The organism is Lysobacter concretionis Ko07 = DSM 16239 (genome assembly GCF_000768345.1).
GTDB lineage: Bacteria > Pseudomonadota > Gammaproteobacteria > Xanthomonadales > Xanthomonadaceae > Novilysobacter > Novilysobacter concretionis.
The window spans coordinates 1-57,671 of record NZ_AVPS01000003.1 but is presented as its reverse complement, the minus strand read 5'-3'; the positions used below and the strand labels follow the sequence as shown (position 1 = coordinate 57,671).

Here is a 57,671-nt window from a genome sequence, read left to right as displayed (position 1 = left end):
GGCGCAGTCAACGAGTTGGGCGTGTTCGCGATGGGCGACAAGGGCCTGCGCGAGGTCTCCAACCCGTCGGCGATCTTCCTGTCCGGCAGCAACAGCCCGCAGCCCGGCAGTTGCGTGATGGTCACCCGCGAGGGTACGCGGCCGTTGCTGGTCGAGGTGCAGGCGCTGGTGGATGCCTCGCCGCTGTCGAACCCGCGCCGGGTTGCAGTGGGCATGGAGGGCAACCGGCTGGCGATGCTGCTGGCGGTTCTGCACCGGCATGCCGGCGTCGGCGTGGGCGACCAGGACGTGTTCGTGAACATCGTCGGCGGCATCCGCGTGCAGGAAACCGCGGCGGACCTGCCGGTGCTGCTGGCGGTGCTGTCGAGTCTGCGTGACCGGCCGCTCGGTGAGCAGACGATCGCGTTTGGCGAGGTCGGCCTGTCCGGCGAGATCCGCCCCGTGCCCAATGGCGAGGACCGCCTGAAGGAGGCGGCGACCCACGGCTTCCAGCGCGCCATAGTGCCCAAGGGCAATGCGCCCAAGAGCGGCAGGATCGGCGGCATGCAGGTGATCGCGGTGGAGCGGTTGTCGGAGGCGGTGGAGGCCGCGGGCTGACGGTCCTGCAAGAATGTATTGCGCCGTAGAAGTTCCGCAGACCGGGGCGATCCCACTTTTCAGACGCGGTTTCAGGGGGCGATTTTCAGCACCAGCTCAAGGACGAACTTGCTGCCGAAGAACCCAAGCACCAGCAGGATCATCGCCGCCAGGGTCCAGCGCACCGCGACGGCGCCGCGCCAGCCGTAACGCCAGCGCCCCAGCAGCAGCGCGCCGAACGTCAACCACGACAGCACGCTGAGCACGGTCTTGTGGACCAGGTGCTGGGCCAGCAGATTGTCCACAAACAGCACGCCGGTCAGCAGGGTCGCCGAGAGCAGGACGAAGCCGACCTTGATGGTGCGGAACAGCAGTGTTTCCAGCTCGACCAGCGGCGGCAGCGCACGCAGCCAGCCGTGGACTTCCCGGCGGCGCAGGGCGCGCTCCTGCAGCCACAGCATCACCGCCAGCAGCGCGGCGATCGCCAGCGTCGCGTAGGCGAGCAGGGCGGTCCAGGCGTGCAGTTGCAGCCGCCAGTCGAGCGGCTCCGGCGGCAGGTGCCCGTGCAGGTGATAGCCGACCAGGGTGATCGCGGCGAGCGGAAACACCACCACCCCCAGCGCCGCCATCCGGCCTTTCGCGCCGACGATCACGGTCAGGCCCGCCATGCCGAGCGCGATCAGCGACAGCGCGGCGAAGAAGTGCATGTCCGCACCGCCCGCGCCGCGCCAGGCCAGCAGGTGCGCGCAGGCGTGCAGCGCGACCGCGGCAATTGCCGGCAGCAACCAGTTTCGCCCCGGCGTCTCGTCGCGGCGGACGTTGGCCACCAGCAGACCGGTGGCAAGCAGGTACAGCGCTACGCTGATGAGAACGATTGTCATCGCGGAAGTGTCGCATATCGCCGCGCCGGCGATGCCGCCATGTCATGGCAGTGGTCGTTGGTAAACGTCCTGCTATTCTTCCGGCGACACCACGGTGAGTGCAGGGCCATGCAAAGTTCGAGTCTCATCCATTCCGCCGGACGCTCTTCGTTGTGGAAGGTCTTCTGGATGTACGGGGTCATTCCCAGCAACCTGCTGTGGGCTGCGATCCTGCTGATGATGCAGCAGGGCGGTATGGTCGGTGCGGTGCGCGGCCTGTTGCTGTTTCTGCTGGCCTATACCGCGTGGATTGTGTTTGCCGTCTGGCGGGCGGCACCCAACGCCAAGGATCCCCGATACGGCGTGCTGGCACGCGCGTTGACCGTGGTGTGGGCGATCAATACCGTGCTGTTGGTGTTTTTTCTGGAACTGCAACTGCTGCGTTGAGCCAGTTCCGTCTCACGCGCGTGGGCTCACTGCGCGAGTGTCCGGCGAATGTCAGCCGAACCGCAGCGGTTCGCCCGCCCGGTCGAATGCGGCGAAATCGCTGACCCGCCCGTTGTTGATCGCATTGACCATGAACTGCAGCGGCTGGGTGGCCTCGTGGGTGCCCGGGGCAACCCCGGCATGTCCGCCCAGACTGGCGACGAACACGATGTCCCAGTCCTGCCCGGTCGCGGCCGACTCTTCGGCCAGCGCCTGGAAGGAAGCGATTTCCGATGGTGCCTTGTCGACGCAGGTGACCGGTGAAATGGTGCCGCCTTCGCTGGCCTCGAAGCGTTCGCGTTGAGCGTCGGTGGCCGCCTCGGGCAACTCGACCCGGGCGAACACCATCAGCAGGCGCTGCGGTTCGGGCTGTCGGTGGGAAGCGTCAAGCAGATCCTGGAAGCTGAGCAGACTCATGGGGCCCCGGGCGCGGCGTGGGAGGGAAGTGAAGCTATCACGGGCGTCCCGCGAGCCGGGCGACAGGACTTGACGACGATCAAGCGGCGGTCAAATCACCAACGTTATGCTGCCTGCGGCAAGCGGGTCGATACGTCCCGCGCAACTCCCAGCCGCGTCGCCTGTGTCCGGTGGATATGGCAGCGCGGCCGTGGTCTTCGTGACCACCGGGCCGGTCTGGAAACGCACCGGTCTCCCGTATTTGGAAAGGAGTCACATGAAAAACCTCGTCGACCGTCATGGGCGGACGTTCCCCTACCTGCGCCTGTCGCTGACGGAGGCCTGCAACTACCGTTGCAGCTACTGCCTGCCCGACGGATACCAGGCGGACGGTCGACCGCAGTTCCTTGTCATGGACGAGATCGTGCGGCTGGTGCGCGCGTTCGCGGCCCTGGGCATGAGCAAGATCCGCCTGACCGGTGGCGAGCCGAGCCTGCGCAAAGACTTGCCGGAGATCATCGCGGCGGTGGCGGCGATTCCGGGTGTCGCCCGGATCGCGCTGACCACCAATGGCTGCCTGTTGCCCCGCCACGTCGGTGTCTGGCGCGCTGCCGGACTGACCGCGCTCAACGTCAGCCTGGACTCGCTTGATCCGGAGCGTTTCCAGCGGATCACCGGGCATGACCGTTTTGCCGAGGTGACCGAAGGTGTGGATCAGGCGCTGGGCCTGGGCTTCGAGTCGGTGAAGTTGAACGCGGTGCTGCTGCGTGGTCTGAACGACGACGAGATGCCTGCGTGGCTGGAGTACCTGCGCGACCGCGACCTGGCGATCCGCTTCATCGAATTGATGCGGACCGGCGAAAACCGCGAGTACTTCGAGCGCCACCACTACCGCGCCGACGAGGTGGAAGACCGGCTGATCGAAGGAGGCTGGCAATTGCGCCCCCGGGCCGCCGATGCCGGGCCGGCGCGCGAGTATGCCCATCCGGACTATCGCGGCCGCATCGGCATCATCGCGCCGTATTCGAAGGACTTCTGCGCCGGCTGCAACCGCCTGCGGGTCACCGCCCGCGGCGACCTGCGGCTGTGCCTGTTCGGCGATTTCGGGATCGCGCTGCGACCCTTGCTGCAGGACGACGGCGACCATGACGCGTTGGTGGCGCGCATCGCGACCCAACTGGGTTTGAAGGCGGCCGGTCACGGCCTGCATGAGGGGCTGACCGGCCTGACGCCCCATCTGGCATCCATAGGAGGTTGACGATGCAGGACACACCCGACCAGGCCGCATTCCATATGGCCGATATCCGCGACAAGCGTTCCACCCGTCGCCGCGCGGTGGCCATCGGCGAGCTGTATGCCGGGCCCGTGGCCTATCCGCTGATCGTCGAGCGCCGGTTGCCCAAGGGCGACGCGCTGGTGATGGCCGAGGTGGCCGGGCTGCAGGGCGCCAAGCACGCCTCGATGCTCATGCCGTTGTGCCATCCATTGCCGCTGGAACTGGTGCGTATCCGCTGCGTTGCGATTCCCGAGCGGCAGGCGATCCGGGTGTACTGCGAATGCGCAACCGAGGCCCGCACCGGGGTCGAGATGGAGGCTTTGGCGGGCGCGAGCGCGGCGTTGCTGACCTTGTACGACCTGAGCAAGCCGGTCGAGCCGGCGCTGGGAATCGGCGGCGTGCGGCTGCTGTTCAAGGAGGGCGGCAAGAGCGGCCTGTGGCTGCATCCCGATGGCATGAGCGAGCAGGAGCGCGCGCTCTATCGTCCGCGCGATCTGGCCCGGCTGGATGGCGTTGCCTGCGCTGTGATCACCCTGAGTGACAGCGCCAGTGTCGATCCCGCCCCCGACCGTTCCGGGCCGCTGGTGCTGGAAGGCTTGAAGCGCCTGGGCGCGAGCGTCGACGCGATGGAAATCCTGCCCGATGGCATCGATCCGCTCGCCACGCGTCTGCGTGCGCTGGCCGATGCCGGTATCCGCCTCTGCGTGTGCACCGGCGGCACCGGTCTGGGGCCGCGTGACCTGACGCCCGAGGCGCTGCATGCGGTGGCCGACCGGACCGTGCCTGGCCTGGCCGAGATGTTCCGCAGCCTGAGCAGTCAGCACACGCCGCTGTCCTGGCTGAGCCGGGCGGAGGTGGTGCAGGTCGGCTCGATGCTGGTCGTGGCGTTGCCGGGCAGCCCCCGAGCCGCGAAGCAGGGGATGGACATCCTCTCGCCGGTTTTCGCCCACGCGCTCGCGATGATCGACGGGCAGGGCCACGCATGACCGGCTATCAGCAGGCGCTAGGTGTGATCCTCGACGCCGCCCGGCCGCTGGCGGCTGAGCCGTGCCGCACCGTGGATGCACTCGGCCGGATAACGGCCGGACCGGTCACCAGCAACGAAGACCTGCCGCCGTTCGACAACTCCGCGATGGATGGATTTGCCCTGCACGCGGGCGGTCAGACGCTGGCTGCAGGCACGTCGTTCGAGGTTGCCGGTTCGCAAAGTGCCGGCGATGCCCATCAGCGCGCGGGCAGTGGCGCCTGGGAAATCATGACCGGCGCACGGATGCCGGACGGGCTGGATACCGTGGTTCCGGTGGAGCAGGTCGAGATCCTGCAGCGCGATGCCGGCGGCCGTCCGTCGCGTATCCAGCTGACGGTCGATGTGGAGCCCGGCCGGCATGTGCGAAAGCGCGGCGAGGACGTGCGGCGCGATGCCACGATCATGGCGGCCGGTACGCTGATGCAAGCCCAGCACCTGATGCTGCTGGCGGGGCTTGGGATATCGGAAGTGGCCGTGGTCCGCCGTCCGCGGGTCGCCCTGATCAATACCGGGCGCGAGCTGGTGGACGACCCGGCACAGCCGCTGGCGTCCGGCCAGATCCGCAACAGCAACGGGCCGTTTCTGGCCACACGCCTTGCCGCCGCTGGTGCGGAGCTGGTGTACCGGCAGACGGTCAACGATGAGCCGCAGGCGTTCCACGCCGCACTGGCTGCCGCGCGGCAGGCCGGCGCCGAGGTGGTGATCAGCACCGGCGCGGTGTCGATGGGGCGGCATGACTTCATCCCCGACGCGCTGCGGGTCATCGGCGCGGAGATCGGTTTCCACAAGGTCAAGATCCGTCCGGGCCGGCCGCTGCTGTTTGCCCGCCTGGTCGATGGAATGCTGTTTTTCGGCCTGCCGGGGAATCCCGTATCGAGCGCCGTGGGCCTGCGTTTCTTCGTCGAGCCGGCCCTGCGCAAGATGCTCGGCCTGCCGCCGGAGCGCCCGTTGCGGTTGCCGCTGGCGCAGGACTTCAGCAAGAAGGCCGGCCTGCGTTTCCACCTGAAGGGGCAAGTGCACTGCGATGCCGGTGGCCGCTTGCAGGCCCGGGTACTGCAGGGGCAGGAGTCGTTCCGCATCCAGCCGATGCTGGCATCCAACGCCTGGGTGGTGGTGGACGAGGACGTTGCGTCCCTGCAGGCGGGCGAACTGGTGGATGTGCATGGGCCGGGACATCTGCAAGCCGTGTCGATATCCGCCGGTCCCGATGAAATCCTGTTGCCTGAAGAGGCTTGAGCATGAAGGTCGAAGCATGAAAGTTGAAGTCAGTCTGTTTGGTGCGTTCCGCGGCCACGAACCCGGCGACCGGGTGGCACTGACGCTGCCCGAGGGCGCGCGCGTGGCCGAGTTGCGCGAGGCATTGACGCAGCACGCCCAGGTGCATTGGCCGGCCGCCGGCTCGGCGCTGCTGAAGTACTCGGCATTCGCCAGCCAGAGCGACGTGCTGCGCGAAGCCGATGCGCTCCCGGCCGATGGCCAGATGGCGGTGCTGCCACCGGTAAGCGGAGGTTGAACGTGTCCTTCCATGACTGCGTGGTGGTCGATATCGCCAACGGCCGGTTGGATCCCACCGCTGCGTTCGACTTCGTGTCCGATCCGGGGTTCGGCGGGTTCGCGATGTTTGTCGGACGGGTGCGCGACCTCAACCACGGCCGGGTCGTGACCGGCGTCAGCTACGACATGTTCGATGCGTTGGCGCTGAATGGATTTCGTCGGATCGTCGATGCGGCGTACGAGGAGTTCGGACCGGGAATCAGGATCCACGTCGGCCACGCCAAGGGTCGGCTGGGGGTGGGAGACCTGGCGATGGTGGTCGCCGTCGGCACCCCGCATCGTGACGAGGCCTTCCGCGTGTGCCGGCAGGTGGTCGAGGCGGTCAAGCACACCAGTCCGATATGGAAGCAGGAGCACTACGCCGATGGCGACAGCCAGTGGAGCGAAGGTTGCTCACTGTGCGAGTCGCATGGATCGGCCGGCTGACCGTGCCCGTTGATCGTGCTGGTTGGACCGGCGTTGTTCTCGCCGGAGGGCGCTCGTCCCGGATGGGGCGCGACAAGGCGCTGCTGGACTGGCATGGCCGTCCGTTGCTGGAGCACATGCAGGCATTGCTGCGCGAGGCCGGCGCGGCCCGGGTGATCGTCAGCGGACCGTATGGCGGACTTGCCGTACCCGACCGGGCACCCGGCAAAGGACCGATGGGCGGCATCGCCAGCATCGCGGCCACGCTTCCGGATGGTGTGCTGGTACTGGTGCCGGTGGACATGCCGCGACTCACGCCGACGATGCTGTCGACATTGGCCGGCACGGAAGAATCCCGTTGCACTCATTACGCCGGGTATGTATTGCCGATGCGGCTTTTGCTGGATCGACGGACCCGCGCCGTACTGGCCGAGTTGGATGTCGCTGCGGATGACCAGAAACCGGGCAGGGGCGGTTCGCTGCACGCCCTGCACGAGCGCCTGCATGGTGTCCAACTGGTGCCGGCTCCCGGGAGCGACGAGGCCTTCGCCAACTGCAACACCCCCGATCAATGGCAGGAGATGCATCAATGAAACTGCAGGTCCAGGCGCAGACACTCCGGTTCCGCATCGACGAGGCGGAGCTGGCCGTGCTGCTGGCGGAAGGGCAGGCAGGCAGTCGTACTGTTTTGCCGCAGGGTGCCGCGTTCGAGCTTGTCATCAAGCTGGACGCATCGGCCGCCCCGACGCTGGACGTGGCCCCGGGAGTGTGGCGACTTGTCCTGCCACGTGATGCGGTGGTGGCCTACGTCGATACGCTGCCCTGCCGGGAGGGGCTGGCATTCGAGTTGCCGCTGGAGGCGGGCGATCAGCGCTTGACGCTGGCTTTCGAGGTGGACGTGCGCGACAGCGTACGCGCCCGTGGCGTGATCCGGCGCTCGGGAAATCCGACGCGTCCGACTTGATCTGGGTCAAGCACGGGGAAGCAAAAACCGGGATTTGATCCTGATCAAATCGTGAGCGCTGCGTTGGGCCAATCTGTAGGCATCGCGATCTCCTCCTGTCGGTGACAACGCTGCGGTCGAGTGAGTGTCGCAACGGATTTCCCGTTCGCCAGATGGCTCCATGCACCCTTCCCAGGATGTCTCAAGCAAGAAAAAAGCCGCAGTGATCCACGAATGGCATCCAGAAGATGCCGCTTTCTGGGCACGTACCGGCAACCGCGTCGCCAATCGCAACCTCGCCATCTCCATTCCCGCGCTGTTGCTGGCATTCGCGGTGTGGATGATGTTCTCGGCGGTGACGGTAAGCCTGCCGCTGGTCGGCTTCACCTTCAGCACCGACCAGCTGTTCTGGTTGACGGCGCTGCCGGGACTGTCCGGCGCGACCTTGCGGATCTTCTATTCGTTCGTGGTGCCGTTGTTTGGCGGGCGCCGCTGGACCGCGATCGCCACCGCCTCGCTGCTGATTCCGGCGGTGTGGCTCGGGTTCGCGGTGCAGGACGTGTCCACGCCGTACTGGCAGTTTGTCGCGATCGCGATCCTGTGCGGCTTTGGCGGCGGCAACTTCGCCTCCTCGATGTCCAACATCTCGTTCTTCTATCCCAAGGCCCGGCAGGGTTTCGCGCTGGGCATGAATGCCGGCCTGGGCAACCTGGGCGTGTCGGCAACCCAGTTCGTGATCCCGCTGGTGATCACCTTCGGCCTGTTCGGCGCGATCGCGGGCGGACCGCAGATCACCGCGCAGGGCGAGGCCCTGTTCCTGCAGAACGCCGGCTTCATCTGGGTGCCGTTCCTGCTGCTGTGCAGCGTGGTGGCGTGGTTCGGAATGAACGATCTGAGCGCGGCCCGCTCGTCGTTCGCCGAGCAGGCGGTGATCTTCAAACGCAAGCACAACTGGCTGATGTGCTGGCTGTATATCGGCACGTTCGGCTCGTTCATCGGCTTCTCCGCCGGCTTCCCGATGCTGATCAAGACCCAGTTCCCCGACGTCAATCCGATGACCTACGCGTTCCTCGGGCCGCTGGTGGGTGCGTTGATGCGCTCGGCGGGCGGCTGGCTGGCGGATCGGCTCGGTGGTGCGGTGCTGACGTTCTGGGTGTTCGCGCTGATGATCGCCGGCGTGTTCGGCGTGCTGCACTTCCTGCCTGTGGACGGCAGCGGGGGGAGCTTCACCGGCTTCCTGGCCTGCTTCATGGCGCTGTTCGTGCTGACCGGGATCGGCAACGCCTCCACCTTCCGGATGATTCCGGTGATCTTCCGCACCATGCGCGAACGCGAGTCCGCCAATGCCGACGCCGCCGGCAAGGCCGCCGCGATGCGCCAGGCCGGCATCGAGTCGGCGGCGGTGATCGGCTTCAGCTCGGCGATCGGCGCGTACGGCGGCTTCTTCATTCCCAAGAGCTACGGCTCCTCCATCGCATTGACCGGCGGCCCCGAAATGGCGCTGTACGGATTCATTGCTTTTTATGCCACCTGTCTGGCGATCACCTGGTGGTGGTACTCCCGACGCGGGGCCGAAGTGCCGTGCTGATGGCCCGGACGACACCGTTTGCACGACACGACGACGTCATTGACTACCCAGAGGTTTTTTCATGAGCTACTTCCTTGATCGACTGCAGTTCTTCAAGCGCAGCACGGAGACTTTTTCCGACGGCCACGGGATGACCCGCAGCGAGGACCGCAGCTGGGAAAACAGCTACCGCTCGCGCTGGCAGTACGACAAGATCGTGCGCTCCACCCACGGCGTGAACTGCACCGGTTCGTGCAGCTGGAAGATCTACGTCAAGAACGGACTGGTCACCTGGGAAACCCAGCAGACCGACTACCCGCGCACCCGGCCGGACCTGCCCAACCACGAGCCGCGCGGATGCCCACGTGGCGCCAGCTACTCCTGGTACCTGTACAGCGCCAACCGGCTGAAGTACCCGCTGGTGCGCGGCGCGTTGCTGCGTATGTGGCGTGAGGCGCGCAAGACCATGAAGCCGGTGGATGCGTGGGCCAGCATCGTCAACGATCCGGTCAAGGCCAAGGCCTACAAGACCAAGCGCGGCATGGGTGGTTTCGCGCGGGTGGACTGGGACGAGGCGAACGAGATCATCGCCGCGTCCAACCTGCATACAGTCAAGGAATTCGGGCCTGACCGGGTGGTCGGTTTCTCGCCTATCCCGGCGATGTCGATGGTCTCCTACGCTGCCGGTTCGCGGTACCTGTCCCTGCTGGGCGGCGCCTGCCTGTCGTTCTACGACTGGTACTGCGACCTGCCGCCGGCATCGCCGCAGGTGTGGGGTGAGCAGACCGACGTGCCCGAGTCGGCCGACTGGTACAACAGTCGCTACATCATCGCCTGGGGGTCGAACGTCCCGCAGACGCGCACGCCGGACGCGCACTTCTTCACCGAGGCCCGCTACAACGGCACCAAGACCGTGGCGATCACACCCGACTACGCCGAGGTCGCCAAGCTCACCGACCACTGGCTGCATCCCAAGCAGGGCACCGATGCGGCGCTGGCGTTCGCGTTCGGCCACGTGATCCTGAAAGAGTTCCACGTCGACAACCCCTCGCAGTACTTCACCGATTACTGCCGCCAGTACTCCGACATGCCGCTGCTGGTGCGACTGGAAAAGCGTGCCGACGGACGGCTGGTGCCGGAGCGCTTCCTGCGCGCCAGCGACCTGGGTGGTCTGGGCGAGGCCAACAATCCCGAGTGGAAAACGCTGGCGTTCGACGAGAACACCGGTGCACTGGCGGTGCCGAGCGGATCGGTCGGATTCCGCTGGGGCGAGAAGGGCAAGTGGAACGTCGAGGAAAAGGACAGCGCCGGCCGTGACACGCGGCTGCGTTTGAGCTTCAAGGACTTCAACGAGGGCATTGAGGCGGTCAGCTTCCCGTACTTCGGCGGTATCGAGCACGACGCATGGACGGCGTCGAAACACGACGAGATCCTGGAGCGCAACATCCCGGTGCGCAGACTGGAGCTTGCGGACGGTAAGCAGTGGGCGGTGGCGACCGTCTACGACCTGCTGCTGGCGCAGTACGGCGTGGACCGCGGCTTCGGTGGCGGCAACGTCGCGTCCAGCTTCGACGAGGACGTACCGGGCACGCCGGCCTGGCAGGAGAAGATCACCGGCGTATCGCGCGCCGAGGTGATCGAGATCGCGCGCGAGTTCGCCCGCACCGCCGACAAGACCCGCGGCCGCAGCATGATCATCGTCGGTGCCGGCCTGAACCACTGGTTCCACAACGACATGAACTACCGCGGCCTGATCAACATGCTGATCATGTGCGGCTGCATCGGCCAGACCGGCGGGGGCTGGGCGCACTACGTCGGTCAGGAAAAGCTGCGACCGCAGACCGGCTGGCTGCCGCTGGCGTTCGGTCTGGACTGGAGCAAGCCGCCGCGCCAGATGAATGGCACCTCGTTCTTCTACTTCATGTCCGATCAGTGGCGTTACGAGAAGCTGCAGGTGAGCGAGCTGCTGTCGCCGCTGGCCGATCCGGAGAAGTACACGGGCAGCCTGGTCGATATGAACCTGCGCGCGGTGCGCATGGGCTGGTTGCCGAGCGCGCCGCAACTGGATCGCAACCCGTTGAAGGTCGCCGCCGCGGCCGAGCAGGCCGGGCAGACGCCAGCCGACTATGTGGTCGACCAGATGCAGTCGGGGGCGATGGACTTCGCCTACGCCGATCCGGATGCGCCGCAGAACTTTCCGCGGGTGATGTTCATCTGGCGCTCGAACCTGCTGGGCTCCTCCGGCAAGGGCCACGAGTACATGCTGCGGCACTTCCTCGGCACCCGTCACGGCCTGCAGGGCAAGGACCTGGGCGAGGTGGGCGCGATCAAGCCCGAGGACGTGGTCTGGCGCGACGAGGCCCCCGAAGGCAAGCTCGACCTGCTGGTCACGCTCGACTTCCGCATGTGCACCACCGCGCTGTATTCCGACGTGGTGCTGCCGACCGCGACCTGGTACGAGAAGAACGACCTCAACACCTCCGACATGCATCCCTTCATCCACCCGCTGTCGAAGGCGGTGGACCCAGCCTGGGAGTCGCGAAGCGACTGGGACATCTTCAAGGGCGTGGCGCGCACGGTCAGCGACATGGCGCCCGGCGTGCTTGGCGTCGAGAAGGACGTGGTGCTGGTGCCGACCCTGCACGACACGCCCAACTCGCTGGCGATGCCGTTTGGCGTGCAGGACTGGAAGAAGGGCGAGTGTGCGCCGGTCCCCGGCAAGACCATGCCCTCGATCACGGTGGTCGAGCGCGATTACCCCAACCTCTACAAGAAGTTCACCTCGCTCGGCCCGCTGCTGGACAGCCAGGGCAACGGCGGCAAGGGGCTGAGCTGGGATACCAGGGACGAGGTCGAGTTCCTCGGCCAGCTCAACCACCAGGTGCTCGATGAGGGCGTCAGCAAGGGCCGTCCGCAGATCGAAAGCGCCATCGATGCCTGCGAGGTTATTTTGCATCTGGCGCCGGAAACCAACGGTCACGTGGCGGTCAAGGCCTGGGAGTCGCTGGGCACGTTCACCGGCCGCGACCACACCCATCTGGCCAGGGGCAAGGAGCACGAGGCGATCCGCTTCCGCGACATCCAGGCGCAGCCGCGCAAGATCATCTCCTCGCCGATCTGGTCCGGGCTGGAAGACGAGCACGTCAGCTACAACGCCTGCTACACCAACGTCCACGAGCTGATTCCGTGGCGCACCCTGACCGGCCGCCAGCAGTTCTACCAGGACCACGAATGGATGGTGGCGTTCGGCGAGGGCTTCATGAGTTACCGCCCGCCGGTGGATACCCGCACCGTCGAACCGCTGTTGAACCAGCGCGGCAATGGCAACAAGGAGATCGTGCTGAACTGGATCACCCCGCACCAGAAGTGGGGCATCCACAGCACCTACAGCGACAACCTGCTGATGCAGACCCTGTCGCGCGGCGGCCCGATCGTGTGGCTGAGCGAGGACGACGCGCGCTCGGCCGGCATCGAGGACAACGACTGGATCGAGCTGTTCAACGTCAACGGTGCGATCGCCGCGCGTGCGGTGGTCAGCCAGCGGGTGATGAACGGGATGGCGATGATGTACCACGCGCAGGAACGCATCATCAACGTGCCCGGCTCGGAGATCACCGGTACCCGCGGCGGCATCCACAACTCGGTGACCCGCACGGTGGTCAAGCCCACCCACATGATCGGCGGCTACGCGCAGCTGAGCTACGGCTTCAACTACTACGGCACCACCGGCACCAACCGGGACGAGTTCGTGATCGTGCGCAAGATGAAAAAGGTCGACTGGCTGGACGGCGAAGCCGTGCCGGCTTCCGCGAAGGAGGTGGTGTGATGAAGGTCCGCGCACAGATTGCGATGGTGCTGAACCTGGACAAGTGCATCGGGTGCCATACCTGCTCGATCACCTGCAAGAACGTCTGGACCTCGCGCGAGGGCGTCGAGTACGCCTGGTTCAACAACGTCGAGACCAAGCCCGGTATCGGCTACCCGAAAGACTGGGAAAACCAGGACAAGTGGAACGGCGGTTGGGTGCGTACCCGCGCTGGAAAGCTGGTGCCGCGCGCCGGTGGCCGCTGGCGGATGCTGTCGAAGATTTTCGCCAACCCCGACCTGCCGCAGATCGACGACTACTACGAGCCGTTCGACTTCGACTACCAGCACCTGCACAACGCGCCGGAAGTGAAGCACCAGCCAACCGCACGGCCGCGCTCGCTGATCACCGGCCAGCGCATGCAGAAGATCGAATGGGGTCCGAACTGGGAGGAGATCCTGGGCACCGAGTTCGCCAAGCGGGCTAAAGATCGCAACTTCGACGGCATCCAGAAGGAGATCTACGGCGCCTTCGAAAAGACTTTCATGATGTACCTGCCCCGCCTGTGCGAGCACTGCCTCAACCCGGCCTGCGTCTCGGCGTGCCCGTCGGGCGCGATCTACAAGCGCGAGGAAGACGGCATCGTGCTGATCGACCAGGACAAGTGCCGCGGCTGGCGCATGTGCGTGTCGGCGTGTCCGTACAAGAAGATCTACTACAACTGGAAGAGCGGTAAATCCGAGAAGTGCACCTTTTGCTACCCGCGTATCGAGATGGGCGAGCCGACGGTGTGCTCGGAAACCTGCGTCGGCCGCATCCGCTATCTGGGCGTGATGCTGTACGACGCCGACCGTATCGAGGAAGCGGCGTCGGTACCGGCGGAAAAGGACCTGTACCAGGCACACCTGGACATCTTCCTGGACCCGTTCGACCCGCAAGTGATCGCCGCCGCGCGCAAGGAAGGCATCACGGACAGCTGGCTGGAGGCGGCCAAGGGCTCGCCGGTCTACAAGATGGCGATCGACTGGAAGCTCGCGCTGCCGCTGCACCCGGAATACCGCACGCTGCCGATGGTCTGGTACGTGCCGCCGTTGTCGCCGATCCAGTCCGCCGCCGAGCGCGGCCGCATCGGCATGAACGGCGAATTGCCCGACATCGCCTCGCTGCGCATTCCGGTGCGCTACCTGGCCAACCTGCTGACTGCCGGCGACGAGGCGCCGGTGGTGCGTGCGCTGGAGCGGCTCATGGCGATGCGTGCCTGGCGCCGGGCCAAGAACGTCGATGGCATCGAGGACCTGGCGGTACTGCAGCAGGCCGGACTGACCGCGGCCCAGGCTGAGGAGATGTACCGCTATCTGGCCATCGCCGACTACGAGGACCGATTCGTGATTCCGTCAGCCCACCGCGAGTACGCCGACGATGCCTTCGGCGAACGTGGCGGTTGCGGGTTCACCTTCGGTGACGGCTGCAACGGCGACAGCCCGGCGGACCTGTTCGGTGCGCGCAAGACGACCCGTTACGTGGTGCATCCCAACCGGCAGGAAGACCAGGAGGTGACGTCATGAGCCTGCTCAAACTGGTGGGCGTGCTGATGGACTACCCGCAGGACGCGTTGTGGCAACACCGCGAGGAGTTGCTGGAAGCGGCCAACGATCCTGCGCTGTCGCCGGCACGTCGGCGCGCATTGGCCGACTTCGTCCGCGGGCTGCTCGATACCGATCCGTTGACCGCACAGGACCGCTGGCTGCGCCTGTTCGACCGTGGCCGCTCGATGAGCCTGTTGCTGTTCGAGCACATCCACGGCGAGTCGCGCGATCGCGGCCAGGCGATGGTCGACCTGATCGAGGCCTATCGCAAGAACGGCTTCGAGCTGGCCGCCAAGGAGCTTCCGGACTACCTGCCGCTGTTGCTGGAGTACCTGGGCCACCGGCCGGAAGCCGAAGCGCGTGATTGGCTGCAGCACGTCAGCAACATCGTCGGCCTGCTCGCGGCCCGCGCCGCCGAGCGCGAAAGCCCGTACGCGCTGCTGTTCGAACTGCTGGTGGAATACGCCGACGGAAAGCTCGATCTGGGCGTGTTCCGCAAGCGTGCCAGCGAAGAGCCGCGCGATGACACGCCGGAGGTCATGGATCGTCTGTGGGAGGAAGAGGCGGTGCGTTTCGGCGCCGAAGCCCCCGGCGAGGATTGCCCGCCCACCAGTCGACCCGCCGGTCGTCCCAAAGCTGCCGCACAGGTGCAACCATGAGTGATCACATCAACCAGTTCGCGTTCCAGATCTATCCCTACATCGCACTGGCGGTGTTCTTCATCGGCAGTTGGGCGCGGTTTGACCGGGCCGCCTACACCTGGCGTACCGGCTCCAGCCAGATGCTGTCGGATCGCGGCATGCGGCTGGGCAGCAACCTGTTCCATGTCGGCATCCTGGCGATTCTCGCTGGCCATCTGGTCGGCCTGCTGACACCGCATGCGGTGTACGAGGTATTTGTCACCGCACCGCAGAAGCAGTTGCTGGCGATGGTGGTGGGCGGCGTGTTCGGCGCCATGTGTTTCGTCGGCATCGTCATCCTGCTGGTGCGCCGGCTGTTCAATCCGCGCGTGCGTGCCACCGGTACCCGTGGCGATGCGGTGATCCTGATGCTGCTGTTCGCGCAACTGGTGCTGGGCCTGGTCAGCATCGCCATCTCGACCCAACACCTGGACGGCAGCGTGATGGTCGCGCTGGGCGAATGGGCGCAGCACATCGTCACCTTCCGCGCCGGCGCCGCCGATTTCGTCGCCAACGTGCACTGGGTCTACAAGGCGCACATCTTCCTCGGCATGACCCTGTTCCTGGTCGCACCGTTCACCCGGCTGGTGCATGTGTGGAGCATTCCGGTGAGCTACCTGTGGCGGCCCTATCAAGTGGTGCGCCGTCGCCAGGCGGCGTGGCGCTACGGCCCGAGGAGCAAGTGATGAGCCGGAACGGACTGCCGTCCCGCATCTTGCCGATCACCGTCATCGATTCGCAGAATCCGGTTTCCGCCGATGCCGACGGCCATCGACACGACGAGGCGGGCGAAGGCCCACGCAGCCTCGGCCAACCCGCGCCATGCTACCTGTTCGTCGGCGATGCGCCGATCAGCGAGGCCGAGATCGCCCAGGAAATGCAGCACCATCGCGCGATCACGCCGGAGCACTCACGTGCCGACGCCGCCCGTGCGCTGGTGGTGCGCGAATTGCTGCGACGTGAGGTCGAGCGACTCGGGCTGGCGGCCGAGGCCGAGCCGGTCGGCCGCGAATCCGCGGAAGAGGCGCAGATCCGCGTGCTGCTGGAACGCGAGATCGAGGACCGGGTTCCGTCCGAAGACGACTGCCTGCGCTACTACGAGCAGAACCGCGAGCGCTTCCACAGCCCGGACCGCATCCGGGTGCGGCACATCCTGCTCGGCGCGCCGGCCGACGACATCACCGGCCGCTTCAATGCGCGCAGCGAGGGCGAGCGGCTGATTGCCGAATTGCAGGCCGATCCGGTGCTGTTTGCCGATTTCGCGATGCGTCACTCCGACTGTCCGTCGAAGGAGCAGGCGGGCGAGCTGGGCTGGCTGGAACGCGGCCAGAGCACGCCGGAGTTTGATCGCCAGGTCTTCCGCCTGCGGGTCGGTCTGGCCGCGTTCCCGGTGGAGTCGCGCTGGGGCTATCACGTGGTCAGCGTGGACGGGATTGAAGCCGGCGAGCCGCTGGCGTTCGACCAGGTCCGCGAGCGGATTTCCGACTACCTCGAACTCCAGGTCCGGCAGCGTGAACTCCAGCATTACCTGGTGGAACTGCAGGAGCGCTACGAGGTGCGTGGCCTGGACGCCATCGAGGCGCTGGCGGCCTGAGGCCGCGCGGTCGTGATCCCAAGCCGGCTGCCATCGGGTCGCCGGCTTTTTCTACCTACCGGAAGCATCAGCATGCAAGACCTCTCCCTGATATCCAGCGGACAACAGCAGCGGGCCCTGTGGCTCAGCACGTTCGCCTTCACCACCTGTTTCGCGGTGTGGATGATCTTTTCGATCATCGGCATCCAGATCAAGGAGCAGCTCGGGCTCAACGACACCCAGTTCGGATTGCTGATCGCCACTCCGGTGCTCACCGGGTCGGTGATTCGGGTGTTCCTGGGGATCTGGGCCGACCAGTTCGGCGGTCGGCGGGTGCTCGCGTTGGTCATGCTATGTGGCGCCGCCGCCACCTGGATGCTGACGTACGCGGAGACCTACCCGCAGTTCCTGGTTGCGGCCCTGTTCGTGGGCATCTCCGGCGGCTCGTTCTCGGTCGGCGTGGCCTACGTGTCCAAGTGGTTCCCGGCCAACCGGCAGGGCACCGCACTGGGCATCTTCGGTGCCGGAAACATCGGCTCGGCGGTGACCAAGCTGCTGGCCCCGCTGGTGATGGTCGCATTCGGCTGGATGATGGTCGCCAAGGTCTGGGCGGTGGGGCTGGCGGTGGTGGCCGTGGTGTTCTACCTGTTGACGGACGACGACCCGTCGCTAGCCGAGCGCCGCAAAAGTGGCGTCAAGCCGATGCCGTTCCGGGAGCAGATGGCGCCGCTGAAGAACCTGCAGGTGTGGCGTTTTTCGCTGTACTACTTCTTCGTGTTCGGTGCGTTCGTGGCGCTGGCATTGTGGCTGCCGCGCTATCTGATGGGAGCCTATGAACTCGATCTGAAAACCGCCGGACTGCTGGCCGCGTGCTACTCGATTCCGGCCAGCCTGTTCCGCATCGTCGGCGGCTGGATGTCGGACAAGCTCGGCGCACGCACAGTGATGTACTGGACCTTCGGCGTGTCGGTGGTGTGCACCTTCCTGCTGGCCTACCCGGACACCCAGTACGTGGTGAAGGGCATCGAGGGCGACATCAGCTTCCGGCTGGCGATCGGCGTGGTGCCGTTCACCGTGCTGGTGTTCGTGCTGGGGTTCTTCATGTCGCTCGGCAAGGCCGCCGTGTACAAGCACATCCCGGCCTATTACCCGCATCACGTCGGCGCGGTCGGTGGCGTGGTGGGCATGATCGGCGGGCTGGGCGGGTTCGTCCTGCCGATCACCTTTGGCGCCCTGAACGACCTGACCGGCATCTGGAGCAGCTGTTTCATGCTGCTGTTCCTGCTGGTGGCCGGAGCGCTGGCATGGATGCACTTCGCGATCCGCCGCATGGAGCGTCGCAGCTTCCCGCAGATCGATGGCCAGACCGACCTGCCGGAAATCATCGACGCCGTGGCGCTGGACCGGGTCCGCGGCTGAGTGCAGCGCGCCGGGATCAGCGTTTGGCGGCGGCGTGCCGTTTGCCGCATCTATTCAGTCATCGCGCGCTGGTAGCGGCGGACGGCGCGAACCGGCCTGGATTTACTTCCAGGCCGGGTTGGTGGCTGACGTGATCACGACCCGCACGGCCTGCCGCATCGCACCGGTAAAGGCGCCCAGCCACGCCAGCAGGGCCACGCCGAGGAACACCGTCGGCAGCGGCTCCAGGAACGGCAGATCCATCACCCGCGCCAGCTCGTGCGTGCATGCCGAATACATGCCCAGCGGGAACACCGCACCCCAGTACAACGGGTCGTACCGCAGCGGGTAGCGCTTGTAGACATGCCGCCAGACGGCCAGCACCACCAGCATCGGGATCCACCAGGTGCCGGTGGCCCAATAGAAAATCGTGAAGCCCTTGATGAAGGGCAGCAGCGACCGCAGGAACGGCGCGTCCGGCGCGTTGTGCACCAGCAGCGCGCCGGCCAGGGTCGAGATCGCCATCGCGCCCATGTTGATCCAGTACGGCGGCGACAGATCGCCCGGCTGGAACCGGAAAAAGGCGTAGCGGTAGAAGATCAGCGCCATCATCCAGATGTAGAGCATCCCGCCCCAGAGCCACATCGACAGCGCGAAGAAGTTCAGCTCCAGTTTCCATGGCTGGTCGATGCGCGCGGCCAGCAGGGCGCTGAGCACGGCCAGCGACTGGGTGGCGACCACCGCCAGCAGCCAGCCGCCGTTGATGCCCTGATCCAGCGGCGGCTTGTCCTCCTTGACGGTGAGGATGGTGAAGATCGTGTAGGTCAGCAGCAGCCACAACGCGACCGCCAGCCCCCACAGCATGACCGCCATCTGCAGCTGGTTTCCCAGCAGCAGGAACTGTGCTCCCAGCACGCTGCTGGCGGCGACCGTGGTGAAGAAACCGGCGCCGCGCAGGTGGTCGCCCAGATCCTGCAGGAATGCGTCACGATGCCGCCACAGGCGGATCAGATACAGCACCCACAGGGTGGCGTACATGGCGACATTGAGTGCGAACAGGACGTTCGCCAACCGCGGCAGGCCCTGCATCGACGCCGCCAGCGAGACGATGCCGGTGGCCATGACCATGCCGAAATACGCCGGCGAGAGGCCGGCCAGTCCAGCGTGTTGCGTCACTCGGTGGGGCATGCAGCCTCCGTAGGCCTGCGGGGTGTCCGCATCCAGTGGATCAGAACCGATACCGTCACACCAGCAGCGCGACCGCCTTGATCTGGGCCCACAGCTGCAGTCCCGGTCGCAGGTCGAGCCGTTCGACCGAGCGGTGCGATACCCGCGCCAACAGCAGTTGGCCGCCGGCATCCAGGCGGATCTGCACCTGCCCGCCCGGTAGCGGCGACAGGGCGGTGATGGTCGCCGGCAGCAGGTTGAGCAGGCTGGTGTCGGTGTGCGCCTGCAGGGCCAGGCTGACATCGCGGGCCTGTATGCGTACCCGCAGTGGCGTGCCGGGGCGGTGTCCCACCCGTGCGGCCGGAGCATGGGCATGCAGCCTGCCAGCGGGAGTGTCCAGTTCGATCAGCCCATGCTCGTCCTGGTGGCATGCCCGGGCTTCCAACACCACGCCGGCGTCCTCGCGCAGCGCCAGGGGCAGGTCGGGTCGGTTGAGCACGTCCAGCGCCGCGCCGCTGGCGGTGACCCGTCCGGCATCCAGCAGCACCAGATGATCGGCCAGCCGGGCCACTTCCTCCACCGAGTGGGTGACGTACAGCATCGGGATGCCGGCATCGCGCTTGATGGCTTCCAGGTACGGCAGGATTTCCGCACGTCGCGCCCCATCCAGTGCGCTGAGCGGCTCGTCCAACAGCAGCCATTGCGGCCGTGATACCAGTGCGCGGGCCAACGCCACGCGCTGCTGCTCGCCGCCCGATAGGGTCGCGGCACGGCGTGCAAGCAGGGGGGCGAGCTCAAGCTTGTCGATCCACTCTTCCAGCAAGGCCGCCGTCCCGCCCGCACGCCGCCAGCCGTAGCGCAGGTTGTCGAGTACTGACAGGTGCGGCAGCAAGGCCGCGTGCTGGAACACCACGCCGCCCCGGCGCTGGTGCGCGGGTAGGCGATGGTGCTCGTCCTGCCAGACCTCATCCCTCAACCGCACGATCCCGCGTGCCTCCGGTTCCAGCCCGGCGATCGCACGTAACAAGGTGCTCTTGCCGCAGCCCGATGGACCGAACACCACGCTGACCCCGTCGGCCGGCAGGTGAAGCGCAACGTCCAGCGAGAAGTTGCCGCGGCGATGCTGCAGCTCGATCTCGATCCCCGTTCCGGTATCCGTCTGACGCTCGTCACTCATGGGCCAGTACCGTGCGTCTGCCCATGCGCTGCATCAGCAACAGGGCCAAGAACGAGAACAGCAGCAAGCCGCCCGCCAGCAGATGTGCATCGCCATAAGCCATCGCCTCGACCTGGTCGTACAGCAGCACCGACAGCACCCGCGTCTCGCCTTCGATATTGCCGCCGACCATCAGCACCACGCCGAACTCGCCCACCGTGTGCGCAAACCCGAGCAGGGTGGCGGTGACCAGTGCCGGGCGCGACAACGGCAGCACCACGCTGACGAAGCGGTCCAGCGGCGATGCACGCAAGGTCGCGGCCGCGTCGAGCACCGCCGCATCGATGCCGGCGAATCCGGCCTGCAGCGGGTGCACCACGAACGGCAGCGAATACAGCACCGAGGCCAGCAACAGCCCTTCGAAGGTGAAGGCCAGCGTGCCCAGCCCGAGCGCGCCGGTGAGTTGTCCCAGTGGCCCGTGCGGGCCCATGCCGAGCAGCAGGTAGAAGCCGAGCACGGTCGGCGGCAGCACCATCGGCAACGCCACCACGGCGCCGATCGGTACCCGCCACGCCGAGCGGGTGCGCGCCAGCCACCACGCCAGCGGCATGCCCAGCACCAGCAGGATCAAGGTCGTCAGGCCGGCAAGCCGGGCGGTGACGAGGATTGCGGGCCACAGCGGACTCATGTCCCACAGGCTCCTGTCCCGCGAGCTCTGCTTCCGGGGATTCCGCTAGTCATAGCCATGGGCGCGGATGACGGCACGTGCCGCGTCACCGCGCAGGTACTGCAGGAACCCGACGGCGGCGGCGTTGTCCCTTGCCCGCGACAGCAGCACCGCACTTTGCACGATCGGCCGGTACTGTTCCTGCGGCACCAGCCAGGACGAGCCGCCGACTTTCTTCTCCGCTTCCATCGCCAGCGAGCGCGGCAGCAGCCCGACATCGGCATTGGCGGTGAAGGCGAACTGCATCGCCTGGCCGACGTTCTCGCCCAGCACCAGCTTCGGTTGCAGAGCGTCCCAGCGGCCGAGCCGCGTCAGCAGTTCGCGTGCCGCCGCCCCATACGGGGCCAGCTCCGGGTTGGCGATCGCCAGCTTGTTGAACGTGCCTGCACGCAGCAGCGCCTCGCCGTCGCGCACCAGTTCCGGCCGGCGACTCCACAGCACCAGCCGCCCGGTGGCGTAGTCGTACAGCGACGCCTCGATCGCCAGGCCCTCGCGGACCAGCTTCAGCGGTGTGGTGTCATCGGCGGACAGCAGGATGTCGAACGGCGCGCCATGGCCGATCTGCGCATACAGCTTGCCGGTGGACGCGGTACTGACCTGGATGGCATGACCGGACCGACGGCTGTAGTCATCCGCCAGCAGCCGGGCGACCTCGCCGAAGTTGGAGGCCACCGCGATGCGTGCCTGCCCCGCACGGGCCGGTGACACGGCCAACAGCAGTGTTGCCAACAGCAGGGATATCAGTCCGCGACGCGTCATAGGCTTCGTTATAGGGCGAGGCGGAATTGTAGCGTTTCCGCCAGTGCCTGCCTGCCCACCAGGGCCAGCCGGCTATACTCTGCGACCCCTCTACTGACCGCCCCTGGTGGCACTTCGCATGTTCGAATCCCTGACCCAGCGCCTGTCCGGCACCATCGAGCGCCTGCGCGGCCGCGGCCGCCTGTCCGAGGAGAACATCCGCGAGTCGCTGCGCGAGGTGCGTATCGCGCTGCTGGAAGCCGACGTCGCGTTGCCGGTGGTGCAGGCACTGATCGAGCGCATCAAGGTGCGCGCTGTCGGCCAGGAAGTGCTGAAGTCGCTGACCCCGGGCCAGGCGCTGATCAAGGTCGTGCGCGACGAGCTGACCGCGGTGATGGGTTCGCAGGCGACCGACCTGAACCTCAACGTGCCCGCGCCGGCGGTGATCCTGATGGCCGGCCTGCAGGGCGCGGGCAAGACCACCACCGTGGCCAAGCTCGCCAAACACCTGAAGGACAAGCGCAAGAAGAAGGTCATGGTGGTCAGCGCCGACGTCTACCGCCCGGCCGCGATCGAGCAGCTCAAGACCCTGGCGGAGCAGGTCGGCGTGCTGTTCTTCCCGTCCAGCGCCGACCAGAAACCCGAAGCGATCGTGCGCGCCGCGATCGACGATGCACGCAAGTCGTTCGCCGATGTACTGATCGTCGATACCGCCGGCCGCCTCGCGATCGACGACGCGATGATGGCCGAGATCAAGGCGCTGCATGCCGCCGTGAATCCGGCCGAGACCCTGTTCGTGGTCGACTCGATGACCGGCCAGGACGCCGCGGTCACCGCCAAGGCCTTCGGCGAGGCACTGCCGCTGACCGGCGTGGTGCTGACCAAGACCGACGGTGATGCCCGCGGCGGTGCGGCCCTGAGCGTGCGCTACATCACCGGCAAGCCGATCAAGTTCATCGGCGTCAGCGAGAAGCCCGACGGCCTGGATGTGTTCCACCCCGATCGCGTCGCCAGCCGCATCCTCGACATGGGTGACGTGCTGTCGCTGGTCGAGCAGGTCGAGCAGCAGGTCGACCAGGACAAGGCCCAGAAGCTGGCCGACAAGGTCGCCAAGGGCAAGAAGTTCAACCTGGAAGACATGCGCGACCAGCTCGAACAGATGCAAAGCATGGGCGGCATCAGCAGCCTGATGGAGAAGCTGCCCGGCATGGGGCAGATCCCGGATTCGGTGAAGGCCCAGGTGACCGGCAAGGAAGTCCCGCGGCTGGTGGCGATCATCAACTCGATGACCAAGAAGGAGCGCCGCAACCCCGCGCTGCTGAACGGCTCGCGCCGCGCCCGCATCGCCCGCGGCTCGGGCACCAGCCCGGCGGAAGTCAACAAGCTGATGAAGCAGTATCAGCAGATGGAAAAGATGATGGGCAAGCTCGGCCGCGGCGGCATGAAAGGCATGATGCGCGGCATGAAGGGAATGATGGGCGGCCGCGGGGGTATGCCGTTCTAGCGTGCCCAAGGCTTCCCTCAGGCACAAATCCCTATATAATTGGCGGCTTACCTCGCCATTCCGGCGACTGGGCAACACAGGACACAACAGACCATGGTCAAGATTCGACTGGCCCGCGGCGGCGCCAAGAAGCGCCCCTTCTACCACATCATCGTCACCGACAGCCGCAGCGCCCGTAACGGCCGCAACATCGAGCGGGTCGGTTACTACAACCCGGTCGCCACCGGCGGCGAGAAGCGCATCGAGCTGAACACCGAGCGCGTCCAGCACTGGGTGGGCAACGGCGCGCAGCTGACCGACAAGGTCGCCATGCTCTACAAGGAAGCGTTGAAGTCGGCCGACGCGCCGGCTGCGACTGCTGCCTGAGTGACTGGCCGCGCGCCCTGCCGCGCGGCCTTTTCATGATGAACGACTCCGGGCACCGCATCCTCCTTGGCAGGGTGCTTGGTGCCCTTGGTTTGCGTGGCGAGGTCCGGCTCGAGTCGTGGACCGAGCCGCGCTCCGCGATCTTCCGCTACCAGCCCTGGACGCTGCGCGATGCCCAAGGCAACGAGCGGACGGTCACTGGCGTGCAGGGCCGTGAAAGCGGCAAGCACGTGGTGGCCGTGTTTCCCGACGCCACCGATCGCGATGCCGCCGAGGCCTTGAAGGGCCTGGAGATCTACGCCCCGCGCAGCGCCCTGCCGCCGGCTCGTCCGGGCGAGTTCTATTGGGCCGATCTGGAAGGCCTGCGCGTGGTCACCGTCGAAGGTGCCGACCTGGGCACCGTCTCGCACCTGTTTTCCACCGGCGCCAATGACGTGCTGGTCGCCCGTGATGCCGAGCGCGAGCGCATGATCCCGTTCGTGCAGCCCCAGTACATCACTGCGGTCGATCTGGAGGCCGGCATCGTCACCGTTGATTGGGACCCCGAGTTCTAGTCGCGTGCGCATCGATGTCATCAGCCTGTTCCCCGATTTCATCGCCCAGTGCGCCGCCTTTGGCGTGACCGGGCGGGCGATCGAGCGCGGGCTGTTGTCCGTGCACGGCTGGAACCCGCGAGACCATGCCGAAGGCAGCTACCGCCGGGTCGATGACCGCCCGTTCGGCGGCGGCCCGGGCATGGTGATGCTGATCGATCCGCTGCGCGCCGCCCTTCGCGCCGCCCGCGACGCCGACCCGGCGCCCGTCCGGACGATCTACCTGACTCCGCAGGGCGCCCCGCTGACGCAAGCCAAGGTGCACGAGCTGGCCGAGCGCGGGCGCATCCTGCTGCTGTGCGGCCGGTACGAAGGCATCGACGAGCGTCTGGTCGAAGCCGAGGTCGACGAGGAAATCTCGATCGGCGACTACGTGTTGTCCGGTGGTGAACTGGGCGCGGCGGTGATCATCGATGCGGTGGCGCGGTTGCAGGAAGGCGCGTTGAACGATGCCGATTCGGCGGCCCAGGACAGCTTCGAGAACGGCCTGCTGGACTGCCCCCATTACACCCGCCCGGTCGAGCACGAACTGGGCGCCGTGCCGCCGGTGCTGATGTCCGGCAATCACGCGGAAATCGCCCGCTGGCGGCGACAGCAATCATTGGAGCGGACCTTGCGGCGGCGCCCCGAGCTGCTGGACGGGGTCGATCTTTCACCCGCCGATCGGCAGTTTCTTGCCGGTGTGAAAGGTGCTGGCCGCCACGGGTAAGGCGGGCGCATGCGTGCATCGAAGTGACTTGCATGGCGGCAATGGTGCATTTGCCAATGCACCCTACATTCGACCGCGGTGCGTAGGGTGCATTCCGGGATTGGCTTTGCCGGCGGATTTCCCGCTATAATTCCTCGCTTAGCTGCAATCACGCCAGACGCGGGTCCACGTGCACTCGCGCTACAACTACTCCAACAGGCCGCACCCATGAACAAGCCCTCGATCCACACGCTGCTGCAGAACTTCGAATCCGAGCAGATCGTTCGCGAACTGCCTGCTTTCGGCCCCGGCGACACCATCGTCGTCAACGTCAAGGTCAAGGAAGGTACGCGCGAGCGCGTCCAGGCCTATGAAGGCGTGGTCATCGCGAAGAAGAACAGCGGCCTGAATTCCGCATTCACCGTGCGCAAGATCTCCCACGGCTTCGGCGTCGAGCGCGTGTTCCAGTCGCACAGCGCGGTCATCGACTCGGTCGAAGTCAAGCGCCGCGGCAAGGTCCGTGCGGGCAAGCTGTACTACCTGCGCGGTCTGGAAGGCAAGAAGGCGCGCATCAAGGAAGATCTCGCCGGAGCGGCCAAGTTCAAGGCCGAGGCGAAGGCTGCCGCTGCTGCCGCGACCGAAGCCGCCAAGTAATTCCGGATCGGCTTCCGCTCGGGGCTTTTGCCCGGGCGCTGTTGATCCAGCGACAGGAAAGCCACCTCCGGGTGGCTTTCCTGCATTCCGGCCCCCGTATTTGTCGTGCCGCGTGCCATCTGCGGGGCGATACTTCGTTCTGCTTCCGTCCTGATATGTACTGCCTGCAATGACCCGGTCCGCTTCTTCCGCAACAACAACGACCGCCACGGTGCGCCTCGACCTGTGGTTGTGGGCCGCGAGGTTCTACAAGAACCGGGCGCTGTCGAAGCAGGCGATCGAGACCGGCAAGATCGAGGTGGATGGCCAGCGCGCCAAGGCTTCGCGCGCGGTGAAGGTCGGTGACGCGTTGAAGATCACGCGGGCCGAGGAGACGTTCCTGGTGACGGTGCTGGCGCTGAGTGCCAAACGCGGGGCGGCCGTTGTGGCGCAGGGGCTGTATGAGGAATCCGAGGCATCGCGGCTGGCCCGGGACGAAGCCCGGGCTCTGCGCGCGGCCGCGCGTACCGGTTATGAAGCGCCCAGGACCAAGCCGGACAAGCGTGCCCGGCGGCTGATCCGGGCTCTGGGCGATATCGACGCGCTGTAGGGCAGGCGTATCGGGGGAGGCTGCGTCGATGGCCTCCCGTCGATGTGCGTTCCACCAGAGCTTTCCTGTTTGGACTCCTGCAAGAGCGCCTGCAAGAGCAAGGGGGTCAGCGCTTTCCGCCGAACAGCGAGCCGCCGATCTTCAGCAGGTCTGACAGACCGGTCACGCCGTCGCCGTCCTGATCGAGCACCGCGCCGAGCAGGCCGCCACCGATGCCGCCCTGCTGGCGGATCTGCTGCTGTTCCTGCCCCAGCAGGCCGCCGAGCGCCTGCGGGGTCGCATCTGCACCGCCACCACTCATCTGCTTGGCGAGGAACGCCATCACCAGCGGTGCGAGCATCTTCAACAGCGCACCGGCACGGTCGCCATCCAGTCCGGTGGCGGCGCCCAGCCCCTGCGCAGCGGTCTGCTGTCGCGCGCCGAGCACGTGGCCGAGGATGTCGCCGCCGCTGCCCCCACCGCTCATCACGGCGCCCAGCACACTGCCGAGATCGAGCCCGCTGTGATCGCGCTGCAGTGCGCCCAGGAGCTGTTGCGCGCCTTGCGGCTGGCTGGCGTTGCGGCCCAGGGCACCCATCAGCAGGGGCAGTGCGGCCGATACCGCACCGGAGGTCTGCTCGGGGCTGAGCCCGAGTCGCTGGCTCAACTGGGCCATCGGTTGGCCCTGCAACTGCTGCAGGAGATCGTTGGTGAGCGAGGTCATGTCGGGATCCATCACGGTCGTCGGGAGGATTGATCCTAGCGGCAAACGCGGGCGGTGGCGTCTGTCTTCCCGGTGAAAGACATCGTTGGCGAAAGAGGTCGGCTCTTGCGGTTCCGGCTTACCCCAGTGCCTTGATCCGGTACAGCGCTTCCAGTGCCTGCCTGGGCGTGAGTTCGTCGGGGTCCAGCGCTGCCAGCGCGTCCAGCGCGGCAGAGCGGGGTGCAAACAGGCCGATCTGCTGGGGCTGGTCGAGCGCGTCGGCGGACATCGCGGGCTTTGGCGCGTCGCGGCTTTCCTGCTCCAGTTCCGCCAGCCGGCCACGTGCCTGGCTGATCACCGATTTCGGCAGCCCGGCCAGCGCGGCCACCTGCAGGCCGTAGCTGCGGTTGGCCGGGCCGTCCTTCACTGCGTGCATGAACACCAGTGACTCGCCGTGCTCGACTGCGTCCAGATGCACGTTGGCGATGCCGCTGCCGGGCTCGGCGAGGGTAGTCAGTTCGAAATAATGGGTCGCGAACAGGGTGTGGGAGCGGTTGCTGCCGGCGAGGTGGCGCGCGCAGGCCTCGGCCAGCGCGAGGCCGTCGTAGGTCGAGGTGCCGCGGCCGATCTCGTCCATCAGCACCAGCGACTGCCCGGTGGCGTGATGCAGGATGTAGCTGGTCTCGCTCATCTCGACCATGAAGGTCGACTGGCCGCGCGCGAGGTCGTCGCCGGCGCCGATCCGGGTCAGGATGCGGTCGATCGGGCCGATCACCGCACGCGACACGGGCACGAAGCTGCCGATGTGGGCGAGCAGCACGATCAGCGCGTTTTGCCGCATGTAGGTGCTCTTTCCGCCCATGTTCGGGCCGGTGATGACCAGCATCCGTCGATCCTCGTGCAGGACCAGGTCGTTGGGTTCGAACGGCTCGCTGCGCACCGCTTCCACGACCGGGTGGCGACCGCGCTCGATGTGGATGCCGGCCTCGTCGGACAGCTCCGGGCGCGACCAGTCCAGCGCCTGCGCGCGTTCGGCCAGGCAGGCCAGCACGTCGAGCTCGGCCAGCGCGGCGGCGCAACGTTTCAGCGGCTCAAGCCGTCCGCCGAGCTGGTCGAGCAGTTGCTCGTACAGCAACCGCTCGCGCGCCAGCGAGCGCTCGCGCGCCGACAGCACCTTGTCCTCGAAGGTCTTGAGCTCCTCGGTGATGTAACGCTCGGCGTTGGTGAGGGTCTGGCGGCGGGTGTAATGGGTCGGTGCCTTGGCCGCGTGGGCCTTGCTGACTTCCAGGTAATAGCCGTGCACGCGGTTGTAGCCGACCTTCAGGGTCGGGATGCCGCTGGCCTGGCGCTCGCGGGTTTCCAGATCGACCAGGAACTGGTCGGCCGTGGTCGACAGCGCGCGCAGCTCGTCGAGCTCCGTGTCGTAGCCTTCGCTGAACACACCGCCATCGCGGGCCAGCACCGGTGGCTGGTCGACGATCGCGGACTGCAGCAGGTGCGCGTGTTCGTCGTGTTCGCCCAACTCGGCGGTCAGCGCGTTGAGCAGGGGCGAATCCAGCGGCGCCAGCACGCCACGCAGGCCCGGCAGCAGGCCGAGGCCATCGCGCAGGGTCGACAGGTCGCGCGGGCGGGCGCTGCGCAACGCGATGCGGGTGAGGATGCGTTCCAGGTCGCCGAGCGCGCGGAAACGCTCGCGCAGCGCCTGTTCCGCGTTGGAGGCGGAAGCGTCGCCGGCCGCCGATTCGATCAGCGTCTCGACCGCGTGGTGGCGCTGGCGCAGTACCGTCTGGTCGCGCAACGGGCGATGCAGCCAGCGTCGCAGCAGGCGACCGCCCATCGGGGTCACGGTGGAGTCGAGCACGCCGAGCAGGGTGTGCTTGCTGTCGCCGTCGATGCGCGAATCGAGTTCGAGATGGCGGCGGGTGGCGGCGTTCATCGCGATCGCGCCGTCGCCGGATTCCACGGCGATGGACGTCAGGTGCGGCAGGCGCTGCTTCTGGGTCTCCTCGACATAGCCGAGCAGGGCGGCGGCGGCGGAGATCGCCAGTGGTTTGCCGTCCAGGCCGAAGCCCGACAGGTCGTGCAGGCCGAAGAACCTGAGCAATTGGCGGCGGCCGCTGTCGGCATCGAACAGCCACGGCGCGCGCCGACGCAGGCCGCTGCGTTCGGACACGAACGCCGGCCAGCCTTCCTCGTCGGCGCACAGGGTTTCCGCCGGTTCCAGCCGCGCCAATTCCGCTTCCAAGGCGTCGTCGCCGGTCACCTCGTTGACCAGGAACCGGCCGCCGGCCAGATCGGCCCAGGCGATGCCGTAGCCGTGCCTGTTGCGCGAGAGCGCCACCAACAAGGTGTCCCGGCGCTCGCTCAGCAGGGCCTCGTCGGTGACCGTGCCCGGGGTGACGATGCGCACCACCTTGCGTTCGACCAGGCCCTTGCTGGCGGCGGGGTCGCCGATCTGCTCGCAGATCGCGACCGATTCGCCCAGGGCCACCAGCCGGGCCAGATAACCCTCGGCCGCGTGATGCGGCACGCCGGCCATCGGGATCGGCTGTCCGGCCGAGTTGCCGCGCTGGGTCAGGGTGATGTCCAGCAGCCGTGCCGCCTTGCGGGCGTCGTCGTAGAACAGCTCGTAGAAATCGCCCATGCGGAAGAACAGCAGCACGTCGGGATGTTCTGACTTGGCCGCAAAAAACTGGCGCATGAGCGGGGTGTGAGTCTCCAAGCCCTTGTCGCTGCTGCTCTGAGTCTTTTTATTCAACAAGTTATCGCCATTTCCGGACTCTGGGTGAGGGTGAGTGTGGACATCTTTGCACAACTTTTGACAGGCCAATGTAGCTCCCGTGTTCGGAGCTACGTTATCTTTCGCTCCTGAACCGATTTCACGGAGCTACACATGGCCGGCAAGCTCAATCGCAAGCTCAAGCTCACGGCCACTATCGTGAAGGAACGCCTGTCGTTCCAGAAGATCCCGGTAGCCAACGACAAGGGTGCCATTGTCGATTTTGACGAGAACACCGACGAAAAGCGCTATGTGGTGTTCGACATCGACCGCGACGCTCCCGTGGGCTTTGGAGTAGCCGTGAACCGCACCAACATGTCCTACATCTTGCAGCGGCGGGTGGGGTCGCGGGTCATCAAGGCCACGATTGGCAACACCCGCAACCTGGCCCTGGCCGACGCCCGAGCCCGGGCCAAGGAGGAGCTTGCCAAGATCGTGGAGACGGGCCGCAGCCCCGCCGAGAACAAGGTGCTGGAAGAAGACTCGTTGCAGGTTGCGGACATGACCGTGGCCGAGTGCATCGCGCTCTACCGCACTTACTTGACGGAGAAGTCCCGACCGGCGAAAGACAGCAGCCTGCGAGGCCTGGAGCAGGCGTTGAACCGGATCAAGCGGCCAGAGATCAACCTGGCCGATACCAAGGTGGGCGATCTGGCGGGGGAGAAGCGGATCAAGGAGGCGTTCGAGACCTTGAAGGCTGGCAGGCGGAAGCTGCGGGACGGCACCAAGCGGGCCAAGCACGACAGCCAAGCCTACGACACGCCGACCATCACCACGGCCGAGCTCACCTTCCGGTGGGTTACGCGCGCGGTGGACTACTGCTGCATCAAGGAGAACCGGGTGGCGGCCAACCAAAAGCGCCCCCCGTCGCTGCATCACAATCCCTTCGTCGTCATCAGAGAAGAAGGGATGTATCGCTCGCGCCAGGAACTGGAAGAGCATTACGCATTGACCAATGCCCGCAATCCCTTGCAGATCCGCGACGGGTCGCTGGGGCGGTTCCTCGATGCGTTGTGGGATCGGCGCAAGATCGCCAACTACCGGACTGCCTGCGACTACCTCTTCCTGACCCTGCTATGGGGCACCCGACGCGGCGAGGCGGCGCCGTTGCGGTGGAAGCCAGCCGATGCGACCGTTGCCAAGACGTGCTCGTGGGTGGATCTGAAAGGTGGCTTGGTGCAGTTCTTTGATACCAAGAACCGCTTCAACCACACGCTTCCGCTGGCACCTGCTGCCCGACGCATCCTGCAGTTGCGGTTCGACGAGCGCGACAAGGGGCTGGAGTGGGTGTTCCCGGCGCGGAGCAAGCGGGCGGCGCAGGGGCACTATCTGGACAGCAAGGCGATCTTGCAGGGGTTGAGGAAGACTGGTGGGATCGAGCAGTTGCGCACGCACGACCTGCGGCGGACCTTCGCCACGGTGGCTGAGGAAATGTGCTCGTATCTCATGGTCAAGCGGCTGCTCAACCACCGGAGCCTGCGGGATGTCACGGAGTCCTACCCGCAACTGGCCTATGACCGGATCTTGGAGGAGTTGACCCGGATCGAGCATGCGATGCTCTCCACGGCCCCCCTGGTTGCCCTGGGATTGCTGCCCGTGGAAACATCGACCCAGCCCATGAAGGCGTCGCCCAGGCGCCACTGAGCTATATCCATGGCCATTGACGTCTACGAGATCCCCAAGCGACTGACCAAGCCCGAATACGAGCGGCTGACTTCCGAGCAACTGGAAGTAGTCCGCCGGCGGCTGCACCAGCGGGAGGCGGACGACGACTTCAATAGTGTCGAGGCCGCGATCTATACGGGCGTTAGCGTGCGCACCATCAAGCGCGCCATCGATGCGGGCAAGGGTCCCGAGCGCGGAAAGACCCCGAACACCACGGGAAGCAATGCCGTTAATCAGCACACCCGCTATCGCAAGGTGGATCTGGATGCCTGGCGTGCGAACAATCGGTCGTTCGATACCTTCACCGGGGCGTTCAACGCTTTCGATGATCTGGTGGTCGATGAGCCTTGGATCATGGCGGGCAATCGCGTGGTGGGGCATCTGTTCGATGTCGGCGACATCGACGATTTGATGGCCATCCTGGCCTCAGGCGAGGTCGAGTTCTTGCGCTTGGATGAGGCGTTGCGCGAGCGATGGATCGACATATCCTTGCGCAGTTCCTATCGAGCCAAGCTCGCGTCGATCATGGAAACCACCCTAGCGGATGTGCAATCGGCCGCCGATCGAGACGCGTTAGACGTTGAAAACGCTGGAGTTTCCCGCGATAGCGAGCGCCGCGGCCTCTAGGAATCGGCTTGTTTTCCGTTTGTCGGATGCGGACTACCGCACGTCCGCCGTAGTGTCATTGCTTGTCCACACTCGGTCGAACATGATCGCAGCTGTTCGTAAAAACGCCTTTAGAACCAATGGCATAGCTTTGATCTTGCTACTGGCGGCTCTGTAGGGTTCACCCCGTTCCAGCGCAATCGTGTGCTGGACGAACCTAACGGAGACTACCAATGAGCAAGCACGAAACCATCAACGATCTGGCACAGGCCATCTACGCCATTCGTCGCACCCCGAGCGCACCTTTTGAGCCAGATTGGGCCATGCACCAGTTCGTGAGCTTTGGCGCGAGCACGAACTTTGGCAACTTCGCCACGGCCGCGCGCGTGTTTGATCCTGAGTTGCAGTGCGCGGCAAACCCGGCGTTGTTTGTGTCGATCGGAACGCCTGATCCTTCAAGTCGCGAAGTTCACGCGGCGGTTGATGCTTACAACTTGGCCGCACTCGTTCACGGCCCGTATGGCGACGTTCTTGCGAAGGCCAATCAGCGTTTGGTTGAACAGCACCGTTGCCGTCTGCCTGGACAGTTCCTTACCGGCAAGGAGCGACGTGGCCTGGTAGAGCAGTCCAAGAAGCGTTTCGCCGACAATGGAAGACAGTTGGACGTGTGCTGCTTGGAAACGAAGCCTGGCGCTGGCGCGAGGGTGCTGGCCGTATTGGATGGGGTCAATCGAAGCCCGAAAGACTTGGGTGCGTTGAGTGTCTATGTATCCACTGGCGACCCGTGTGATTTGCTGCTGACGATGATGCAGCTTGGGCTTGTCATGATCGCGTTTCCTGGTGCCATTCAAGAGGTGGTCTTCGCCCTGGATCAATCAGGCCAGGAACTTCCTGTGGCGGGAGTTCGTCGAGTCCCGGCTGTGCAGGAGGCCGCGTGATGAAGACGTTCGAATTTCGGGTCCATCAGACCATCGTGGAAGCAGGCTTGGGGGGCGGTTGAGGCCGACACACTGGACGAGGCCGAAGAGAAGATCCGGGACTTGTTGATGTCCCAAGGTGCCGATGCCGTCCACTGGGAATGTGTTGATGCGGTGGATTACGTTCGGGAAGCCGAAGTGTTTGAGGAGAACGAGCTCGTCAACACGATTGATGTGGAGATGTAGTGGAAGGGCGTGTGCGCACACGCCCCTTCTGGGTCTTCGACGTTCTGTTCGAAGCGTTGGTCGGTCCCAAGAGTCCGCAGTCGTCCCAGATTTGGGTGGTTCGACGCTGCAGCATGCTTAATTGCGTCAGGTAGGCGAAAATCGAGGTCGGTTCGGGCAGGGCCCCGGCCGAATTGAGGGGTCCCAAGGGGCCGTAGGCGCCCCGCGGGGAGTAATTCAACTGATAGGGACGGCATGAGCAAGAAGAAGCAGCAGACAGATGAGGGGAAGAGCGAAGCATCTGGGGTCCCTGGTGAAACGCCGGACGGACAGGCCGACCTGCTCGCGCAACTTCGAGACCTGATCCCTGGAGCCTTCCCTGATGGCGAGCTCGACCAGGGCGCGCTGTTGACCGCTCTTGGGCTGGGTGAGGCCTCCCAGTCGTTCTCCTTTATCTGGCCGGGCATGGACCAAGCCCGCAGCGAAGGTCGGGCGCCGACCACCGCGACACTGGTGCCGGATCCGGACGCGTCGGTCAAGTGGGGCGAGGCGGGGGATGTTCTGATCGAGGGCGACAACCTTCAAGTCTTGAAGCTCTTGAAGAATGGCTACGCCGGTGCGGTGAAGCTGATCTACATCGACCCGCCTTACAACACGGGCGACAGCTTCACCTACAACGACGACTTCTCCGTGCCTGAGCGTGAATACCTGATTGCCACGGGTCAGGCCGACGAACAGGGTCAGGCGACGACCGCCAAGCAAGAGCGTGGGGGGCGCAAGCACGCGCCGTGGCTCACGATGATGTCAGCCCGGCTTGCGGTGGCGCGACACCTGTTGCGCCGGGACGGCGTGTTCCTGGCGTCAATCGACAACAACGAAGTTCATCACCTTCGCTTGCTGTTGGACGCGGTGTTCGGTGCCGAGAACTTCGTGGACATGATCACTTGGCGCGGTGCGCGCAAAGGTGACGCCAAGCTCATGGGCGGTGGCCAAGACTACATCTTGGCTTACGCGCGAGATCGAGCGTATCTGCGCGAGAAAGACATCCGATGGCGCGAACACAAGGAAGGCTTGGAGCCGATCTACTCCAAGGTCGATGAGCTCATGGCCAAGCACGGCGAGGACTACGCCGCGGCCACGACAGAACTCAAAAATTGGTTCAAAGACCTTGCGGATGAGGACCCCTCCAAGGCGCACGCCCATTACTGCGTCATCGACGAACGGGGCGCGTTCTTCCCGGGGGATATCGCGAGCCCTAACCCACGACCCAACTTGATGTTCGAGTGGAAGGGCTATTCCATCCCTGACAACGGTTGGCGCTATGAAGAGAAGGAAATGCAGCGCCTGCATGACGACGATCGCTTGGTCTATCCCGCTACGAAAGACATGCGTATCCAGGTCAAGCGCTATTTGAAGGAGCATGAGGAATGGGCGCCAGCATCCGTGTTGTATCGCGACCGTCGCGCTGCATCGTCGGCTTTGAAGACGCTCATGGGCGGGAAAGTGTTCGACGACCCCAAGAGCACGGACGTGCTTGCCCGGTTGTTCCACGCCATCACCACTGACGGCGACCTGATCCTCGACTTCTTCGCAGGTTCAGGCTCTTCGGGCCAGGCGGTGTGGGAGCAAAACCCGAAGGACGGGAACACCAGGCGGTGGATCCTGGTGCAGCGACCCGAGCGGCCTGATGCGTCGACCGAGACTGGGAAAAACGCGCTAGAAGCCGGCTACGAAACAATTTTTGAGATCACGGCCGAGCGCCTTCGCCGGGCCGCTGCGCAACTTGGCGAGGGACTTGGCTTCCGCTTGTTCCGGACACGCGAAACCAATCTGATCATCGAGAAGCAAGTCGTTGCCAAAGAAGGACAGGACGCCGCCGAGCAGCTGACGATGATGTTGGCTCACGCTTCCGAGCCACCGGTAAAGGAAGGTGCTGACGCGGTCGCGGTTGCTTGGGAGGTGGCCTTGAAGGCCACGAACACCCGGCTCGATGCGCGCGTGTCCAAGCATGAGCATGAGGGCGTGGCGGTCTACGAGTTCAGTCCCTTCGATGCCGAGCCATCTACTGCTGGCAGGCTCTTCATCTGCCAGGATGCTTTCACCCTGGATACGGCAACGCACATCGGCTTGAAGGACGGCGACACCCTAATCTTGCGAGGTGACAAGGTGGACAACGCGGTTACCTTGACGCTTGCGCCCCGCCTTCGCTCCAAGCTGATCTTGCTGGAAAGGGTGGCTCGTGAAGTTTCGCTTTGACGATCAGCCCCACCAAGCGGCGGCCATCGATGCGGTGGTGGACCTGTTTGAGGGCGCATTGCTACCCCCGCCCAATGTGGTTGCTGGCGTGGCAGCAGGAGCGGAAGGCCACGATGGCTTCCAGCTCAATCGCAAGCTGCTGGCTGAGAACCTCAAGGCGGTGACGGCAAGGGAGGATGTCGACACGCAGGATGCTCTCGAGCTGCTGGTCGAGCAGGATCTGTTGGATATGGATCGTGAGTTCCCCAATCTCTCGGTGGAAATGGAGACGGGGACGGGCAAGACCTATGTCTACATCGCCACGGCTTTGCGTCTCGCCGAAGCCTACGGGTTGCGAAAGTTCGTCATCCTGGTCCACTCGGTAGCCATTCGCGCGGGAGCGTTGAAGACCTTAGAACAGACCTTTGATCACTTCCGCAGCAAGTTCCCGAGCCTGCCTTACAGCTGGAGCACGATGGGCGAGAGCCGGGCGGTGGACGACTTCGTTGACCCGTCCAGCACCGTCCAATTTCTGGTGGCCAGCATTCAAGGCTTGGACAAGCCCGATAGCAACACGCTCTACGCGTCGCCTGAGCAGGCGCGCATCTGGGGTGAGTCGATCTCGGGGATCAAGCAGATCGCCAATGCACGCCCCGTCGTTCTGATCGACGAGCCGCAGAACATGGCAACGCCTCTGCGTAAGAGAGCCATCGCAACACTCAACCCGCTGGTGGCGCTGCGATACAGCGCGACGCACAAGGAGCCGTTCAACCTCGTTCATCGCCTGAGTGCCAAGAAGGCGGCGGAGATGGGTTTAGTCAAGCGCGTAGCCGTGAAAGGCGTGGTGGCGGGTTCGGACGGCAAGCCCTATCTGCACCTCAAGAAGGTCGCGAGCAAGAGCAAGAAGCTGTTTGCCACCTTGATGATTGAGAAGGCCGCCAAGGACGGATCGGAACGCACCGAGATTGTGGCTCAGGTGGGAACTGATCTGTTCGATGAGTCCGGTCAGTTGGCGCAATACCGCGGCCTGACGGTCGACAACATCCTGCGAAAGCCCGATCGGGTGGAGTTTGAGAACGGGTTCGCCATGAAGGTGGGGCAGGAGACGGGAGTGGATCAGCTCGCGACCTGGCGCGATCAGGTTCGCCAGACGATCCGCGTGCATCTTGCGCGCCAAGCAACGATTGATGCAGCAGGAGAGAGCGTCAAGGTCTTGTCTCTGTTCTTCGTCGAGCGCGTGGCCGACTACGTGGGCGCCGATGCGCCATTGCCGGACATGTTCGACAGCATTTTCCGGGAGGAGTGGGCGAGGGCGAACCTGCCGCAAGAGCAGCTGCCCGATCCTGCGGAGCTTCGGGTCTCATACTTTCCTTCCACCAAGACAGGCATCTTGAAGGACACGAAGGGTGGCTTGGCATCGGATGCGGAGTTCGAAGCCAGAGCCTACAAGGAGATCATCGAGCACAAGGAACTGCTGCTAGACAGGGCGAACCCGAGGGCCTTCATCTTCTCCCACTCGGCGCTGCGTGAAGGTTGGGACAACCCGAATGTGTTCCAGATCGGCTTCCTGCGTCACACGCGATCCGACACGGAGCGGCGCCAGCAGATTGGTCGCGGGCTGCGGCTCCCGGTGGATAAGGACGGCAACCGTGTTGTCGACCCCTCACTCAATCGTCTGACCTTGGTGGTTGATGAGTCGTTTGCGGAGTTCCGCAAGGGTCTCAACGCGGAATACATCGCGGCGGGTGGAAAGACCGGCACTGAACCCGATGTCGAAGACGCGGACTCGGAGGTTGTGATCAGGCGTCGCCCGGCGATGTTCGCCAGCCCTGAATTCAGCGAGCTTTGGAACCGCATTCGCTATCGAGCCGTCTACCGAGTCTCGGTTGACACGCCAACGCTAGTCGAAGCAGTGGCGGCGTCCGAGCACCTAGACGATCTGAAATTCATCAAGCGGCGAGCCAATGTCGTGCAGTCCGCGGAGCTGGTCTACGACGACAACGGCTTGGTAGTCACCGAGGACAGTTCCGTAAGCGAGGGTGCAGGCGAGCGGATCATCCTGGTTGGGCAGCGGGTGCCCAATGTTGTTCAGTTGATCGAAGACCAGTTGCTCTACGGCAAGTTTCCGTTGCAGCTGACCCGGCCCACTGTGGTTGCAATCCTCCAAGCCATTCCCGATGACAAGAAGGCTGGGGTCATTGATGACCCGGACCGTTGGGCTCGCGTGGTGGCCCAGGCCATCCGTGTCGTCGTTATCGAACAGATGGTGCAGAACATCACCTACGAGCCGATGGACGAGCTGACTTGGTGGGATGCCAACGTGGTGTTCCTGGAAGTGGAGTCCAAGAGCGTGCCGAAGGCAGAGCCTGGCAAGCCGGCCCCACCATCAGGAGTGGCACCAGCTCCGGATGGCGGAGTGAACCTGTTCGATCATGTGGATTACGACAGCCACGTAGAACGGCACTTTGCCGAGCAGTTGGAGAACGACACCGATCGGATCAAGTTCTTCACCAAGTTGCCGCGACGGTTCAAGGTTCGAACTCCGGTGGGCGAATACTCGCCCGACTGGGCGATTGTGTGCGATGAGAATGGAACGGAGCGCTTGTATCTGGTGCGTGAAACGAAAGGGACGTTGAACCTTGCCGATCTGGAATGGGACGAGGCCATGCGTATCCGCTTTGCCGCCAAGCATTTCGAAGTGGCGCCAAACGGCGAGGTGGACTTCAACTACACCACGGACAAAGACGGGTTGCGCATCGCAACAGCTTGATAAGGGGGGAACATGGACGCAAAAACGCACCAGCTCGATGCGCTATTTGACGGCAACAAGTTCTACCAGGTGCCACTGTTCCAGCGGCCCTATGTTTGGGATGAGAAGGAGAACTGGGAGCCGCTTTGGGAAGACATCCAGTCGCTCCTGGATAAGCGACTTCGGACCGGTAAGGCGCACCCGCATTTCATGGGTGCCATCGTGCTGGAACAAGTGCCCAACCCGGCCGGATCCATTGAGACCCGAATGGTCATCGATGGCCAGCAGCGCTTCACTACGCTCCAAGTCTTCCTCATGGCCGCTCGCAACCTGTGCGCCGGGAAGGGGGCCGAGAAGTTTGCTGGGCGCTTCACTGGCCTGATCGAAAACGCGGCCAACCGTGCTGAGACCGAGGAGGAGAAGTTCAAGCTTCTCCCTACCAATTCCGACCGCCCTGCTTTCAGGTTGGTCTGTGAATCCGCATCCGACGCGGAGGTTGAGCAGGCGGTTAAGGGCAAACCTGACCTGCACGCCAGCAACATCGTTGGAGCCTACCGCTATTTCAGCAAGCGCCTGGCTAATTGGGCAGCCGGTAAGCTGGATGACGAGTCTGATGCCGAGGCGCTGTCCGAAACGACCCTTGAAGACCGCCTGGAATGCATCTGGCTCGTAGTGCAAGACGGGCTGCAGCTCGTCGTGATCAATCTCACTGCCGGCGACGAAACTCAGGTCATCTTCGAAACGCTCAATGCCCGTGGAACTGAACTCTTGCCGGCGGACCTCATCAAGAACTACCTGTTTCGCAAGGCGGCGAGTGTGGCGGGGGCAACCGAGAAGGACGTCGAAAAGCTGTATGCCAAGCATTGGGAGCGTTTCGACAGCAAGTTCTGGCGTGAGCCAGTCCAGCAAGGTCGCATCTACCGCCCCCGAATTGATCTCTTCATCAATCACTACCTCTCGATGATGACGCGAGATGAGGTGAAGTCCACGCACCTGTTCAATGCTTACAAGAGCTTTGTAGAGAGCGCTGAGGCTGATCCGAACGCCAGCATTCCTGTCCCGACAACGCCCGCTGCACATATCCAGCAGTTAGCTCAGTTCGGGGATGTGTTCCAGGCGTTTTACGAGCCGAAAGACCATGACTCTCTGGCGCTTTTCCTGCGGCGGCTCGAAGCGGTGGACACGGCAACGGTCTACCCGTTCCTCCTGTATGCCTATGCCAGCTTGATGCCAGACGATAAGGACGAATTCGACAAGATATTAGGCGTGCTGGAAAGCTTCCTGATGCGACGACTGATCACCAACTACACGACCAAGAACTACAACCGCCTGTTCGTGGATCTGATCAAGGCCGTGGAGAAGGCCGGTGGCGTATCAGCGGCCGCGGTGGCCGAGCAGCTTGGCAAGGGCACTGGCGAGAGCACCAAGTTCCCGACCGATGAGGAATTACTCACGGCCGTATTTGAGCAGGAGCTTTATGGCCGCTTGGCGCAGAAGAAGGTGCGTGCCGTGCTAGAAGCCCTGGATGCTTTCTCCATGTCCAGCAAGAGTGAAGCGATCGCGATGCCGACAAAGCTCACCATTGAGCATGTGATGCCGCAGACCTGGCTCACCCATTGGCCGTTGCCAGATGAGGCCAAGGTCGATCTGATGACCGAGCAAAAGGCCATGGTTCGTCGTAGTGTCATGCTGAACACCTTGGGCAACCTGACCCTGATCACTGGCAAGTTTAATTCGTCGTTACAGAATGCAGCCTGGGCCAACAAGCGCCCTGAGCTACTGAAATATTCCAAGATGAACTTGACGCGCTACTTCCATGGCCCCGAGGCAGACGAGTGGCACGAAGAGGCAATCCGGAAGCGCACTGAGCACCTGTTTGGACAACTGCTGAAAATCTGGCCGGCGTCCAAGCCGTCCGCTTTGCATCATGCTGATGATCTGGACGTCGAGTTGGCGAAGGAGACGGCGTGAGGCACAACCCGCTCCCGAAGAAGAAGAGCAAGCTGCCGCCGCTTGGCAAGGCATTGATCGCGGCCAAGGTGTTGCTCGAGGTCCGCGATGAGAAGCTGGACGGCAAGGAAGCCGGCGCGCTGCTCCGCCGTGAAGTGGGATTGCAGTGGACCGTGCTGACCGCGGCGCAATACCTCACTGGCAAGGAAGCGATGGGTGCCCTGGACAGCTTGGCGGCCCACTGGTCCGATGGTGACTGGACCAAGAGGCAGATGGTTGAAGCGGTCTTGTTCGCCAACTTGTTCTGCGCCCAGGCGCACCCCAAGGGATCGGCGATGAGCGCGGGAACGCTTGTGCCCGCGTTCAAGCCTGGTGGCGAATTCGGAAATCTCCTACAGGAATTGCAGGCTCGGGCTGACGGGTTGGTCCCAGACGCGAAGCCACACCGATCCTGTCGCTAGCCACCTACACCCAATAAAGAAGTCAGATCGGAGGATTGCCTGACCGTTGATACGGTTGGCGCCGTGAAGGGGGCCGGGGAGCTAACACACCCCTGCAATTCGCCGACGACAGTAAGGGCCCTTCGGGGCCCTTGCACCTTTGAGGTTCGAGATCCGCCGACTTGGGATAGAGCAAAGACGGGGCTTCCCTGTTCTTAGTTGACCCAGACCTGGGCCGACCTGGTTGCAGCAGCGTCGCAGGCGCCGGCAGCTGTGAACGGGTCAATCGCCATAGGGGCTCCGAAGCGCGAGCCAGCTTTGCGAGCTACCACTACGTCGTGCACTGCAAGCATTTCGGCCATTGGCTCCAAGCGTGGAAGGAGCTTCTTGCATGCATTTCGTTGGCCTACTTGTTATGTCTGATCAACTTGCGCGCCTCCAGGTGATCCAGCCCGCGTCGCTTCATTTGCTCGGCCCGTTCTTCATTGCGTTGGGCCTGGTAAGCAAGCATCACGCCGATGATTTCTGCCGGGTTGTAGTCGCCGACACCCGACGCAATAAGTAGGCCGCCCAGTTCAATCTTCCGGTGCGCATCCTCCCGGCGTGCCTTGTCGCGGGCTTTGGCTGCTTCGCGTTGCTCGGCTAAGAGCTCCCTCGCTTTCAGGCGGGCGAGCTTCTCAGTGGCGGCATGGATCTGATCGTGGAGGGCTTTGCTCATGAAGATCGGTGAGGGGTGAGTTAAAGAGATATATCGTTTCGGTTACGGGCAGCGGCGAGAGTCCGATTGGCTCGGTCAAGCTCCCATTCTTGATCTCGCTGGATGAGTTGATCGGCCAGATCTAAAACACGATCGATGGTTGAGGGATCGGCGAGCTCCTCACGATTTCGTTCTTGGCTGAGCACGCCTGCCAGTAGTTGTGTGGCTATCTGTAGTCGAAGCTTTTCGTCATTCATAGGTGTCGGCGAATTAGCGGGCGGCCCAATCGGCTCCCCTTACGTCTACCTCGAGTTAGAAAAAAAGCAACTCAAGGCGCGCACTTTCATTGACCGGCGCCTATGTAAGGCCAAAGGCCAATCACCGCGAGCGTTAGCGAGTGATTGCTCTTGCTCTTATCGAACTGGCTTTGGCTTGTGACGTTGCCAAGTTCCGACGTTCTGCCACCCTGGTAACTAAGGGGGGCGAGCCATAGGCGAGCCCAGGCCGGGGAAGGCCGAACGCAGCGAGGACGACCCGGTTCTATTGCCCGAGAAAGGACCCGTGAGGGGCCTCGATTGGAAAGCAATAGCGCACTTAGTGCAGAGACTTCGTCTCTGCGTGCGTTGGGGCTGCGCCCCAAACCCCCGAGCACTGTCGTGCTCGCCCCCCGATGCTAGTCCCCCTAGGGGGACGTCGCTGTTATCGCTATATGGAGTCGCGTGGTTGTGTGAAATGTGGACATTGCTGGCGCTGTCGATGGCTCCCCGAGGAGCTCGCGGCGCTTCAGCAGGATGTCTACATCGTTCGCGTGTTGCTTGTGTGGTGGAGAGCGGCTAATGGCCATCTACCACCTAAGCGCAAAAGTGGCTGTCCAGAAGACCGACGGTAAAACGTCCACGGCTGCGGCTGCCTATCGTGCGGGCGTGTCTTTGACCGATGAGAACAACGGCGAGGTTCACAACTATTCGCGCAAGAAGGGTGTTCTGCATTCGCGCCTGATGCTGCCTGGTGGAAATACGGCGGAGCGGGGAGAGTTCTGGTCCAAGGTCGACAAGAAGAACTACCGCCAAGGCGCCGTTTGCGCTCGAGAGTTTGTCGTTGCCCTGCCTTCTGAGCTTTCGGACGACGAGAAGATCAAGCTCGCCCAGGACTATGCGTCTGATCTCATCGAGCGATATGGCGTTGCTGTGGACCTGGCCGTCCATGCGCCCAGTGCGCGAGGCGACGACCGCAACACCCACGCCCACCTGTTGCTGACTTACTGTCGCGTCAACCTCGATGGAACGCTGGGCAGGAAGTGCGAGGCACTGGACCCGCACTCGTGTGCTCGCCAGAAGCCGGCGCTCCCCAACCCGATGGAGGTTGAACGTCCGCTGTGGCAGGAACGCTGCAACTCTGCCTTGGAGGCTGCTGGCTATGAAGATCGGATCGACCACCGCTCCCTGAAAGCCCAGGCCGAGGAAGCCGAGGCCCAAGGCGACTACACCAAGGCCATTGTCCTAACCCGCACACCCACCAGGCACATGGGCAAGGCGGCCACGGCTGTTGCTCGCAAGCAAGACGACTGGATCGACCGCGGGATCTTCCAGCGCGAGACGATCATCGACAATCGGAAGCTCCTGAACGACTACCTGGACAAGGCGGAGAACGAAGGGCGCCTCATGGATGAGTCGCGGTTGCATTCGCGGATTGCCGCTTTGGCGGAGCGCCAGCGAGAGGCCCAGGCGCGCGTGCCGCTGCAACGGTTCCTGGACCAGTTGGCGACGATGGAGACCGAAGCCGACACCACGCCGGTCGACGACGACAACATCTTCCGACGCAGCTCGGGCATTGATCCGTTCGCCGAGCCCAAGCCGGGTGGCATCGAGGAGCAATACGCCAAGGAGTTCGAAGCGCAGACCGAGGCGTTCGATCTCGAGCAGCTGCGCCCGCCGCAAGACCCTTCAACCGCCGGGGACGTGGCCACGGGCGACATCCTGCCTCCACCCCCCAAAGACGCCGATGACATCCTGCCGCCTCCACCCAAGGATGACATCGAAGTGCCGGCCCCCAAGGCCGCCATCGATGTGTTCAAGGAGCACATCAAGAAGGCGCCCAGTGGGTCCAAGCGCAAGGGCGGCAACAGCACTGCACCAGCCGCTCGCCTTAGTAGCAGCAAGCTTCGCTTGACGCGAGCAACAGGGGCGGGGGCTGAGGTGATCAACGCCCAGACCGCAGCCATCGAGGAGTGGTTGGCGAGCATGCTGGAAGCGAGCAAGGCCTACCTGGACAGCATTCAGGACATCGGTGGCGTGCCTGAGATCCAGTTCCTCGATGCGGTGGACGCGATGAACATCCACCGGGTGGGCGGCTACTGGCACAAGCCTATGCTTCGTGAAGACATGGAGCGTCTGGTGGGGGCGACTAACACCTACATCCATGCCGTAACCCGGCTATCCAGGAGGGAGGATGCCGCTCGTCGTGCACTGAACCATCTGTCGGAGGTGCAAACCGAGGTCAACCAACAGCTGATCGCCCACCCTCGTCCTGGGCGCGATGCCACGCGTAAGGAGGTCAAAGCCTGGGAGAAGTGGAAGGGCGAGTTGAAGGCGCGCTGGGAAGCCGCTTCCAAGGCCTACCGCGATGCCAAGCGAATGCTGGTGGACAAGGCCAAGCGCTACTACGAGAAGCAGACCGACCTCGCACGCACGGACATGGTCGATGAGACGCAGCGCTTCGAGCGGCTGTATCCCATTCCCATCCCGATTGCGCCAGAGGATGAGATCTACTTGCAGCCGTTCAAGCCCGCGCCGGACAGTGATCGGACGGGCATGGATCACAAGCCGCAGGGTCCTCGATCCAAGCCGGATACCAGCCGCTATCCGAAGTTGAGGCCGCCGCACTGACGTTTCGCCGTTCATGGCGGTAGGCCGACCGCAGGTCTTGCCGCACTTGCCCATTCAGCCAGTTCAGGCTACTTGGTTATACTTCTACGGTTTACCCGCTCCGTGCCCATGCCCCAAGTCCCCGCTCCAATGCAGTCCGCCATCCTAGCCGTCCTTCGGGAAGCCCGGGAGGCAGGTGTTGGGCGGATCACGCGCACAACGTTGTTCAAGCTGGTCTACCTCCTCGATTGCCTCCATGCCGAAGCACACGAGGGCGAGACCGTTAGTGGGTCGGATTGGTATTTCCACTCCTTTGGCCCGTTTGCCGTCAACCTCGCTGGTGGCATTGACGAGCTTGCTAGCCGCGGCCTCGTTCAATCGTTGTCTGATGAGTATCGAGGCAAGGACTTTTCGCTCTACTGGTTGGGCGAGTATCCCCAGGGTCCCTCGTTGAGCGAAGTGGGCGTGGTTGGCACGGGAGCCGCGCGGTTCGGATCGATGGTCCGAAAGTTCGCCAAGGATCTGAGCAAGTTGCTTGATCATGCGTATTTCAAGACGCTACCGATGCAGGGCGCAACGCCGGGAAAGCGTATCGATTTTGGTGTGCTGAAGGACGCAGGACAGGTGCAAGCGCACAAGCACACCAGCATTTCCGATCACGCAAAGATCTTGAAGCTGGCGCAGTTGGCTGAGCGGGTAGCGCAGACCTATACGCGCGGTAAAGGCAACGCCCGGGCGATGGCGGCGCATCGACCGATTTACGATCTTGCATTTGTTGAGGCTTCGGCGGCAATGGATGCCGAAGATGCCGACCGCGATCCCATCGCGTTCACTGCTCAATTGGCCTGAGGTCACGTCATGGGATTTGGCAACGGAACGGACATCCACGCCATCTTGCAGCCCTACGACGAGAAGCATCGGCCACCCACCGAAGGGACGCCCGAGGTGGGGCAGGTCATCCAGACGGTGGTGCCTGATATTGGGCAGACGTGGCGGGTTTTCGATGCGCAGCGATCCGACCAGACGTCGCATGCGTCAGCGTCAGGCACCATCCGAAATGTCGAGCCCGATAAGGATTACCGACACAAGCCTAACCGCCTGCCGCTGTTCAAGGAGAGGCTTGGAGACTGCCAGGAGTTGCTGGCGCTCACTTCGAAGGTGCGGCCCTGCGTAGTGCTGGCCATCGCCGACGGTATCGCTGACAAGCGCCTGCCAGAAGCACAACGAAACCGTGCCAGGAGCGCGTTCATGCGTCCTGCGGCTCTCGTTGCTCCGATGTATTCAGTGTCAACGCCCAACGAGCCTCGGTCGGTTACGGCGACCATCGCGGCAAGAGCGGAATGCCTGGTCTATCCGCAGCTGGTGTTCTTGCCCAGGAGCGGCGGGATCGTTCGCAACGACAGTGTTCTTCGACTGGATCGGGCGTTTTGGACAACGCTTCCCAAGCCTACGGAGCTTTGTGCGCTGTCATTAAGCCAGCTTCGCCAGGCCATCATGCATGGGCAATTGCTCACGCTACAGGGGAGAGGCGTGGACCAGGCCTACATCGACATGGTGGAGCTACTTCGAGGCGAATTGGCTCCCGAACACGCCGAGAACCTCGCCTAGATGCCGCAAGGCGGCGGTGTTCCGTTCAGTTGACCGAGCTGCGCCGGTTACGCTCGAATGGGCTATGGACGAGCCCATCCCCACCGTTGTCGCTGACCGGTTCGCGGTCCTGACAGGCGAAGTCGTGTGCTTCAAGTGCGCGGCCAAGACGCCCGTAGCGGCACTGGCCGTGGGCGAGCATCGCGAGGGCATGGAGCTGGGAGAGGATGGCATGGATCTGGTATTCGAGCGCTGCTTTGAGCCTGCCTTGCTTGGCAACATCACCTGGATCGACCCGGACACACTGCGCGCGGTCAAGGCAGTTGCGCCGTGGATGGACTTGATGGCGTCGGCAACGGCCGGAGAGGTCTACTTGGGCAACAGCTGCACTCATTGCGGAGTGCTGCAGGGGGACTGGTTCCTGCGCGAGCCCGAGGCCCCGTTCTTCCCAATGACCGACGAAGCCGCTGACCTGCTTGTTGTGGTGTGGCAGGACGTGCAGCTGCAAGCCGTGGCCGATTACGGCATGAGTAGCTGGCTCGATGACCTGTTGGAACGGCGGGGCGAGTATGTGTCGCCGCTGCGCTCTAAGCGACCTCGCGGAGCCAAGGGGGCATGACCGTGAGAGTGTCCAGTGTCGACGTGCTGCGTGAGGCGTTCCCAGGGCGCGTTGCGCTCTCCCCCAGCGAGATCGCCCTGGTCCTGTATGGGTCGGCCACCAGGAAGCGCGTAGAGCGCGTCAGGAACGAATTGGACGCCGGGGTGCTGGTCCCAGGCCTGACCAAGACGGGAGCGCGCTGGCTGGTGCCTGTGGTGGCCCTGGGCGCGGCGCTGGATGCGAGAGCACGCAACCGGGTGGCGACACCAGCCCCAGTGGTGTCCAGTGGCGGGGTGGGGCGCAAGTGTCGAAGTTCGATCGGTCCCCGCCTGTTCTAAGGCCGACCACGCGCTTCGCGCGCGATCGGGAAAAAGCGGTGAACGGGCTTTCGCCCGCATGGCTCCGCTTTCGCGGCGGGGACCTCTGACGCTGCGCCTGGTATTGGAGCGATGTAGGCCGTCAGGCGGCCATTGGCCGCCACGGCGAGAGGATGGGCGTCAGCCCAGAAAACAGCGAGCGTCAGCGAGCGTAGGGGTGCGCAGCACCCCCGCTGTTGCTTCTGGGCGCGTAGCGCCCGCTGTTGCTCTTGACCTGGCTTTTGGGTCGCGTAGCGACTGCTTTTGCCCTTGATTTTCCATGAGCGAAAGCGAAGATCTGCGCACCCCGTGCGCCCTTATCCTTTCTTAAGCCTAAAAGCCTACAGAAGCGAAAACGGCGAAAATCTCTTGCAAAATCAGCACTTACAAGAACACCCCCGCGTGTGATTGCCACGGGTTTCGCGCGTGATTGCCACGGGTTACCGCGCGTGATTGCCACGGGTTACCGCGTGCGATTGCCACGGGTTACCGCGTGCGATTGCCACGGGTTACCGCGCGTGATTGCCACGGGTTACTGCTCAGGGCGAGAAAACGAACAGCGCTGCTGGTCAGCGTGGTCCTTGACGGACAGGCGCTCTCCCTTAGTTTCTAGGCATGAGGCCCTCCACCGCTCAACAGCTTGCACAAACAGATCTCGCGCCACCCATCCCAATGGGGTTGCTCCGATCGGCATTGTTTAGCGCGTCGATCCTGCCCAGAGGCAAGGAGAAAGAAGCGCCGTTATTGAATAACGTCCCTGTGCGCATCGATGGTGGTGCGCTGGGAGGAACTCTCCTCTATTCGGGGCCCCGCCTTACTCAGCGGCATTCACTGGTTTGGCAAGCGGTGATCTGTGCAGCAAGGGCGGCGGGCGTTGGCGACAACGACCGGTTTTTGGTGCCAGCGGACCAGTTGCTGTCCATGATCGGATCTGCCGCGGATGATCAGCATCAGCGGCGGCGGTTATGGCAAACCCTTAGTGACTTGAGCAAGGCTCACATCGCTTATACGAGCAAGCGGGTGGACTACGCGGGCACGCTCGTGTCGTCTGTCGTTCACGACACGAAGCGCAGATCGAAGGACGAAACTCCGACGGGATGGCTTGCAATCAGACTGAATGCTGACCTGACCCCCTATCTTTCCGATGAAGTGCTGTTCAACGATCTGCGAAGGAAGGCTCGCCTGGGTAAAAACTATCTTGCTTGCTGGCTGCACGACTATATCGCTACCCACAAGGTTCCGCCCGCGAAGAGCGTAGCGGCTATCCGGACTGAGTGTGGGTCGACCACCAAGCAGCTGCGCGACTTCCGCAGTCGCCTCAAGGCGGCGATGAACCATTTGATGGGGGGAGATGAAGCGCTGGTGCAGTCGTGGTCGCTTGATGAACAAGACCGGCTGGTTGTCGTAAAAAAGGCTGAGACCAAGGTCAAGCTCTTGCCGATCATTAGGCACGAGACCAGCGCGACGCCGAAGAAGAAGAGCTGGCAAGAGCAAGCAGCGACGGCGGCCCGGGAGCGGAGAGCGGGGCTTAATCTGTGATCGCCGCTAATCGCCGTGAGCTCGAGGTGCCGAGACAGACCTCCGAAGCGATAGCGCATCGCGGTGAAAGTCAGTCGAGTCAATGGCTGCGGGTCGCACACCTCCCGGTCCACGCATCGCGGAGTGCATCGCCCTAAAAGCGTTGCGGCTCCCGGTTCCTTGTTGCCTTTTCACACCACCCGCGCATCACGGGAGGTGCGGTTGGTGTGTAAACGAAAACTCTTCTGTAAGAGATTACGTTCGGCCTGAAAATTGTGAGCGTTGCTGACGTCAAGTGCTCATCAGTCGTGCAGGAAACGGGACCAAGAGTGCGCGAAGGTTGACGAAAATTTACCCTCTGCTTTGATGGCCAGGTCAATCGATCTGGGCCCAACATGTCGGACAATGCACCAACTGATCATAGGAAAATTGTCGCCGAACGCAATCGTCGGTGGCGGGAAAATAATGCGGACGTCACTCAACAGGTGACGGTCTTCATGCCAAAAACCGCGCACCAAGTCTGGAAGGATGCGGGAGAAAAGTCGGGCCTGTTCATGCCGGGCTTGATGATGGGAGTGCTCGATTTTCTTGAAGACACCCCGGGCGAGGTATTGCGGGAACTTGCCAAGAGCCAAGGACGGGAGCACGGACTTCGTGTGCGCTATATCGATCCGGAGACCGATCAACTCAAACGAATTTCCACGGAAAGTTATCGACGAAGCAAGCCGCGCTAACGCTCAGCTTGACGGTGCCGGTGGAGCGGCCGGTCCGTGTTTTTCATCGGGACCTGGGTGTGCCCCTAGCGAAATGTGGCTGCGCTGTCCGAACACGATCAGATGTTCCCCAGCCAGAAAATGTAGGGCAGCTCGTCGTGGCGGCGATCAAAATTGAAGGCTCGTTGGCGGCGAGTGCGAAGCCGACGCTCAACTTTTTTCGGCTTCTCCTCGATTTCATGTTTCGTCGGCGTGGCCAAAAATCAGGGCTGCACCAGGGGCCCCTGCTGAAACCCGCTTAGGTCAAGGGTTTGCGGTCATTACGCGGCAAAAAGCGGGCACGTTGGACGTGCACGTCCTCAAACCGTTGACAGGCAAGGGTTTGCGCGCGATTCATCGCTTAAAGCGGGCCCGTCTTCTACCCCACCAGTGGTGCGTGTTGTGTATGCCTAAGAACCTCGCTGCTCCGGCCGCCGACCAACCCCGAAAGACGACCAACCCCACCCGCCTGCGCTGCTGCTTTTGCTCTCAAGCTCACGACTCCCAGCGCGCCAGCCCCGAGCTTTTCGCCGTCGCCGTTCGCCGAGTCTTCCTCTTGGCCGCTTGCGACTCGCCAGCTTGTCTCGCCAGCACACCACTCTTTTTACCTCGACGCGTTGCTGACCCCGGTGACTACTTCCTGCTCACTTGTGAAAAAACTCTTCGTCGAGGGTGAGTCTCCTGCACGAGGGTGCCGGTGCGTGCAGGGCGGATCGCAGCTGGTTGGCGGTTGCTTGCTGTTTAGCTCGCGGGTGAGAAAGAAGGGCTTGCCCGGGAGGTTCCCTGGCCGCGCGCTAGCACCAGATATCGCCTCGGGGCGCGTGACCTTGCGCCGCTATGGCGATGACCGCGATGTTCTACGGAGCGCGCAGCGTATCCCACCACGCTCGATGTGGGCTCTGTGGGGGTGGGATATAACGTGCCAACAGTTCGACCCGTCGCGCAATCTCGCCAAGGCGTGGTTTGCGCGACGCATCCAGACTAGACCACTCGGCCAGGAGCTGGATTGAAGATACGGCGGGAACGCCTTCGTTGGCGGCATGGACAACCGCCAACCCATCATCTGACACGAGGATCAGCCCGCGATGCTTGGCAATGGCTAAGCATTCCGCCTCGCCATCGTCTACGGCCATGGTGAGGCGCGAAAGCGTGGCAAGTTCATCGTCCCCTGTGGCGACGTGCACAGCTAACGGTGAGCCATCGCAAATGGCGGCCCCATCGATCGGGCGCCTGACGATCGAGCCATCTTGGCACCACTCGCGAACCTCGGTGAACTCGGAAAGTGCTGTCCGAGAGGTCGACCAAGAGTCGCCGAATGCATGGAGCTCCTGGATCCCGCCCCATCCACAAAACAGATTGATGAGGGAGCAAGCATCCAAGCAGTAATGCGTCATGCGCGCGGTTGCTCCTTGTGAACCAATGAATCCCCCAGCCTCAGGTTGATGACGGACTGCATGCCGTCAGTTTGTTGGGAAAGCTTCTGGCCAAAGTCTCTGGCTTCGATGATGGGCTTTCGGATTAGCTTTGCAAACTGGCTGGTCGTGATTGCTTGGGACGACCAAGCCTCAACCGCGAGGATGAGATACCGGTCAGGGAATATCTCCGCGGAGTCCTTGACTTCGACTTCCTCCACTCCAGAGGCGGCGCGAATATCCTGGACGCGAGCTCCTGAGTCCTTGATGGCGTCCCAGCTTCCCCTCTTCACCAGTCCCAAGGACTCCAAACGCAGCACCATCGCCATCAGGGACACACCGTAGTAGTCCGCGATCCGAAGGACGTCGCCGACATTGACGTCGCCCTTCTGCTGATAGGTGTCGTGGAAGCGCCGCTGCACGCCATCCCCGGGCATCAGGAAGTGCATGGCAAAGGCATCTGCGAAGCGCTCGTTCTCCGGCTTGCGCTTCATCGGCTGGACGAAGTCGACGCCGCGGCGGTCGCGGTCGAACAGGAAATGCCCATACTCGTGGGCAATCGTCCATCGGCGCCTGGCTTGGGGGTGCTTGCGATTGACGAGGATGCAGTAACCGAAGTTCTCGATATACGCATAGAGCCCGGCGAGCTTTGAGTCCAAGCCGTCGATGAAGACATGCACGCCCTTCTCATCAAGCGTCTTGCGCAGGGAGCTCACCGGCTCTCGATCGCCAAATCCGAGCTCTTCTCGCTGCTTTGCGGCACAGATCTCGGCGAAACGCTCTACAGGGATGGGCGAGCGGGCCGGCTGGGCGGGCGGGACAGGCATGACATAGCCCTGCACCTTGTCGCGCAGGAACATGTAGTCATCGACGAACTCGCTGAGCTTGGCCACGGCAGCTTCAAGCCCTGCATCCTCGCCTTGGCGCTCGACCACTGCGCGAAGATGTGGCGCGACCTCGGTGGGAGGGGCGCTCTGTCGCATCAGGCGGTTGAGTGACGTGTGATACAGGCCTGCGAGAGCGACTAGTTCTTCTGGCTTGACATCGCGCGAGCCCTTTTCGATGGCGATGAAGGTTGGCCGGCTGATGTTCAAGTGCTCAGCTGCAGAGGCTTGGGATACCCCTGCGGATTTTCTGGCTGCAATGAGCCGTTGGACGAGTGCGTTCATGGGCGTTCCAGTTCAAGGCGGGGCGGAGGCTTATGCAGCCTCGAGGAGCTCGACGCCCCCGTAAGTAAGTAGCGACTCGTTCGCATGCCGCACGAGCATGCTTTCGATCTGATCGATGGGCACGTGCGTGCTGTCGGTCAGGATGCAATGCCGCGCCAGGCGACTTTTCACGCGCGCATGGCCAGTCGACCACCAGCGGGCGTTTTCCAGGTAGGACATGAAATAGGCGAAGTCCTTGGGCACCCCGCCGGAAAACAGGTCAACTTCGTAATCCTTGGCGCCCTCTTCGATGCCGCCACCACGAAAGGCTTGCCGCCTCTCAATACACGCTGGGCAGTGCCCGCAATGACGCTTGCCGCGGACTCGCAAAGAGGTATGGATGCACGAACACGACTGCTGCAGCCACTCGGCTAGGAGCGGACGGGCCACCAAGGGTTGCACCATTTCCGCTTTCGTGGCGCTGAGGAAGGGCAGTGAGAACCGAAGTGGGGTTTCCAGGACTGCGCTGACAAGAGCCCCCATCTTCGCCAGAAAGCCCGGGTGTGCGCCCCGCGTAGAAAGGCCGTCGGTCAGGCCACCTTCGGTAAGCGGGAGATTGATCGCGCCAACGCCATTCTCAAACAGTTCGATGTCTTCGATATCACAGGCATCGGCCAGTAGGGCAGCAGCTGCACAGAAGAGGAAGCCGCGTGCCCGCTGGCTCTTCTCTTGGGACTTCATCTTGCCGGCAACGCCACCGTCAAAGCGCACCATAAAGGAGGCATGGTGCAGCATCGGCGTGCGCAAAATCTGGCGCAACTTCTTCACCTGGTCCAGGCACTTCGAACGGACGGCCACGTGGTGCCCAACGGTTAGAAGCATGTAGGTCTGGTCATTGGCAACTAGCTGGTTGGCCAGTCCAGCCGCGGAGTCGAGGCCACCGCTGTATAGCGCCACTCGCGTAGGCAACGGCTGCTGGAGGTCAAGCGACCGTTGCACGGCCGTCGTTTGATGCGGCTCGCTTCGCTTGGCGAACGAAACGAGCCACGTATCGCCACTGAGCACGCAGAGGATGTCCGTCAGCTGTTCGACGATGTCCGGTTGCTGCCAGAAGGCAAGATCAGACACTTCGAACACCACTCGAAGCGTGCGCACGCCGCACTCGTTGTGGCGAGTCAGCTTCCGCTTGCAAGCGCGATCGATGGCATAAATGCCCGTGGCAATCGCCACCAGGTCTATGGAGCGCTGGCTGGCCGTCTCGAGCAAATGATTGAGCATGCTCTGGGCCGTGATCGTCACGTCTTGTTCGACCGCACCACTGAGCGCGACTCGACCAGGCTCGTAGCGCACGACAATGGAAGAGAGGTCAGTGGGCACGGGGGCGCTCCTGAGGCGGCACCGAGACCAGCGACATCCTGGCTACTTCCGTCGGGCGCATACGGCGTGCCCGCGCAGTGAGAGTCTTGACTTGCTTGATAGGCGTGCCACGAAGCGAGGACTCAATCGTTTCGCATATGGGAGCGATGTAAGGCGCGAACTTGCTGGTCAATGCCCCACGCAGAGCCGTCTGCTCCTCGGGCGAGCAGAAGCGCTTCTCCTTCATGGCTCGCGCTGAGATCTGATCGACCAGCATTTCAACCATCGTCTCGGCCGCGGTCTTGGCAACCGAGTGAGGATGGCCATTTGGGTTGCACTTGGCCGCCGCGATCACCACGTTCGCCAACCGCTTCTCGGTGAACGCGGCAACTACTTCCTGCAATCCCGTGACGGAGGCCCGTAGAGCCCTGAGAAGGATGAGTAGCGGAGGACCCTTGCGGAGGGCGGCGGGCAGTCTCCTGACGGCCTCCCGGCATTCGTCATCGGCGACTTCGACGAACTCCGAGAACGTGCTCGCAGAGTCCCGCAGCACACGCCTGCTGAGCTTCCACCGTTGGTGGTGCCCGAAATCCAGAACTTCGTTCTCGGCCATGTATAGCCTCCTGTGAGGACAGAGGCTACGTCACGGTTGCGAGCTATGTCAAATATTAAAATGGCTAATATGAAAAAATGTAAAGTCTCATTGCCTGGCGAGACTGACGTCGTGCGACGGCCCCGCCGCCAGTGTCATCAGGTCTTCGCTTCCAGATAGTGGAAGAGGGAGCGGGTGATGTTGACCATCAGCATCGCCTCGGGCTCGCCTAGGAGTGCTTCGTTGGGATGTGCCACCGATGCCCGATTGCGCAGGGTGTTCAACGCATCCACGGTGGCCGCCATTGACCCGAGCACCCGCGCCATTTCCTGATCTTGTGGGCCAAGGTTCTTGAAGCTCGGATGCTCAGTGCGGAGTAGCTTGAAGAGCGTGGTCAGCGATGCATCAGGCGCGAAGGTAAGGCCGGCCTTGCCACATAGATCCCGGAGGTAGCCGTGCAAGGCGGTATGCAGGCGATCTACGCAACTGACGGGTCCGCGGGTATGGAGGAGGTGGTCCGCGTCCTTAAGGGCGCGATCGACAACCTCTGAGCTACTCAGGGTTCTCAACGGCCCAACGACGTGCGCCTGGCCCAGGCCAAGTTCCAGGGCGGCGTCGGGGGCGTTCTCTTCGATCCAGGTGCGGATCTTCGGGCGTTGGGCGAGAGCGCCCAAGGCGCTGGGGCGATTGTTCTGGAGATGCCTCACAACCTGAAGCACGCACTCGCCATAGTCGGTGTCGCCGAAACTGAGGGAGCGCAGCAGGCGAGGGTGGTTGCAGATGAGGTTCGCCTCGTCGACTTCGTAGGCGAACTTGGTCCAGTCCGTCGAGTCGAATTGCGCCTCTGCGGCTTCGCCGAGAGCGAGCAGAGTCTTGCCCGAAAGGGGCGGGCCGAAGGAAGAGAAGGGAAGGTTCATCAGGCGACGATAAGGTTCAGCCGACCTCTTAGCCAGCGCTCGCGAAGCGGATGCGAATGGCGCGCAGCTGGCCCGCATCTTTCATGGAAATATTTGTGCAGAGCGCGAGGCGTTTTGCGCGTGCGTCGGCGGCGTCAATTTGCAGGTGCCAACGCGGGCTTTCAGAGGGGGCGTTTTGAGCGGAATCACTGCCAAAAAGACCCTCAAAACGGGGCGAAAAAGTAGCTCGGAGTGTGGACAAATGGGAGTCGAATTCTGCTGCTCCCGTGTAGCTCCATGATATTTCTGTAAGAAGAAGAGGCCAGAAAAGGCCTTAAATAAGTGTTTCCCGTGGAACGCCGAAGTAATGCTTCATCAACGGTGTATGGGCATCGACGTTCAGGGCGGCTGCGGTGTTCGTATTGGGCACGGAATTCAACGGTCTGGGGGTGGGGTCTGACGGGCAGTCAAGGCGGCCCGCCAAGGATCGGCAAGTATGCCAGCCGCCTGTCGACATCCCGGTTCCGGCGGGCACAGTTCCATCGCGTATGGAACATGCTACGTTCCGTCAACGGGTTGCCCTCAACGTCGCCACCGGCCGAAGTCCCCCACGTCGGCCAGTGGCAAGGGAAGCCCGTCCATTGCCGCCATCGACATGGCGAGCGCTTGATCTGATTGCCACTTGGGAGGGGACACCATGGGAATTGCAAAGCCTGCACGTACGTTGCTTGCATCGGCGGTAATGGTTGCGTTGGCCACGTTGAGCGTCGCGCCGGTCATGGCGCAGGACGCTTCGCAGACATCGGCGTCGACGACGCCTGCGGAAAACGAGCGCACCACCACGCTGTCCAGCCTGACGGTCACCGCGCAGAAGCGCGAGGAGGCCCTGCAGGATGTGCCGATCGTGATCAACGTGCTCGACGAGCAGTTGCTGCAGGACACCGGCGTGCATGACATCAAGGACATGCAGGTGCTGGTCCCCGGCCTCACGGTCACCAGCACCCAGAGCGCGGCGCAGACCACCGCGCGCATCCGTGGCATCGGCACCGTCGGCGACAACGCGGGCCTGGAGTCGTCGGTCGGCGTGGTGATCGACGGCGTCTACCGCTCGCGCAACAGCGTCGGCTTCGGCGATCTGGGCGAGGTGGAGCGCATCGAGGTGCTCAAGGGCCCGCAGGGCACCGTGTTCGGCAAGAACACCTCGGCGGGCGTGATCAACGTCATCACCCGCAAGCCCAGCTACACCCAGAGCGCCGAAGCAGAGGTCACGGCCGGCAACTACGGCCTGTTCGGCGTCTCGGGAGCCTACAACGACGCGCTTGGTGAGAACGCCGCGTTCCGGGTCTTCGCCACCAAACGCAAGCGCGACGGGGTCGACAATGTCCGCGTGGGCGGGGGCCCCCGGACGGAAACCGACGATGGCGACCAGAACTACCACTCCTTCCGCGGCCAACTGCTGTTGGAGCCGACCGACACCCTGTCGGTCAATTTCGTCGGTGATTTCAGCAGCCGTGAGGAAAACTGCTGCGTCACCGTCACCACCCATCGCGGCCCGACCGCCGCGATCATCAACGCCTTGACGCCGGGCGGCGAAGGCATCATCCCGGCGGTCGACCTGGACCGTCGCCTGGCCTACAGCAATCGCCCGACAACGCAGGACCTGAAGGACAAGGGCGTGGCGATGAATATCGACTGGGAGACGCCGTGGGCCGGTGGCGCCACGCTCAACTCGGTCACCGCAGTCCGTGACTGGAAGGCGATCAACGGGCTGGACTTCGATTACAGCGCTGCCGACATCCTCTACCGCGCGCCCGATGCCGATGAATCCCTGACCCATTTCGAGACCTTCAGCCAGGAGCTCCGGTTGACCGGTGCGAGCGATCGGGTCGACTGGATGGTCGGCTTGTTCTATTCCGATGAGGATCTGAATCGGAACGATTCCTACCGCTTCGGCCCCGCCTACGAGCCCTACCTGTCGACCTTGGTCGGCAGCCAGGTGCTGGCCGGCATCGCCGCGCAACTGGCGCCACTGGGGCTGACAGTGAACCAGTCCAATCCGGCAACCTTCCTCTCGCAGGTCAGCGGGCTGCCTTTCGGCACCAACTACACCGGCCTGGCCTCGCTGGATCGCCACAAACAGAATGCGCGCAGCACGGCGATCTTCACCAACAACACCTTCCACGCCACCGATGCGTTCGCCATCACCGTCGGCGCGCGTTACACCCACGAGAAGAAAACCCTGCACACGCTGTACGACAACCCCAATGGCGGCGCGGCGTGCGGATCGGCGCTGAGCAACCCCGCCGCACGCGTCGGTGGCGCGCTGGCGGCGCGGATCAACGGCTTTGCCAGCCTGCCGCCCGCGTTGCAGCAGCAACTGCTGGCCGGGCTGGTTCCGGCGGTGGCGCCCAGCGTGGCCGGCTACATGTGCCTGCCGTGGGCCAACATCGCCCACGACGGCCGCGACGTCTCGCAGGTGCGTACCGAAAAGGAATGGTCCGGCACGTTCAAGCTCGCCTACGACTGGTCCGATGAGCTGATGACCTACGCCTCGGCGGCCCGTGGTTACAAGGCCGGGGGCTTCAACCTCGATCGGGTGCAGTCGCTTACCGGCCTGTCCAGTGACGTGCAAGGCATCACCCCGGTGGACGACACCTCGTTCCCGGGCGAGTTCGTCGACAGCTACGAGTTGGGCCTGAAGACCACCTGGATGGGCGGCAACCTGCTGTTCAATACCGCGCTGTTCTACCAGAAGTACGAGGACTTCCAGCTCAACAGCTTCCTGGGCACCAGTTTCGTGGTGCGCTCGATTCCTGAAGTGGTTTCCCAGGGTTTCGAGGCCGACGTCATGTGGCAGCCCGCGGTGGCAGGACTGATGGTGCAGGGCGGCGTGACCTACGCGCAGACCGAGTACGGCGATGACGTGCTGCCCGATGCCGATCTGAAGCTGTTGCCCGGCAACCAGATGAGCTTTGCGCCGAGGTGGTCGGGCAATGCCTCGGTGACCTACGAGTGGGATGTCGGCTCCGAACTGTTGGGGCGGTTCAATATCGGCGGCAAGTACATGTCCAAATACAACACCGGGTCCGACCTCGATCCGGAGAAGATGCAGGACGCCTACACACTGTTGAATGCCCGGGTGGGCTTCGGCAGCAAGGATCGCCGCTGGATGGTCGAGCTCTGGGCCCAGAACCTGACCAACGAGACCTACAAGCAGGTAGGCATCGACGCCCCGATCCAGGCGGGTTCGTGGAACGCGTTCCTCGGCGCACCGAGAACCTACGGCGCCACCCTGCGTCTGCGTTACTGATCGACGCCGGGCCGGTTGAAGTC

Annotated in this window: 50 protein-coding genes and 1 riboswitch (1 of these 51 running past the window's edge); of the genes, 36 read left to right on the top strand and 14 right to left on the bottom strand. The window is 63.8% G+C overall.

Annotation, left to right across the window (positions count from 1 at the left end; genetic code table 11):
- On the top strand, positions 1 to 597 hold the 3' end of the coding sequence (radA, locus tag N792_RS02740) for a DNA repair protein RadA (RefSeq protein WP_036192571.1). 822 nt of this gene lie to the left of the window's left edge; 597 of the gene's 1,419 nt are visible here — the last part of the coding sequence; its start codon lies beyond the left edge, outside the window; its stop codon occupies positions 595 to 597.
- 71 nt (positions 598 to 668) lie between these two features.
- Here the strand turns inward: radA and N792_RS02735 are convergent, their stop codons facing one another.
- Complete coding sequence (locus tag N792_RS02735) at positions 669 to 1,457, bottom strand: cytochrome C assembly family protein (protein ID WP_036192570.1); 789 nt, start codon at positions 1,455 to 1,457, stop codon at positions 669 to 671.
- A 168-nt stretch (positions 1,458 to 1,625) separates the two neighbouring features.
- Here N792_RS02735 and N792_RS02730 point away from each other — a divergent pair, with 168 nt between their 5' ends.
- Positions 1,626 to 1,883, top strand: coding sequence for a hypothetical protein (locus tag N792_RS02730; protein WP_232219990.1), 258 nt, complete (start codon positions 1,626 to 1,628; stop codon positions 1,881 to 1,883).
- Positions 1,884 to 1,934: 51 nt separating this feature from the next.
- Here the strand turns inward: N792_RS02730 and N792_RS02725 are convergent, their stop codons facing one another.
- A complete protein-coding gene (locus N792_RS02725; protein WP_036192568.1) occupies positions 1,935 to 2,339 on the bottom strand; it encodes a hypothetical protein in 405 nt (134 codons plus the stop codon).
- A 133-nt stretch (positions 2,340 to 2,472) separates the two neighbouring features.
- Positions 2,473 to 2,607, top strand: a riboswitch (molybdenum cofactor riboswitch).
- On the opposite strand from N792_RS02725, the gene moaA reads away from it, so the two are divergent.
- From moaA to N792_RS02655, 14 genes are all read left to right on the top strand, one after another.
- Positions 2,596 to 3,576, top strand: a complete 981-nt coding sequence (gene moaA / locus N792_RS02720; protein ID WP_036192567.1) for a GTP 3',8-cyclase MoaA — start codon at positions 2,596 to 2,598, stop codon at positions 3,574 to 3,576. It overlaps the preceding riboswitch by 12 nt.
- Positions 3,577 to 3,578: 2 nt before the next feature.
- Positions 3,579 to 4,580 (top strand): bifunctional molybdenum cofactor biosynthesis protein MoaC/MoaB, encoded by a 1,002-nt coding sequence (gene moaCB / locus N792_RS02715; RefSeq protein ID WP_156969273.1) that lies wholly within the window; start codon positions 3,579 to 3,581, stop codon positions 4,578 to 4,580.
- A complete protein-coding gene (locus tag N792_RS02710; RefSeq protein ID WP_036192565.1) occupies positions 4,577 to 5,857 on the top strand; it encodes a molybdopterin molybdotransferase MoeA in 1,281 nt (426 codons plus the stop codon). The genes moaCB and N792_RS02710 overlap by 4 nt, the downstream gene beginning before the upstream one ends.
- Positions 5,858 to 5,873: 16 nt before the next feature.
- Complete coding sequence (locus N792_RS02705) at positions 5,874 to 6,134, top strand: MoaD/ThiS family protein (RefSeq protein ID WP_036192564.1); 261 nt, start codon at positions 5,874 to 5,876, stop codon at positions 6,132 to 6,134.
- Positions 6,135 to 6,136: 2 nt separating this feature from the next.
- Entirely contained in the window at positions 6,137 to 6,601 is a 465-nt protein-coding gene (locus tag N792_RS02700; protein WP_036192890.1) for a molybdenum cofactor biosynthesis protein MoaE, read from the top strand.
- A gap of 2 nt (positions 6,602 to 6,603) precedes the next feature.
- Positions 6,604 to 7,173, top strand: coding sequence for a molybdenum cofactor guanylyltransferase (gene mobA, locus N792_RS02695; protein WP_036192889.1), 570 nt, complete (start codon positions 6,604 to 6,606; stop codon positions 7,171 to 7,173).
- The gene (locus N792_RS02690; protein WP_036192563.1) at positions 7,170 to 7,544 is read left to right on the top strand and encodes a hypothetical protein; all 375 of its coding nucleotides are present in this window, start codon (positions 7,170 to 7,172) and stop codon (positions 7,542 to 7,544) included. The genes mobA and N792_RS02690 overlap by 4 nt, the downstream gene beginning before the upstream one ends.
- A gap of 160 nt (positions 7,545 to 7,704) precedes the next feature.
- Positions 7,705 to 9,111, top strand: coding sequence for a NarK family nitrate/nitrite MFS transporter (locus N792_RS02685; protein WP_052103346.1), 1,407 nt, complete (start codon positions 7,705 to 7,707; stop codon positions 9,109 to 9,111).
- Between the two features lie 61 nt (positions 9,112 to 9,172).
- Positions 9,173 to 12,916, top strand: a complete 3,744-nt coding sequence (locus N792_RS02680; RefSeq protein ID WP_036192561.1) for a nitrate reductase subunit alpha — start codon at positions 9,173 to 9,175, stop codon at positions 12,914 to 12,916.
- On the top strand, positions 12,916 to 14,460 hold the full coding sequence (narH, locus tag N792_RS02675; protein WP_036192560.1) for a nitrate reductase subunit beta: 1,545 nt from the start codon (positions 12,916 to 12,918) through the stop codon (positions 14,458 to 14,460). Before N792_RS02680 ends, narH begins: the two co-directional genes overlap by 1 nt.
- Positions 14,457 to 15,140: a nitrate reductase molybdenum cofactor assembly chaperone gene (gene narJ / locus N792_RS02670; protein ID WP_036192559.1), complete on the top strand. Its 684-nt coding sequence runs from the start codon at positions 14,457 to 14,459 to the stop codon at positions 15,138 to 15,140. The genes narH and narJ overlap by 4 nt, the downstream gene beginning before the upstream one ends.
- Positions 15,137 to 15,847 (top strand): respiratory nitrate reductase subunit gamma, encoded by a 711-nt coding sequence (narI, locus tag N792_RS02665; protein WP_036192558.1) that lies wholly within the window; start codon positions 15,137 to 15,139, stop codon positions 15,845 to 15,847. Before narJ ends, narI begins: the two co-directional genes overlap by 4 nt.
- Positions 15,847 to 16,755: a peptidylprolyl isomerase gene (locus tag N792_RS02660; RefSeq protein WP_036192557.1), complete on the top strand. Its 909-nt coding sequence runs from the start codon at positions 15,847 to 15,849 to the stop codon at positions 16,753 to 16,755. Before narI ends, N792_RS02660 begins: the two co-directional genes overlap by 1 nt.
- Before the next feature lie 72 nt (positions 16,756 to 16,827).
- Positions 16,828 to 18,153, top strand: a complete 1,326-nt coding sequence (locus N792_RS02655) for an MFS transporter (RefSeq protein WP_036192556.1) — start codon at positions 16,828 to 16,830, stop codon at positions 18,151 to 18,153.
- Between the two features lie 102 nt (positions 18,154 to 18,255).
- Here the strand turns inward: N792_RS02655 and N792_RS02650 are convergent, their stop codons facing one another.
- Genes N792_RS02650 through modA form a run of 4 tightly spaced genes read right to left on the bottom strand, consistent with a single transcriptional unit; the run spans position 18,256 to position 21,941 of the window.
- Complete coding sequence (locus tag N792_RS02650; RefSeq protein ID WP_036192555.1) at positions 18,256 to 19,320, bottom strand: tellurite resistance/C4-dicarboxylate transporter family protein; 1,065 nt, start codon at positions 19,318 to 19,320, stop codon at positions 18,256 to 18,258.
- A 55-nt stretch (positions 19,321 to 19,375) separates the two neighbouring features.
- Complete coding sequence (gene modC / locus N792_RS02645; RefSeq protein ID WP_052103344.1) at positions 19,376 to 20,476, bottom strand: molybdenum ABC transporter ATP-binding protein; 1,101 nt, start codon at positions 20,474 to 20,476, stop codon at positions 19,376 to 19,378.
- Positions 20,469 to 21,143: a molybdate ABC transporter permease subunit gene (modB, locus tag N792_RS02640; protein ID WP_036192554.1), complete on the bottom strand. Its 675-nt coding sequence runs from the start codon at positions 21,141 to 21,143 to the stop codon at positions 20,469 to 20,471. The genes modC and modB overlap by 8 nt, the downstream gene beginning before the upstream one ends.
- A gap of 45 nt (positions 21,144 to 21,188) precedes the next feature.
- Positions 21,189 to 21,941: a molybdate ABC transporter substrate-binding protein gene (gene modA, locus N792_RS02635; protein ID WP_036192553.1), complete on the bottom strand. Its 753-nt coding sequence runs from the start codon at positions 21,939 to 21,941 to the stop codon at positions 21,189 to 21,191.
- A gap of 118 nt (positions 21,942 to 22,059) precedes the next feature.
- On the opposite strand from modA, the gene ffh reads away from it, so the two are divergent.
- The 6 genes from ffh (at position 22,060) to N792_RS02605 (ending at position 26,314) form a co-directional block, all read left to right on the top strand.
- Positions 22,060 to 23,424, top strand: a complete 1,365-nt coding sequence (gene ffh, locus N792_RS02630) for a signal recognition particle protein (RefSeq protein WP_036192552.1) — start codon at positions 22,060 to 22,062, stop codon at positions 23,422 to 23,424.
- A gap of 93 nt (positions 23,425 to 23,517) precedes the next feature.
- Positions 23,518 to 23,790: a 30S ribosomal protein S16 gene (rpsP, locus tag N792_RS02625; protein WP_036192551.1), complete on the top strand. Its 273-nt coding sequence runs from the start codon at positions 23,518 to 23,520 to the stop codon at positions 23,788 to 23,790.
- Positions 23,791 to 23,828: 38 nt separating this feature from the next.
- A complete protein-coding gene (gene rimM, locus N792_RS02620) occupies positions 23,829 to 24,344 on the top strand; it encodes a ribosome maturation factor RimM (protein ID WP_036192550.1) in 516 nt (171 codons plus the stop codon).
- A gap of 4 nt (positions 24,345 to 24,348) precedes the next feature.
- Positions 24,349 to 25,092, top strand: coding sequence for a tRNA (guanosine(37)-N1)-methyltransferase TrmD (gene trmD / locus N792_RS02615; RefSeq protein WP_036192549.1), 744 nt, complete (start codon positions 24,349 to 24,351; stop codon positions 25,090 to 25,092).
- A 207-nt stretch (positions 25,093 to 25,299) separates the two neighbouring features.
- Positions 25,300 to 25,725, top strand: coding sequence for a 50S ribosomal protein L19 (rplS, locus tag N792_RS02610; protein WP_036192548.1), 426 nt, complete (start codon positions 25,300 to 25,302; stop codon positions 25,723 to 25,725).
- A 169-nt stretch (positions 25,726 to 25,894) separates the two neighbouring features.
- Positions 25,895 to 26,314 (top strand): RNA-binding S4 domain-containing protein, encoded by a 420-nt coding sequence (locus N792_RS02605; RefSeq protein WP_052103343.1) that lies wholly within the window; start codon positions 25,895 to 25,897, stop codon positions 26,312 to 26,314.
- A gap of 106 nt (positions 26,315 to 26,420) precedes the next feature.
- Here the strand turns inward: N792_RS02605 and N792_RS02600 are convergent, their stop codons facing one another.
- Positions 26,421 to 27,017: a DUF937 domain-containing protein gene (locus tag N792_RS02600; protein ID WP_036192886.1), complete on the bottom strand. Its 597-nt coding sequence runs from the start codon at positions 27,015 to 27,017 to the stop codon at positions 26,421 to 26,423.
- Between the two features lie 118 nt (positions 27,018 to 27,135).
- On the bottom strand, positions 27,136 to 29,697 hold the full coding sequence (mutS, locus tag N792_RS02595) for a DNA mismatch repair protein MutS (protein ID WP_036192546.1): 2,562 nt from the start codon (positions 29,695 to 29,697) through the stop codon (positions 27,136 to 27,138).
- Positions 29,698 to 29,889: 192 nt separating this feature from the next.
- Between mutS and N792_RS02590 the strand changes: the two genes are divergently transcribed.
- The 7 genes from N792_RS02590 (at position 29,890) to N792_RS02560 (ending at position 40,583) form a co-directional block, all read left to right on the top strand.
- The gene (locus N792_RS02590; protein ID WP_052103341.1) at positions 29,890 to 31,419 is read left to right on the top strand and encodes a tyrosine-type recombinase/integrase; all 1,530 of its coding nucleotides are present in this window, start codon (positions 29,890 to 29,892) and stop codon (positions 31,417 to 31,419) included.
- A gap of 9 nt (positions 31,420 to 31,428) precedes the next feature.
- On the top strand, positions 31,429 to 32,067 hold the full coding sequence (locus N792_RS02585) for a helix-turn-helix domain-containing protein (protein WP_036192545.1): 639 nt from the start codon (positions 31,429 to 31,431) through the stop codon (positions 32,065 to 32,067).
- 212 nt (positions 32,068 to 32,279) lie between these two features.
- Complete coding sequence (locus N792_RS02580) at positions 32,280 to 32,984, top strand: hypothetical protein (RefSeq protein WP_036192544.1); 705 nt, start codon at positions 32,280 to 32,282, stop codon at positions 32,982 to 32,984.
- A gap of 459 nt (positions 32,985 to 33,443) precedes the next feature.
- Complete coding sequence (locus N792_RS02575) at positions 33,444 to 35,444, top strand: site-specific DNA-methyltransferase (protein ID WP_084105330.1); 2,001 nt, start codon at positions 33,444 to 33,446, stop codon at positions 35,442 to 35,444.
- The gene (locus tag N792_RS02570; RefSeq protein ID WP_084105328.1) at positions 35,428 to 38,193 is read left to right on the top strand and encodes a restriction endonuclease; all 2,766 of its coding nucleotides are present in this window, start codon (positions 35,428 to 35,430) and stop codon (positions 38,191 to 38,193) included. Before N792_RS02575 ends, N792_RS02570 begins: the two co-directional genes overlap by 17 nt.
- A 12-nt stretch (positions 38,194 to 38,205) precedes the next feature.
- Positions 38,206 to 40,143, top strand: coding sequence for a DUF262 domain-containing protein (locus tag N792_RS02565; RefSeq protein ID WP_052103339.1), 1,938 nt, complete (start codon positions 38,206 to 38,208; stop codon positions 40,141 to 40,143).
- Positions 40,140 to 40,583, top strand: a complete 444-nt coding sequence (locus N792_RS02560) for a hypothetical protein (protein WP_036192543.1) — start codon at positions 40,140 to 40,142, stop codon at positions 40,581 to 40,583. The genes N792_RS02565 and N792_RS02560 overlap by 4 nt, the downstream gene beginning before the upstream one ends.
- Positions 40,584 to 40,968: 385 nt before the next feature.
- Here N792_RS02560 and N792_RS02555 read toward each other — a convergent pair whose 3' ends face one another.
- The gene (locus N792_RS02555; protein WP_036192542.1) at positions 40,969 to 41,280 is read right to left on the bottom strand and encodes a conjugal transfer protein TraD; all 312 of its coding nucleotides are present in this window, start codon (positions 41,278 to 41,280) and stop codon (positions 40,969 to 40,971) included.
- An 815-nt stretch (positions 41,281 to 42,095) separates the two neighbouring features.
- Between N792_RS02555 and N792_RS13350 the strand changes: the two genes are divergently transcribed.
- The 6 genes from N792_RS13350 to N792_RS13925 all read left to right on the top strand — a co-directional run bounded on the left by N792_RS13350 (position 42,096) and on the right by N792_RS13925 (position 48,916).
- On the top strand, positions 42,096 to 44,144 hold the full coding sequence (locus N792_RS13350) for a MobA/MobL family protein (protein ID WP_052103338.1): 2,049 nt from the start codon (positions 42,096 to 42,098) through the stop codon (positions 44,142 to 44,144).
- A 201-nt stretch (positions 44,145 to 44,345) separates the two neighbouring features.
- The gene (locus N792_RS02545; RefSeq protein WP_156969272.1) at positions 44,346 to 44,972 is read left to right on the top strand and encodes a hypothetical protein; all 627 of its coding nucleotides are present in this window, start codon (positions 44,346 to 44,348) and stop codon (positions 44,970 to 44,972) included.
- Positions 44,973 to 44,981: 9 nt separating this feature from the next.
- The gene (locus tag N792_RS02540; RefSeq protein ID WP_036192540.1) at positions 44,982 to 45,731 is read left to right on the top strand and encodes a hypothetical protein; all 750 of its coding nucleotides are present in this window, start codon (positions 44,982 to 44,984) and stop codon (positions 45,729 to 45,731) included.
- Positions 45,732 to 45,795: 64 nt separating this feature from the next.
- On the top strand, positions 45,796 to 46,329 hold the full coding sequence (locus N792_RS13345; protein WP_052103336.1) for a hypothetical protein: 534 nt from the start codon (positions 45,796 to 45,798) through the stop codon (positions 46,327 to 46,329).
- Between the two features lie 950 nt (positions 46,330 to 47,279).
- Entirely contained in the window at positions 47,280 to 48,203 is a 924-nt protein-coding gene (locus N792_RS02525) for a replication initiation protein (RefSeq protein ID WP_156969271.1), read from the top strand.
- Between the two features lie 374 nt (positions 48,204 to 48,577).
- Positions 48,578 to 48,916, top strand: coding sequence for a hypothetical protein (locus N792_RS13925; protein WP_156969270.1), 339 nt, complete (start codon positions 48,578 to 48,580; stop codon positions 48,914 to 48,916).
- 875 nt (positions 48,917 to 49,791) lie between these two features.
- Here the strand turns inward: N792_RS13925 and N792_RS13920 are convergent.
- The 5 genes from N792_RS13920 to N792_RS02500 form a co-directional block, all read right to left on the bottom strand.
- Complete coding sequence (locus tag N792_RS13920) at positions 49,792 to 50,328, bottom strand: hypothetical protein (protein WP_156969269.1); 537 nt, start codon at positions 50,326 to 50,328, stop codon at positions 49,792 to 49,794.
- Positions 50,325 to 51,515, bottom strand: coding sequence for a helix-turn-helix domain-containing protein (locus N792_RS02515; RefSeq protein WP_084105324.1), 1,191 nt, complete (start codon positions 51,513 to 51,515; stop codon positions 50,325 to 50,327). The genes N792_RS13920 and N792_RS02515 overlap by 4 nt, the downstream gene beginning before the upstream one ends.
- Before the next feature lie 30 nt (positions 51,516 to 51,545).
- Entirely contained in the window at positions 51,546 to 52,871 is a 1,326-nt protein-coding gene (locus N792_RS02510; RefSeq protein WP_036192535.1) for a 7-cyano-7-deazaguanine synthase, read from the bottom strand.
- Positions 52,861 to 53,463 (bottom strand): hypothetical protein, encoded by a 603-nt coding sequence (locus tag N792_RS02505; protein ID WP_036192534.1) that lies wholly within the window; start codon positions 53,461 to 53,463, stop codon positions 52,861 to 52,863. Before N792_RS02505 ends, N792_RS02510 begins: the two co-directional genes overlap by 11 nt.
- A gap of 137 nt (positions 53,464 to 53,600) precedes the next feature.
- Positions 53,601 to 54,359, bottom strand: coding sequence for an abortive infection family protein (locus N792_RS02500; protein WP_036192533.1), 759 nt, complete (start codon positions 54,357 to 54,359; stop codon positions 53,601 to 53,603).
- A gap of 676 nt (positions 54,360 to 55,035) precedes the next feature.
- Here N792_RS02500 and N792_RS02495 point away from each other — a divergent pair.
- Positions 55,036 to 57,648 (top strand): TonB-dependent receptor, encoded by a 2,613-nt coding sequence (locus N792_RS02495; protein ID WP_036192531.1) that lies wholly within the window; start codon positions 55,036 to 55,038, stop codon positions 57,646 to 57,648.
- The last annotated feature ends 23 nt before the right edge of the window (positions 57,649 to 57,671 follow it).

Coding starts and splice junctions, on each gene's coding strand:
- N792_RS13925 (WP_156969270.1), top strand. CDS start 48,578: ATGTCGGACAATGCACCAACTGATCATAGGAAAATTGTCGCCGAACGC.
- narJ (WP_036192559.1), top strand. CDS start 14,457: ATGAGCCTGCTCAAACTGGTGGGCGTGCTGATGGACTACCCGCAGGAC.
- rpsP (WP_036192551.1), top strand. CDS start 23,518: ATGGTCAAGATTCGACTGGCCCGCGGCGGCGCCAAGAAGCGCCCCTTC.
- N792_RS13350 (WP_052103338.1), top strand. CDS start 42,096: ATGGCCATCTACCACCTAAGCGCAAAAGTGGCTGTCCAGAAGACCGAC.
- N792_RS02505 (WP_036192534.1), bottom strand. CDS start 53,463: ATGGCCGAGAACGAAGTTCTGGATTTCGGGCACCACCAACGGTGGAAG.
- mutS (WP_036192546.1), bottom strand. CDS start 29,697: ATGCGCCAGTTTTTTGCGGCCAAGTCAGAACATCCCGACGTGCTGCTG.
- modA (WP_036192553.1), bottom strand. CDS start 21,941: ATGACGCGTCGCGGACTGATATCCCTGCTGTTGGCAACACTGCTGTTG.
- N792_RS02705 (WP_036192564.1), top strand. CDS start 5,874: ATGAAAGTTGAAGTCAGTCTGTTTGGTGCGTTCCGCGGCCACGAACCC.
- N792_RS02555 (WP_036192542.1), bottom strand. CDS start 41,280: ATGAGCAAAGCCCTCCACGATCAGATCCATGCCGCCACTGAGAAGCTC.
- N792_RS02655 (WP_036192556.1), top strand. CDS start 16,828: ATGCAAGACCTCTCCCTGATATCCAGCGGACAACAGCAGCGGGCCCTG.
- modC (WP_052103344.1), bottom strand. CDS start 20,476: ATGAGTGACGAGCGTCAGACGGATACCGGAACGGGGATCGAGATCGAG.
- narH (WP_036192560.1), top strand. CDS start 12,916: ATGAAGGTCCGCGCACAGATTGCGATGGTGCTGAACCTGGACAAGTGC.
- N792_RS02540 (WP_036192540.1), top strand. CDS start 44,982: ATGGGATTTGGCAACGGAACGGACATCCACGCCATCTTGCAGCCCTAC.
- moaCB (WP_156969273.1), top strand. CDS start 3,579: ATGCAGGACACACCCGACCAGGCCGCATTCCATATGGCCGATATCCGC.
- N792_RS02590 (WP_052103341.1), top strand. CDS start 29,890: ATGGCCGGCAAGCTCAATCGCAAGCTCAAGCTCACGGCCACTATCGTG.
- N792_RS02605 (WP_052103343.1), top strand. CDS start 25,895: ATGACCCGGTCCGCTTCTTCCGCAACAACAACGACCGCCACGGTGCGC.
- N792_RS02585 (WP_036192545.1), top strand. CDS start 31,429: ATGGCCATTGACGTCTACGAGATCCCCAAGCGACTGACCAAGCCCGAA.
- moaA (WP_036192567.1), top strand. CDS start 2,596: ATGAAAAACCTCGTCGACCGTCATGGGCGGACGTTCCCCTACCTGCGC.
- N792_RS02685 (WP_052103346.1), top strand. CDS start 7,705: ATGCACCCTTCCCAGGATGTCTCAAGCAAGAAAAAAGCCGCAGTGATC.
- narI (WP_036192558.1), top strand. CDS start 15,137: ATGAGTGATCACATCAACCAGTTCGCGTTCCAGATCTATCCCTACATC.
- rplS (WP_036192548.1), top strand. CDS start 25,300: ATGAACAAGCCCTCGATCCACACGCTGCTGCAGAACTTCGAATCCGAG.
- N792_RS02690 (WP_036192563.1), top strand. CDS start 7,170: ATGAAACTGCAGGTCCAGGCGCAGACACTCCGGTTCCGCATCGACGAG.
- N792_RS02580 (WP_036192544.1), top strand. CDS start 32,280: ATGAGCAAGCACGAAACCATCAACGATCTGGCACAGGCCATCTACGCC.
- N792_RS02495 (WP_036192531.1), top strand. CDS start 55,036: ATGGGAATTGCAAAGCCTGCACGTACGTTGCTTGCATCGGCGGTAATG.
- N792_RS13920 (WP_156969269.1), bottom strand. CDS start 50,328: ATGACGCATTACTGCTTGGATGCTTGCTCCCTCATCAATCTGTTTTGT.
- N792_RS02730 (WP_232219990.1), top strand. CDS start 1,626: ATGTACGGGGTCATTCCCAGCAACCTGCTGTGGGCTGCGATCCTGCTG.
- N792_RS02525 (WP_156969271.1), top strand. CDS start 47,280: ATGAGGCCCTCCACCGCTCAACAGCTTGCACAAACAGATCTCGCGCCA.
- N792_RS02660 (WP_036192557.1), top strand. CDS start 15,847: ATGAGCCGGAACGGACTGCCGTCCCGCATCTTGCCGATCACCGTCATC.
- N792_RS02515 (WP_084105324.1), bottom strand. CDS start 51,515: ATGAACGCACTCGTCCAACGGCTCATTGCAGCCAGAAAATCCGCAGGG.
- N792_RS02500 (WP_036192533.1), bottom strand. CDS start 54,359: ATGAACCTTCCCTTCTCTTCCTTCGGCCCGCCCCTTTCGGGCAAGACT.
- N792_RS02735 (WP_036192570.1), bottom strand. CDS start 1,457: ATGACAATCGTTCTCATCAGCGTAGCGCTGTACCTGCTTGCCACCGGT.
- N792_RS13345 (WP_052103336.1), top strand. CDS start 45,796: ATGGACGAGCCCATCCCCACCGTTGTCGCTGACCGGTTCGCGGTCCTG.
- modB (WP_036192554.1), bottom strand. CDS start 21,143: ATGAGTCCGCTGTGGCCCGCAATCCTCGTCACCGCCCGGCTTGCCGGC.
- N792_RS02650 (WP_036192555.1), bottom strand. CDS start 19,320: ATGCCCCACCGAGTGACGCAACACGCTGGACTGGCCGGCCTCTCGCCG.
- N792_RS02600 (WP_036192886.1), bottom strand. CDS start 27,017: ATGACCTCGCTCACCAACGATCTCCTGCAGCAGTTGCAGGGCCAACCG.
- N792_RS02725 (WP_036192568.1), bottom strand. CDS start 2,339: ATGAGTCTGCTCAGCTTCCAGGATCTGCTTGACGCTTCCCACCGACAG.
- N792_RS02575 (WP_084105330.1), top strand. CDS start 33,444: ATGAGCAAGAAGAAGCAGCAGACAGATGAGGGGAAGAGCGAAGCATCT.
- ffh (WP_036192552.1), top strand. CDS start 22,060: ATGTTCGAATCCCTGACCCAGCGCCTGTCCGGCACCATCGAGCGCCTG.
- N792_RS02565 (WP_052103339.1), top strand. CDS start 38,206: ATGGACGCAAAAACGCACCAGCTCGATGCGCTATTTGACGGCAACAAG.
- rimM (WP_036192550.1), top strand. CDS start 23,829: ATGAACGACTCCGGGCACCGCATCCTCCTTGGCAGGGTGCTTGGTGCC.
- N792_RS02680 (WP_036192561.1), top strand. CDS start 9,173: ATGAGCTACTTCCTTGATCGACTGCAGTTCTTCAAGCGCAGCACGGAG.
- N792_RS02710 (WP_036192565.1), top strand. CDS start 4,577: ATGACCGGCTATCAGCAGGCGCTAGGTGTGATCCTCGACGCCGCCCGG.